Below are 56,604 nucleotides of genomic sequence, written 5' to 3'. Positions count from 1 at the left end.
GACGATTTAAAGCTAACATTTTGCATTTTATGGTTTTATTTTGCATTTTTATATAAAACCATTTTTTTAGGATAGATTATTTTTTAACAGGCGACAAGCTTTTTTTTCTTTTTTTGGAAACAAATGCGCAATTTATTAGAAATAATTGCCCGTTATTTTTTAAATTTCAACAAACAAATTCTAATTATAAATCATTAATCAAATGGTGTTGCACAAGCAATAACCGATAAAAGTCAGAATAATGAATTTATTTCTGGCTCTTTTAATCTGGGTATAATTTCTTTATGTTCGGTTTAATCATCAATTGTTAATTTTTAAACGATTGAAAATATAGCGGCCGTGTATTTAGTTGCTAAAGTACAACCCCTTCATCCGTAAAATTATTGAACATACTTTTAAACACTAACTGATTATTTATCGCTTAAATTTGCTAAGTGAATTAATGTGATAGCCCACTAGTTAAGTAAAAATAAGGCGAGGGCACAAAAGGAAGATAATACATGGCAATTAGTCATGACCAATTAACGAAACAAGACAAGTCAGGCTGTAGGCAAAAATAGGCTGGTACGCAAGAAAGTTGTAAAAAGATGAAATGCCTAAAATAGCATTTGGAAAGTAACTAACTATATGATAAATATTTAATTCTATTTTAGATGGCTAACAAAGCAGATCGCCTAAAAAAACAACAAAAAAGTTGGTGGAATTTTACACTTTGCTATTTTAATTAATAAACAATAGGTTATAATTAGTGTTTCCTGTATACACAGGGATAAACCGAGTTCTGATAGTTTCAGCCTCAATTAATGTTTGTGTTCCCTGAATACACAGGGATAAACCGTGATGCGACTGCGTTTGGTGGGGCTTTTAGGGCGTGTTCCCTGTATACACAGGGATAAACCGCGGAGGAAAAAATAACTGCGCTCATTAACAGAGTGTTCCCTGTATACACAGGGATACATCATCAACAAAATCAATAAATTCTATACTTAACTATTATAATGCAACTATAAAAGGTTATTTTTAGCTTGTAATCACTCTTAATGATCAACCCTTATTATTCTGCAAATTTATTTTTGTGATCGTAACGATCAAAGTGAACATCATCGCTAATCAAATATTGATAAATATCATCCACGATTTCGATCCCATTTTTAATATAATCTGCTTCCCGTTTTTTTCCTCTTTCACCAGGGAAGAATACTTCACTATTGCCTTTTGCGGGTTTTACCTGTTTCAATTGATCTAACATCGCAGACATGCTTTTTTTGAATACTTCAAGCCCAACAAAGTATTCTGGGTTAATGACAATATGTAAATGCCCTAGATCACGTCCTTTGGATAAATCGGCATACATCGAAGACACGTTTTTACCAAATGGTACACCAAGCAAAATTCCGGATAACACATCAACCATCATCATTAATCCATATCCTTTTGCATCTGCAATAGGTAATAAGGCATTGACTTTATAAGGATCGGTAGTGGCTTCACCTTGCTCATCAACAGCCCAAGTAGGGGGGATTGCTGCACCTTTAGAGCGAGCATACAATACTTTACCCCAAGCTTGTACAGTCGTTGCCATATCAAATGATACGACTCTTTCATCAGCAGAAGGGGCGGCAAAGGCGATAGGATTAGTGCCAAAAAATTCTTCGGCACCGCCAAAAGGTACTGCCATCGGATCAGATTGACACATTGAGATAGCAACAAGATTATGAGCGGCTGCCATTTCGGTAAAATAACATAATGAACCACTGTGTGACATGCGTCGAATACCGACAACGGCAACGCCATTTTTTTTGGCTAGTTCAATCGCTTTATCCATACCAATTTTTGCGCCAACCAAACCACATCCATTATCAAAATCGAGAATCGCACTAGCTGGCCCGGTTTCTTTATAGGTTATATTGGGGTTTGTGGTCATGCCACCTTTGGCTATCCGCTCAGAATAGTATTCAACTCTTACCGCTCCATGTGAGTGTATTCCCCTTGCATCAGCAAAGGCTAGTGCATCGGCAGCAATATCAGCATGCTCTTTGCTTAATCCTGCTTTATGTAGTTTTTTCGCAATTAAATTATGTAATGTTTTTCGGTCTACTCTCATGTTTGTACTCCTCTGAATGGATTCTATTTATTCACGGAATGCTTTTTTATTACGGTACCTTTTTGACCTTTTAATAAGGATTCAATATCTGTTAGGGTACCGATATAAGCTGTATTCCCTGTTTTTTCGACAAATTCAATGACGGATTTGACTTTAGGACCAATGGCACCATCATCGATAGCAAGAGGTTTTAGGCGTTCAGTATCAACATGATCAAGTGCTTTTTGTTGTGGTGTCCCCCAGTTTTCATAAACGGCATCAGCATCGGTTAATATCATTAGGTGATCAGCTTGTAGCTGTATGGCTAATTGCGCCGCAGACAGATCTTTATCAATGACCGCTTCCACTCCTTGGTAGCCATGGTCAATGCTGATAACAGGAATACCACCACCTCCATTACAGATCACGATAGTATTGTCATTCAGCAATTTTTGAATGGTTGCAATTTCCAAAATTTTTTTGGGTTTAGGGGAGGGGACTACCCGTCGAATGTATTGACCATCTTGTTTAAATATCCAACCATATTGTTGTTTGAGTTGATTTTGTTGTTCGGGTGGATAGACAGGCCCGATAAATTTTGTCGGGTGAGTAAACGAAGGATCACATTTATCAACTTCCACTTGCGTAAGTAACGTGACCACCTGGGTAACATTAGGTTGTTGCTGTAAACTTTGACCTATCATATATCCTAGCATGCCTTGAGTTTGCGCAACTAATATATCAAGCGGATAAGCCGGTATCTTTGAATAAGCTGCATTTTGCAAGGCTAAAAGTCCCACTTGCGGACCATTACCATGTACAATGACTAATCGATATTTACCTGCTAATTTAGCAATTAATTTGGTTGTAGAATGAATATTTTGATATTGATTCTCAACCGATAAAGGTTCATTTCGTTTGGCAATTGCATTACCACCTAAAGCAATGACAATCAGTTCCATATGGTTTCCTTGATCATTTGTTAAAGTTAACGGATTTATCCGTTTTTAAGTTTACGTTTTCTTATTATTGATTGATTAGATAGCAACGTCTCGATGACAATCTTTAGAATAGATATAACTTAAAGGCACTTTACCAACGGCATAACAGGCTTGTAAGGCATAGGCACCCATAAAAATATAGTCATCTTTTTTAACGGGGATCCATTCATTATCAAGTAGGTACATCCCTTCACCACTTAGCAGATAAGCACCATGTTCTTGGACATGGGTTTCAATGTAACCATGACTGGCGCCGGGATTGAAGGTTAAAATATGGAAATTCATATCAAATCCAAGTTCTTTAGGTAATAAGTCTTGGATAAATACGTTATCCATATTTTCATAATTTAAGCTTTCTAACTGCTGAACGTGATTGGAAATAATGCGAGTTTGATAATCTGCTAAGGGGATATAACGTCTTTTGTAGAGAAATAATCGTGAACTTTCGGCATGATTGTGTAGATATAATTTTACCCCAGCAGGACAATATAAATAGCCACCAGTCTTTAATCTAAACGATTGGCTATCTGCGGTGGCGGTAATATCTCCACTAATGACATAAACAAAAAGTTCAATCCCTTCACTGCCAAAACCTTGTACATTTTTTGCGTCTTGATGCATGGTGACAAGATAATCTACGAAGGATGCACCTAACTTAGGTGTCGATAAGATAGTGATATCACAATTTTCGAATCCTGGAATGACATTTTTGACTAATCCATCAGGTGGAATAAGCGCATAATTTTGTCGTTTGATGATGGCTCTGGAAGCCAGCAAATCTTTTGGATAACCAGTATTGTGATTGAAGTACCCCATATTTATCTCCTTGAAAAATAATAATCTTATACTTTGCTGTTCGTTTTTTTAGGGTAAAAGGCAACTAGCCTGTAAAACAGCATCGTTTTAAAGCAATATAGTAATTGCCGACTACCGCAATGGATCGGCAATGATTGATTTGTTAATTGGTGATATGTTTACGCATGTTGATCAGGAAAAAGAGCAAGGTAGCGATAATTAAAATGCCAATTGCCACGTAAAATCCTGTCATTTTTGTTCCGGTCAGATCAGCTAAATAACCGGTTAATGGCGGAGCAATTACCGATGAACTCATACCAAAAAAGTTAAATACTCCAAACGAAGTGCCATAATTTGTTTTCGGTGCTGTATCAGCCACGTGTGAGATGAGGATAGGCTCTACTGCCAATTTACCAAACAGTCCATAAAAAATGAGCCCACTTAGCAATAACGTGATGGTTGTTGCTTGTACGGTCGTTAACAGGGTCGCTGCTGCAATTAACTCAAGTACAATAATGAAAAACAGCCGTTTATTTTGGTATTTATCTGATATTTTACTGATGATTAACGCCCCGGGTATGGCAGCAAAGGCAACCAATGACGATGCAGATCCAATGTTTCCACCCGTAAAGCCACGCTCGGTTTCGAGAAAGTTAGGTAACCAACTGACTATCATGTAATACCCATAGCAGGTTGCAAAATACATAATATAAGAAGCCACCATTTGACTACTAAAAAATCGGTGTTTGGCGTTCGGTTCGTCAGCGGATGTGACCGCTTCTTTTGCTGACGATGATTGACTTTGATTTTGTTTTTGTTTTGGCGTTTCCTTAATAATCAGGGCAAACCCTGCCACTAAACAAAGTAATAAGGCTGCAATGATATATAGCATATATTCCCAAGGCATTCCCCATGATTTGACCAAAAAGCTGGTGGCAAGCAGACTGATCCCCATTCCTAATGCTGAACCAGTATTAATAATGGCAGAAGCAAAACCGCGATGTTGCGAAGGAATGTTTTCAGCAGAAAGTGACCAAGCTGATCCATAATAAGAGCCACATCCTAATCCAGCCAATAGGCTACCGACATAAATCATCATAATTGAATGTGCATTACCAATGATTAATACCGCTATGGTAAAGAGTAAAAATCCCGGAATCACCACGGCTTTTTTACCGAATCGATCGACAAGAATGCCAGCCGGAATTTGCATAGCGGTGTAAGCAAAAAAATAGCAACTTGCAATAAGTCCAAGTTCCGTATTGGATTGAGGGCCTATAGTTTGTTGAACTTCAGGAAAGATAGCGGTTAGCACAGGGCGATAGATCCACATCACTGTCCAACCCAGACATAATAATACGACGATTTTATGCCAATATTGAATACCGCCTGTTTTTTCTGTCGTGGTCATATTGATTCCTCTTACTCTTGATAAGCTAGTTTATATAGGGCATAAGTGAGCGCTTTAATGCCTTCAACTAAATCTTCGGTTTTGGTATCTTCGGCAATATTGTGACTAATGCCTTTTATACTCGGCACAAATAGCATTGCTGTTGGAACACGAGGCGCGAAAATCTGTGAGTCATGACCTGCACCGCTATGCATTACCCGATAACTTAATCCTTCTTGATCACAGATTTCTTCTAGCAGATGAATTAATTTAGTGTCCATAGGAATGGGATCTTCATCCATCCAGCGATTGATTTCGATCTCAAGATTAAGTTGATTGGCGATGCGAATCATATCCGCTTCAATCTCTTCGGTGAAGGCGACGAGTTCCGCTTTATTGGTATGTCGACAATCCATCGTGAATAGCACTTCACCCGGCACGACGTTTACAACATTCGGTTTAGGTTCAACGTGCCCAAAAGTCAGGACTAAGGGATCACCCACTTTTATGGCTTTATTAATTGATTGATAACAGATTTGACTAAAGGCATAAACTGCGTCTTTACGATAACCCATTGGTGTTGTGCCGGCATGGTTAGCTTCGCCAATTAAGCGGATGTTATAACGGCGCTGACCAACTATACTTGTCACCACACCGATACTTTTTTGTTCTTTTTCAAGCACGCCACCTTGTTCGATATGAATTTCTAGAAAAGCTTTAATGTCGTTGCGTGCAGGCTGAGTTTTGAAATTAAATCCACATGCTTTCATGGCATCAACAAATTTGATTCCGTCACTATCTTCAATCTCATTAACATCACGATGATCGGCAATGGCAAATACATTTTTACTTCCCCAAAAAACATACGGAAAACGGCTACCTTCTTCTTCTGCCATTGAGATGAGTTCTAGAGTTCGTAATGGTTGACCATAATGTTGATGTAAGTATTGCATGGCAAGTAACGCAGCAATAATACCAAGTTGCCCGTCAAGTTTGCCACCGTTAACAACGGTATCAACATGCGACCCAGACATAATGACTTCATCCGGATATTTGCTACCTTTGAATCGTCCATAAAGATTGCCTATTTCATCAAAGTCGCTTTCCATACCGATTTGCGTCATTTTGTCTTTTAAGGCATTTTGGGCGGCCAGCCATTCTGGTGTATATAGCAGTCGGGTGGTACCGCCTTGTTCAAGCCCTCCAAAACTTGATATCCATTTAACTGCATTAGCCACATCATCATACAAGATATTCATAAGCATTTACCTGTCATTAACTATTCGTTTAGAAAAATTGCTTTAACTCTTTTTAACTACTCGTTTTTAATTAGGTTTTTAGTTCTGGAACAAATTCGATAATTGTTTATTTGCCGTTTAGACTATCTATTAATAGCAGAGAATAATGTGATCAAACTAACTATTTTAGATTTATAAAATTTAATTAAATTAATGGGTTATTATTATAAAAAATTTTTTAATAATAATTTATCTTCATGATTATATTCATATTTATTTAATGATGCAGATGATTGTTTTGTGACTTATGACCTATTTATTCCGTTTTTTTTACGTAATATATAAATATAGTCTGATAGTTAGATTTAATAGGTTAACGCAATATTGTTGTTGTAAAACAGATTCAAAGCGGATAGTAGGGTATGACTGAGTAGGATAATTTATCGCGTCAATGAAAATGTCTTTTAACATCTAGCAAGCGCATATCTATTTATTTCCAATTACCATTACAGCATTTATTACAATAATTTAATAACTGAGAGGTCCAATTCTCATGATTCAATCTTTCATAAAAAAAGGTAGTTTTCAGGATTCTGTTAGCCTCATGTTGATATCTAAAAAGCTGAGTAACCTTGAAGAAGTCGATGAAGTTTCCGTTATGATGGGAACACCAGCCAATAAGTCATTGCTTGTAGCCACGGGGTTTTGGAGTGATACTTTCAATCAAGCAACGCCCAATGATATCTGTGTAGCAATTAAAACGCATGATGATGCTACCGATGCTATAGATTTAATTCGTTCCCAACTTGAAGAAGCTTTAAAAAATATTGCTCAGCAACAGCAAGGGGGCAGTAAATTACTAAAAGCAAGACGTTTGGCAACCGCTAATCGAAAACTGCCTGATGCTAATTTGGTGCTTATTTCAATTGCCGGTGAATATGCAGCAGAATTGGCAGAACAAGCGTTAGATGAAAATAAAAATGTCATGATATTTTCCGATAATGTGTCGCTTGAAGATGAAATCCGTTTGAAAAAAAGCGCAGCAGCAAAAGATCTTATTGTCATGGGGCCGGATTGTGGAACGGCAATCATCGCTGGGGCGCCATTGGCATTTTCTAACGTGATACCCAAGGGTAACATTGGGGTGATTGGGGCATCGGGAACCGGCATTCAAGAAGTGATTTCACAAATTGCATTACTCAATCAGGGAATTACACAAGCAATTGGACTTGGCGGACGTGATTTATCGCAAGCAGTAGGGGGGATTAGCGCATTAACCTCATTAACTATGCTAGCGGCTGATAAGCAAACGCAAGTCATTACTTTTATTTCTAAACCGCCAGCAGAAAGTGTCCGTATAAAAGTGATTAATGCAATGAAGCAAATAGCTAAACCTATTGTGGCGCTCTTTTTAGGTTCCCGTATTGATAAACGGCAAGACGATAATATCTTTTTTGCCAGTACGTTAGATGAAGCAGCTAGATTAGCTTGTTTATTAGCCAAAGTTGAAAGTGCAATGAGCACGTTGCCTAGTGTGGCTCATCAAACCATTATGGGATTATATACCGGTGGTACATTAGCATCGGAAGCCGCAATGTTGCTGGCTAATCAACTCAATCTTTTGCTCAGTGATAACCACGACAAAGGTATCATGTTCAATCAGCAAGGTCATAAAATTATCGATCTGGGCGATGACTTTTATACCGTTGGGCGCCCACATCCCATGATTGACCCATCCATACGTGAACATGCAATAGCACAATTGGGCGAGCAAACAGGGGTGGGGGTATTGTTACTGGATCTGGTCATAGGCTATGGCGCAAATGCGAATCCGGCTGAATCAATAATCTCAGGTTACAACAAGGCTATCGCTCAACGATCTTCTCATCATCCCTTAATTGCTATTGCCACGGTGACAGGATCTGAATCCGATCCACAATGTCGTAGTAAGCAAATTGCAGCACTTCAATCGGCAGGTATTACCGTAATGGATAATTTACCCGAAGCCATTTTATTAGCCACAAAATTAATTACGCCAGCAAATAAGATTGATTGCTTAAAACCTTACCCTTTACTTGATCATATCAGTGTGATTAATGCCGGTTTGCGGAGTTTTGCTGAAGATCTGCAATCATCAAATATTCCTGTGGTGCATTATCAATGGGCACCGATAGCTGGTGGCAATCAAAAATTAGCGGCTATTTTGAAAAAATTAAACTAAGAGGTTGTAACAATGAACTCATCAATTAATGAAGCAAATCGGGCCATTATTGAAATAATTAAAGCGGCAAGACCGCATTGGGTTGGTGTTATTGCTGCTAAAGAAGCGATCCCGACTTTGGCACAAGGTTACAAATTATTACATGCAGGCCCACCGATTATATGGCAGGACATGACTGGACCAATGCAAGGTGCCTGTATTGGTGCCTGTTTATTTGAAGGCTGGGCGCAAAATGAAGAACAGGCACTAGCTTTGCTAACGACAGGTAAAGTGGAATTTATACCTTGTCATTCGGTTCATGCTGTTGGCCCTATGGGTGGGATTACTTCGGCAAATATGCCTGTTGTTGTGGTTGAAAATATTACTCATGACAACCGGGCTTACTGCAATTTGAATGAAGGTATTGGAAAAGTCATGCGTTTTGGTGCTTATGGGCAAGAGGTGTTAAATCGTCATCACTGGATGAAAACGTCATTAGCACCGGCACTTAACGAAGCATTAAAATTATTTGAAAAAGGAATCGACTTAACCGCACTGATGGCTCAAGCCATTTCAATGGGGGATGAGTTTCATCAACGCAATATTGCTGCATCGGCATTATTACTTCGTACCTTATCACCTAAATTAGCTCTGCTTAATCGTAGTAAAGAAGAAATGGCGAAGATTTTTGATTTTTTAAGTGTCACCGACCAATTCTTTTTGAATTTAGCCATGGCATATTGTAAATCAGTTATGGATAGCGCAGCACAGATCCAAGCAGGCACCATTATTACTGCGATGACACGTAATGGTAAAGATTTTGGCATTAAAGTCAGTGGACTGGGTGATGAATGGTTTACTGCACCCGTTAACACACCACAAGGACTTTTCTTTACCGGATACTCCCAAAAGGATGCGAACCCCGATATTGGTGATAGTGCAATTACTGAAACATTTGGTATTGGTGGGGCAGCAATGGTTGCTGCACCAGGGGTAACCCGTTTTGTTGGCGCAGGTGGTGCGGATGTTGCATATGAAGTATCAGAAGAGATGAGCGAAATCTTTTTAGAACATAATATGCAACTACAAATACCGTCTTGGAACTTTCAAGGATGTTGTATGGGATTAGATCTTCGTCTGATTGTAGAAACCGGTATTACGCCCTTAATTAATACAGGAATTGCCCATAAACAAGCAGGTGTGGGTCAAATTGGTGCAGGAACGGTGCGTGCGCCGTTAGCCTGTTTTGAAAAAGCGCTTGAGGCATTAGCGATAAAATTGAAAGTGTAATTTATGAATCAGGAACTTGCCGATTGTCATCGTACCGATAAACAAGCTGAAAATCAGCAATGGCTATCACCATTCTCTGCCGATTTTAATCGGCAGGGACTTTGCCATACATCAAAACGTATTACGCAATCTATAAAGCCATTGCTTAAAAGTGCCCATGTACCATTTACTGTGAGTGATTTAACACTATTTAGTCTGCATGAACATACCATTAATCTGATTAATAATGCAAAGCAACTTATCACTTTACACCGTTATGGTCACGGTTTGTCGCCAATGGGTTGGGTACTAAAAAGTGCTCAATTTGATTTAATCAAACAGACACTAACTCAACGTCATAAACCAATCGAACAATTAGCAACGGGTGACTTAATTATCGGACATATTCAAATTAGTGCGAAAACACACATCTGCTCTTTGCAATTACTTCCTTATCCGCTTACCATTTATGATAAAAATGGAGTTGCTCAATTATTCAAGCAGATCGATAATCCTACAGGATTGTTTGGCGAGTTAAGACAAAATATTACTGAAGAAAGGGCGCCTGAATTGTGCCAGTTTTGTGACAAAATTGACGCATTATTAAATGGATATTCTGATGATATTACCCCTTTTATTGGTCTAGGAGCAGGATTAACCCCCAGCTTTGATGATATTTTGATTGGCATTATTGCAGTACTATTAAGTGATCAGCGTTTTTATCGCCGATGTAACTTGTTACAACGTGCCATACTTAAGCTTGATCTGGATTCTTTAACGACAACTATTAGTGCGACTTTTTTACGTCATGCCCTGCAAGGAAGATTTTCATTACAAGTACTGCAAGTTATAACCGCACTCAATCAACAAAAATATCAACATCGATCTTTGGCTGAGATATCAAATTATGGTCATACTTCAGGGGCTGATCTGTTGCTTGGTATTTGGCTTGGTATCGATCGTTTTGTCATAAGGGATTGAAGTATGTTAGATACAGAAACCATGCGCACATTTACTAAAGTTGTTGAGTGTAACAGTTTTTCTAAAGCCGCAAAGTTATTATATAAAACCCCAGCCGCAATTAGCTATCGAATAAAATCATTAGAAGCTGAACTCAACACTCAGCTATTTGAACGAACCACTCGAACCGTTTCACTTACGCTTGCCGGTCAACACCTTTATGAGCATTGTAGTCAGTGGTTATTATGGTTAAATTCAATGCCCGAAGAGTTACAACAAATTCGTGATGGCGTTGAACGTAGAGTCAATCTAACCATTAATAACCTATTATATGACAGCGATGCTATTACAGAACTGCTAGATTATCTACTGGAAAAATTTCCTTTTACCCATTTTACGATTAATAGGCAAGTTTATATGGGGGTGTGGGATTCATTGTTACATGGAGAATGTCATCTTGCTATTGGGGCAACAGGCACGGAATCACTAGATAATATGATTAATATCTTTCCATTAGGCGAAATAACTTGGGCATTTGTAGCTGCTAAGCATCATCCTATCACTCGTATAGATAGTCCTTTATCAAATGATGCATTGCGTAAATATCCTGCAATCAATGTTGAAGACACCTCTATTCACATGAATAAACGTGTGGCATGGTTATTGCCAAGTCAGACCGAAATCATCGTACCGGATATTTCAACTAAATTGGCTTGTCATTTAAAAGGGCTTGGTATTGGATTTTTGCCTCGCTCTTTGTGTCAACCCTATTTGGACACGGGGGAATTAATTGAATGCAAAGTGATTAATGAACGCAAACCCTCACCACTTTCGTTAGCATGGAAAAAATCGAATATGGGTAAAGTGATGAATGAAATCGTCAATTTGTTTAAATATCATCATCCTATTGCGCTTCGTTTTTTAAAAAATATTGATAAAAAAAGGTAATCCAATTCGTTCTTAAAGTAGACATTGTTAATTAACAAATTTGATATTAATAAAGGAAAAATAATATGTTAGACCTAGATAAGTATGATCAAATTAATCCGCCAATGCGTTTACTCATGGGACCGGGGCCAATTAATGCCGATCCAAGAGTGACCCGTGCTATGGCTGCGCCATTAATTGGTCAATTTGATCCAGTTATGACGGATTATATGAATCAAACAATGGCACTGTATCGAGATATTTTCAAAACCACCAATGAGCAAACTTTTGTGATTGATGGCACAGCACGAGCAGGGATTGAAGCGGTTTTAATCTCAACTATTCGTCCAGGTGATAAAGTTTTGGTACCGGTTTTTGGTCGGTTTGGATTATTGCTATGCGAGATTGCCCATCGTTGTCGGGCACAAGTCCACACGATTGAAGTACCATGGGGTGAAGTGTTTGATCCTAATGTGATTGAAGATGCGATCAAAAAAGTGAAACCGAGATTATTACTTTGTGTTCAGGGCGATACTTCGACAACGTTACTTCAACCGCTTGATAAAATCGGTGAAATTTGTCGCCGACATGGTGTGTTGTCGTATGTTGATGCGACTGCTTCAATCGTCGGTAATACTTTGGAAGTGGATAAATGGCAACTCGATGGGGTATCAGTCAGTTTACAAAAATGTTTAAGTGGCCCACCGGGTGTTGCACCATTAACCTTAAGCCCGGCAATGGTCGACGTTATTCAAGCTCGCAAATGCGTTGAATTAGGCATTCGTGCAGAGGGTGATACCAGTGGTAATGACGAAATCATCTATTCTAACTATTTTGACATCGATATGATCATCCGCTATTGGGGGGCGGAACGCATTAATCATCACACAGAAGCAACTTCGATGCTTTACGCCGCAAGAGAGTGTGCCCGTATTGTGTTACAAGAAGGACTAGATAATGTTATTGAACGACATCGTATTAATGGCAAGGCAATGGTCGCAGGTTTGCAAGCGATGGGGCTTAAACTTTTTGGCGATCTTAAATACAAAATGAATAATGTGGTTGGGGTTATGCGTCCTGAAAATATCGACGACCAACAAGTTCGTAACCTAATGCTGAATGATTTCGGTATCGAAATAGGGGCATCTTTTGGCCCACTCAAAGGGAATGTTTGGCGCATTGGCACAATGGGATATAACGCCAGAAAACAGTGTGTTTTACAAACCTTGACCGCATTTGAAGCCGTGTTAAACCGTCTTGGCTTTAAAACCATACAAGGTGCTGGTCTTCAAGCTGCCTGGAACATTTATCAAAATTCGTAATATTTCGTCATCGTTATAAAGCTCACTAAGGTGAGCTGATCTTATAACTATTAAAAGTATTAGATACACCATTTATATCGAAAAGTAAGTTAGTTGTTATTGGTTGCAATAAAAGCAGATTATCAAATTAGCGTCTAAAAGCGTTGTGATTCGTTGCTCATTGATTTGAGTGATGGAGGACAATAGCCTAATTATACTTAAGGAAATTCTATGAGTATCTTAACAAATAAAGAGCCGACATCGGGATATCATCCTAAAAAGTGGAAAGGTCGTTATAGTGTCCTGTTGTTATTATGGTCTGCTTGGTTAGTATCATTTCTCGATCGAATGGTGATGAATGTATCGCTTCCCTTTATTGGTGACGATTTAGGGTTGGATAAAATAGAACAAGCATCAATTATCAGTGCTTTTTTTATTGGTTATGCCCTTTTTCAAATACCGGGCGGGTATTTATCCGATAGATTTGGATCCCGTAAAGTCATGGCATTCGCCATCGTTTGGTGGTCAGTTTTTACTTTTTTCACAGGTTTAATCTATATTCTGCCTTTAATGTTATTAGTCAGATTTCTGTTTGGTCTAGGAGAAGGCGGGTTTCCTGCTTCATCATGGAAAACCATTGCCACTTATTTTCCTACTAAAGAACGAGGTCGAGCCACTGCGATTCAATCTTCTGTCAATACATTAGGGCCTGCTATTTCGGTCATCGTTGCGGTGACAATTATCGAATGGTTAGGTTGGCGTGCCGTTTTCATTCTGTTGAGCCTGCCCGGATTAGTATTAGGTTATCTTATCTACCGTTTGATACAGAATCATCCTGCTGAAAATCCCTTAATCAAGCCTGAAGAACTGCATGAACTACAAGAATGCAATGACAATTTTAATCCCCCTAATCATAACGTCAATTTGCGCAATAATAGCCAGTCGCTAGCGGATGTGTTGAAAATGCCTTTATTATGGAAGCTGTCGCTAATTTGGTTTTTATTTGATATTACTTTTTGGGGATTTACGACTTGGTTACCCAGTTATTTACTGGAAGCAAGAGGATTATCGTTATCTAAGACTGGGATATGGGCCGCTATCCCATTTTTATTTGGTGCAGTAGGTACCTTGATCGGTGGCTATCTTGCCGATAAATTTGTACAACGACTCAAAATTATTTATGGTGTTACCGCAATCTTATCTGCTAGTTTTTTATTTCTTATGTTTAACGTTGAAAATCTTGATGCAGCCATTGCTTTTCAATGTATTTCAGCGTTGTTTATGTTTATTGCCTTTGCTATTTTTTGGGGAATGTTAATGCAACTTATTCCAACGGTCATTATGGGTAAAGCTTCCAGTATCGTTAATTTTGGCGGACAAGTTGCCGGAATCATTTCACCCTTTATCATCGGTTTTTTAATTGAAAAATCAGATGGTGGATACCAAAGTGGTTTTTTATTTATGGTGCTATCACTGATTGCATCGGCAATTTTAACGCTATTCATTCAAAAAATAACACGTTAAAAAAGTAGAGCAATGCTCTGCTTTTTGTTATTGCTATTCAATTAATTAATATGGTTGCCATAAGGTTTGATTAAACAAGTGGAATAAAAATAGTCAGAATAACTAAGAAGAAATCTATACGATTAACCTAATCGAAAAAGTAAAATTATTTTATTTTCTCTAAAAATCATCGTATTGTAAAAGAGATAAAAGTATCTGCGAGATTTATTGATTACAATTTGATTCAAAAAAAGTCAGGTTAACGTAACGCATTAATTAGTTAACCAATGAAAAATAGGATGTTTATAAAATGAATGTTTGCGATATTTTTGAACGTGAATAAAAAACCGTTCCAAAGAGAACGGTTTTTATTTAACTAAAACACTAGACTAAGCTTTATATTTTTTCATGACAATTGAAGCATTAGTCCCACCAAATCCAAAGCTATTCGACATGACTGTCGTTAATTCACGCTCGGTTGGTTCAGTGATAATGTTCATGCCAATAGCGGCTTCATCCAGTTCATCAATGTTAATACTTGGCGTAATAAAGCCATGTTCTAACATTAATAATGAATAAATTAATTCTTGTGCACCTGTCGCACTTAACGAGTGACCCGTCATTGATTTAGTGGATGAAATCGCCGGGATATTATCACCAAATACTTGCTTGATAGCCCATAGCTCTTTAACGTCACCAACAGGAGTTGAGGTACCGTGTGTATTGATATAATCAACAGGCACATCTAAATCTTGGATCGCAAGTTGCATACAACGCATTGCACCTTCACCAGATGGGGCTACCATGTCATAACCGTCAGATGTAGCAGCATAACCAACCAGTTCACCATAGATATGGGCACCACGAGCAAGTGCATGCTCTAACTCTTCAACTACAACCATACCAGCACCGCCGGCAATCACAAATCCATCACGGTTGGCATCATAAGCACGAGATGCTTTTTCAGGTGTATCATTGTATTTAGTTGATAACGCACCCATTGCATCAAATTCACATGACATTTCCCAACAAAGTTCTTCACCACCACCGGCAAAAACAATATCTTGTTTACCGAGTTGAATCAGCTCAGCAGCATGACCAATACAATGTACAGACGTTGCACAAGCTGACGTCATAGAATAGCTAATCCCTTTGATTTTAAATGGTGTTGCTAAACAAGCTGAAATTGCTGATGACATTGATTTTGTCACAGCATAAGGCCCTACGCCACGTAATCCCTTTTCTTTCATACCTGCAACGACGTTATATTGAGTTTTGGTTGAACCACCATAGCCCGCAATTAAACCAGTTCGAGGATTTGAGACTTGTTCAGGAGTCAATTTTGCATCGTCAATAGCTTGTTGTAGAGCAAGATAACCATAGATAGAAGCATCATTCATAAAGCGCACGATTTTGCGATCGATAAGTCCAGTAGTATCTAATTTAACATTACCGCAAACATGGCTTCGCATTCCGCTATCTTTCATTTCTTGAGAAAAAGTGATTCCACTACGACCCACTTTTAATGATTCTAAAACCTCTTTAGTATTGTTCCCAATACTCGAAAGAATACCTAATCCGGTAATAACAACTCGTTTCATGTAATATTCTGCTCCTAAATTAACTGGCTTCATAAGAAAAATTGATGTGATTATAGCGTACACTTGTAAGCTGAACAATACCTAACGAAGCTATTTTATTTATAATATTAAATCGAGTAATTTCGAAAGTAAAAAATATATCAATTATCCTTTAAATTATATTAATTATTATGTTTTATTAACAATAAACCTCATACTTTGTTAAGTACCTAAAATTACACTTTTCTGATTGTTTATTTACTTGCTAATTAAAAAGTGATTAGTATAATACTGTTTATTTATACAGTATAAAAGGGTTGGCAATGAATGAAAAGATGATATCAAAGCTTGAAATATTAGCTGAATCAGCAAAGTATGATATTTCTTGTGCTTCAAGTGGCTCATCTCGAACTAATAAAAATAAAGGGATTGGCAGTGCTCATCGTTGTGGAATATGTCATTCATTCACTGCTGATGGGCGTTGTGTCTCTTTGCTTAAAATCATGTTAACTAACTATTGCATGTTTGATTGTGCTTATTGTATAAATCGCCAAAGCAATGATATTCCCAGAGCTGGATTTACGCCTAAAGAATTAGCTGATTTAACCATTGAATTTTATCGTCGTAACTATATTGAAGGACTTTTCTTAAGTTCTGGCATTGTCAGAAGCCCTGATCATACGATGGAAAAAATGATTAGAGTGGTAAAAATATTACGTAATGAACATGGATTTAATGGCTATATCCACATGAAAGCCATTCCAGGTGCCAGTAATGATCTTATTGTTCAGGCTGGTTTGTTGGTTGATCGAATGAGTGTTAACTTAGAGATCCCGACAGAAAAAAATCTAAAGTTATTAGCGCCCGATAAAGATCATCAAAGCATTTATCAACCAATGCGCCATATTCATCAAAACTTACTTGAAAACATAGAAGATCGAAAAAAAATTAAATCTACGCCAAAATTTGTACCAGCAGGGCAAAGCACTCAAGTCATTATTGGGGCGACAGATGAGACTGACAGCCAGATTTTACAACTAACGGCTAAACTCTATAAACGACCAAGCATGAAGCGTGTTTATTATTCAGGGTTTATTCCTGTTAATGGTTATGATAAAAGATTACCCGTATTGCAAGAAGTACCAAGAGTGCGAGAAAATCGCCTTTATCAAGCTGATTGGTTATTACGATTCTACGATTTTAGTGTCGACGAAATTGTCAATGATCAATATCCTGATCTTGATTTAACTGTTGATCCTAAACTGGCGTGGGCTATTCGAAATCCCCAATTCTTTCCAGTAGATATAAACCGTGATAGTTATCAAAAAATTTTACGGGTACCGGGTATTGGTGTTAAATCAGCAAAATTAATTGTTTTAGCTAGGCGACATCGTAAATTAAATTTAGAAGCCTTAAAACGAATAGGCGTTGTTCTAAAAAGAGCCCAATTTTTTATTATTTGCCATGAAATGCGAAAATTTAAATTATTAGACTCATCCGAGGAGTATATTCGGCTTTCCTTGCAAGAAAAACCGTTGCTTGAAGTCAAAAATGATAATATTCCTCAGCAATTAGTGATGGGTTGGTAAATCATGTTAGCTTTTCAATATGATAAAAGTTTTGAAGGATTGCTATGCGCAGTGTTTGATGCGTTTGCGCAAAAAAAGATGCCCGATTGTTTGTTGGCGCATAATGATCTTGTGCCTTTTTTAGTATCCGATACGCATCATGTGGAAGTACGTAATAGTAAACATGAACGGGTTCAAGTAGCTTTGAAGAAAAAGTTATCTCACGTTGCGCTTAATCAATTAAAATATGTTTGGCTTTCTGAATTACCAGAAAGTGATTTAATTATTTTTCGTTATATCTGTAAAGTTTTCAAATCAAAACATCCTATTGAAACGGATTTTGGTGATCCTGATGTACTAACCGTTCACGACATTGCTAAAAAAGTAAGTCGGGAACGGCATCATTTAATGCAATTTGTTCGTTTCAATACTATTGAAAACCCAATTGATAACACAAATGACGGACAAAATGAAAAGATCTATTTTTCGGTTATTGCTCCTATCTATAACGCATTGCCTTTAGTCTTAGATTTTTTTAAAGATCGTTATGCCGATCAGAAATGGGCGATTTATGATGAAAAACGTAAATATGGCTACTTTTATGATCTCGAAAGACTTGAAAAAATTTCACTTGTTGATCATGAGGAGTTGATCGTAGATAACAAAGTCAATCAACGGTTTTTAACGAAAGATGAACAACTATTTCAAACCCTATGGCATCGTTACTTTAATGCTTTATCTATCAAAGAAAGAGAAAATCCTAAATTACAACGTCAACAGATGCCAAAACGGTTTTGGCACAATTTACCTGAAATGAAAGGCAAATAAAAAACCGCTATTGAAGCAGCGGTTTTTTTATCTATAAATCATAATAAAACAAGTTATTGTGAATCGATATCATTAATAAAACTATTGATGCTTTCTTCACGTTGTTGCTGTTTCTTTTCATCGACTTTACCGCCAGAAGCAATAAAATCATTTCGTTGGAAATAAGCATTACGCATAAAGTTATAAGGATCGTCACTGTTTTTAATCAGATCTTCGTATTCAATCGCCACCGCACGAGCCTCAATTCCGTCGAACACGCCTCGTACTAATGCCCATTTCCAATTTAACCAAGCTAAAGGTGGATAAAGCGTATCAACTAAGGCACCGCCTTCCTCTCTAAGCGTTGCTGAACCATAGAAAGGTAAAACCACATATGGACCATACGGTACGTCGTAGTGACCAAGCACATCACCAAAAGTATGCCTATTGCCTTTTTGTAATTGTGGGTCAGCTAAACTGGCAACATCAAATAATCCTGCAACACCAAAAACAGTGTTTAAAAAGAATCGTGCTAAGTGTTTTCCGGCTTGGTGGACATTTCCTTGTAAAAGATTATTCACCATCGAAGCAGGTTCAGAAAGGTTAGAAGAAAAGTTCACGACACCTTTACGAAGTGGTGTTGGTACATAATCTTTCCAAACGACAGCAGCTGGACGCAAAACATACGGATCTAATGCATAATAGTTAACATTAAACATTGCTTTATTGAATCCAGATAAAGGATCACTGTATGAATTGCTTTCAGGATCATATGAAGCGCAACTTGTTAGCGCCATAACAGAGAACAGCATACCAATTATTCTTTTTTTCATAGGATTTTCAACTAAACAAAATTCAGATTATTGATTTTTTAATTGTATCATGTTTACACATAATACAAAATTTTTCATTATTTAAATGGTATTATTTTTTTAAATTTATTAAAATGGGCGCCCCCGATGACCTCATAGTTAAATGGATATAACGAGCCCCTCCTAAGGGCTAGTTGCAGGTTCGATTCCTGCTGGGGTCAAGTACATATATAAACCTATCTATTAAATATAGCAACTGTAAAAATTTTTTTACTGAAAAATATAACAATTTGTCATGCTCTATCTTAACTTATTTGTCATCACTTTGTTTGGTGTATTTTAATTATTTTTTGTTATCAATATAATAATAGTCATCAATTCAAATGTATAATGTATTAATGGATGCTGATAAAAATAGTTGAAGTTAAGTCGGAAATTTAACACCATGATTGAAACATTTTATGCACCAGCTTATGTTGAAAGTCGACAACTTAAGCAAGCTTTTATTCAAATCGGGTTATAAAAGATACCTTAAAATAATCTACTAAGGCTGATATTTTATTGGTTGATTTAGGCAATAATCCCTTTGTTATTGTCATTGCTTTCTAGGCGCATTGTGCTTAGAGCGATTGATATTTTTGCAATTAGTGCTTCAAATGGCCGAACGGTTTTAAGTTTGCAAAAAAATAGCCCTGAATAAATATTATTTCGTTAAATTTTTAAAGCTATAGAGATTAAATTTGACTAAGAACAGTTGTTATTATCTTTAATAATTAGTCAATTTTATTCTCTATAGCTTATTTTAGTTGACGATTTACTAACAGCTTATCATTTATTTTCGTTTTATAATAAGCGTTTTATAATCCGATCAACACGTATGCGAGTTAATCTTTTAATTAACTTATGTACGTGAGGTGGGTAAAACTGGCTGGCTTGAATTTGTTGAAAATGTGTCACCAATGTGGTTTTTTCTCTGATTGTATCAAGTTCTTTATCAAACTGATCTTGCAATTCTTGTTTAGGATCATGAATTAAAATACCATTTTCAAGATCTAATCGCCATGCCCTTGGGTTAAGATTATTACCCGTAATTAATACCCATTTTTTATCGACCCAAATACCTTTAAGGTGATAAGTTTGTTCGCCATCTTTCCATAATCGAATAATGAGTTGTTCTTTATCAATAAAAGGTTGCAGTCGTTCGATAAATTTTCTTAAGTTAATTTCATATAAATAAGGTAGCCCACCTGAAATATTGAAAGGTTTATCTTCTGGAATATAGAAATCATTGGCGATTTTGTCACCGATTATAATTTCCACTTGTTTACCTTTGCGCAATAAGCGAATAATGTCACGAACTAAAATATTAGGTAAGTTGAAATAAGGGGTACAAAAGATAATTTTTTGCTGAGTAACATTAATTAGGTGATGTATCGTTCTATTTAATGAGTTATTACGGCCTAAACCTGAAATAGGGGATACTGAAAGGGATTGATTATCGGCATCGCCCGTATAATGATATTTTGCATTCATTAAATGTTGACGAAGGGCTTTAATCTCAGCTTTTAGTTGTTTTCTGGTTTTATGGTTTTCACCATCCAGCCGTTGTAATCCGCTAAAAGGTAAAAAATTGTCATTAATATAGTTCACCATACTATCGGCGAGTACTTTATTGGTAATAAAGTGGTAGCGGTCGTAGCGATATTTATCCAGCTTATGTAAATAGACGTTATTTATACTTGCACCGCTATAAATCACGGTATCATCGATAATAAACCCTTTAAGGTGAAGAACGCCCAGCACTTCACGGCGATTAACAGGCACACCATAAATAGGAATATCAACTTGAGGATTTTCTTGTTTTAATTGGTAATAATATTTTGCATTAGTTTGACTTTTGTCTTCACCAATCCTACCGCGTTGTGCTCGATGCCAATCGACAAAAATTTTTATATCTAAATTGGGATTTTGTTGCTTAACATTATATAATTCTTTAAGAAATTCTTTTCCTGCTTCATCTTGCTCTAAATATAACGCAACAATATAGATGCGTTCCTTGGCATGTTTAATTGCATCAAGCAAAGCAAGCCGATAGTCTGTAGGATTATATATAATACGGTATTGATCGGCATGTTGAGAAATTTTTGCTAATTCATCAAGCTGTTTTTGGTGATTATATTTTATAAATGGTATTCGCATGATTTCTATATCATTTTAACTGACGCATATCGTTGAGTAATACGAATTATATCAGAAAATAATTCTCCTTTTTATACAACATTTGTTAATGTATTTAGTCACAACGTTATAAAATCTTATTTTCGGGATGATAATAAATTGTTTAAGATTGTTCATCAACCCATGTCTGAATAATTTTATAGGTTAAGGCTAATACGACTGGCCCGATGAATAATCCCATAATACCAAATCCAAGTAATCCACCAATAACACCAAATAGAATAAGTAAAAAAGGTAAATCAGCGCCTTTTTTGATTAAATAAGCACGCATAACACTATCAAGTGTCGTCAGTATTACTGCGACGACAATTAAGATAATACCTGAAGCCGTATGACCACTCCAAAATTGCCAAATTATACAACCTAGCATGACGACAACTGGCCCAATTTGGGCAACACAACAAATAAATAGTACTAGAGTTAATAGACCCGCTAACGGCATATTCGTTAACACAAAGCTTAAACCACCAATTAAAGCTAAAGTAATGGCGGTTACCACTACGCCTAATGCGACTGCACGAATTGATTGGCCTGCTAAGGTGACGGTTGTTTCGCCATATTGTTTAGAGAGTCGATTAGCAAATACATAAACATATTTGGTAATACTTTCACCTTTTAAGAAAAGTAACAGGCTAAAAATAATCATGACACCAGCATGGAAAATGAAAATACCTAAATTAGTTACTTGCTCGATCAACCACTTAATCATAGTGCCAATATAGGGTTGAACATTGCTCATTAAATCTGAACCATCGGTTTTGATCAGCTCTAACCATTTTTGATGTAATTCCTCACCAAACATAGGAATGCTATTTAGCCAATCAAGAGTGGGTAACTCGTGATGAGATAGTGATTTTGCCCATTCAATCAGATAGTGTCCATTTTGTGCTACACTACTAATAATGAGAAGAAAAGGAATGACACAAACAAAGGCTAAAATTAATGCCATAACCAACAAAGATAACCAGCGTTTATGGAAAAGTTTGTTTTGAATTTTAATCATAAGTGGCCAAGTTGCAATCACGACCATGACCGCCCAGAAGAATCCAAACAAAAAAGGTTCAACAATCCGATAAGTAATGATGATAAATAATCCAATTAATAGCAGATTAAGAATTAATTTTAATAAATCATTAGTATTTTTTTCTTTAGGCATTTTATAACCATAGTAAATAGTAAATATAATGCTATTATACGCATTATCATTTAAAAAGCATATCATGCAATATTAATGAACCTATTTTTACAGGAGACAAAAAAATGAAAAAAATAATATTGGTAGCCTTAATGGGCGTATCTTTATTTGCTTGTGCTGAAAAAACTAAATTGCCAGAAACAGTGCAAAATGTGAATGACATTGCACCTTATCCTGAAGCGAAAGCTGGTTACACCCGTTTTGCAATAAATCTACCTGCATTGCCTGATGAGAATAATGCTCGTATTGAATTACTAATTGGCAAAGAAATGAATGTTGATTGTAATTCTCAACGTTTGGCAGGGACAGTTAAAGAGGAAGAATTAAAAGGTTGGGGTTATTCTTATTATGTTGTAGAAGCCGGTAACGGTGTTCTATCAACCATGATGGCTTGCCCGGCAGGTTCTAATAAAAATCAGTTTGTTACTCTTCATCATAATTTGGGTTGGTTAGACTATAATAGTCGCTTACCAATTGTCATTTATGCACCAAATGATTTCCAAATTAAGTATCGTGTTTGGCAACCTGATGCCAAAATTCTACCAGCCAAAGCTGAATAAAATTGGAAAGGACGCTATTGGCGTTATCTATTTTTAGTATCGTTAAAAAAGGTTGAGTGAACAAAATATCGTCACTCAATCTCAAATCTTAAGTTATTTTACATTTTATGTAGACTTCTTTGAAAAAAAAGGTATTTTATGCCACGTAATGCTAAGCTAACCATTTATTTTTATCAAGATAATAATAAATAATTTGCTTGCTTACCTCGGTTTCGCCAGACTATGTTTTTTAACAGGTTTTTGGTAAAATTTGGGGGTCCATTGTTTTGATTCAGTGGGCTTGTGTTTAACATGTAATATCCCTATTACTAGAGGAGAAGTGGTGAGCATGTTTACTCAACGTAAAACAATTCTTTCAATTCTTGCTGGTGTCACACTAGCGTTATCTCAATCTGCTATTGCTAAAGATCGTGTCGTACATTTTTATAATTGGGCAGGTCAAATTGGTCATGAAACCATTAATGATTTTGAAAAATCAACAGGTATTAAACTTGTTTATGATGTTTATGACTCTAATGAAGCACTTGAAGGAAAACTCATGGCGGGGCATTCCGGCTTTGATGTTGTTTCACCTTCTGATAGCTTTTTAGCAAGACAGATTAAGTCAGGTATTTATCTTCCATTAGATAAAAGTAAATTACCGAATTGGAAAAATCTTGATCCTAACTTAATGAAACTAATGGCGACCCATGACCCAGATAATACTTATGCTATTCCTTATGTCTGGATGACAACGGGTATCGGTTATAATATCGATAAAGTCAAAGAGCGTTTAGGTGAAGATGCCCCAGTTAATAGTTGGGATTTAGTCTTTAAACCTGAAAACATGGAAAAACTTAAAGATTGTGGTGTTGCATTTTTAGATGCGCCTACTGAAATTTTTGCCAGTGCGTTACAATATTTAGGTAAAGATCCTAATAGCACTGATGCCAAAGATTATACTGGTGCAGCTTATGATCTTTTAGCAAAAGTAAGACCGAATATTCGTTATTTTCATTCATCTCAATATATAACCGACCTTGCTAATGGTGATATTTGTGTCATTTTAGGTTGGTCTGGCGATATTTTGCAAGCACGAGATCGCGCAAATGAGGCTAAAAATGGTGTTCATATTGGTTATCAAATACCTAAAGAAGGGGCGTTAGTCTTTTTTGATACTTTTGCGATTCCAAAAGATGCGGCTAATGTTGATGAAGCCCATGAATTTTTAAACTTTATCATGAAGCCAGAAATCGCTGCACAAGTGACGAATGATGTTAATTTTGCGAGTGCCAATAAAGTCGCAAATGACAATTTTGTTAAACCGGAAATTAAAAACGATCCTGCGGTTTATCCATCACCTGAAGTCATGGAAAAATTGTTTACATTAAAAGTTAAAGAACCTAAACTTGAACGCGTGATTACTCGTACGTGGACAAAACTTAAAACTGGTCGATAAAGTTTTAACAAATAATTGATTATTAAGTGTTATTTATTATAGACGGAGAGATTGATTTAATCTTTCCGTTTCGTTTTTTATGGCTTGTTGTTATGAGGAAAAAAGTGTGAATAATAAAACAACAATTCAGGTTCAGCCTAAAAAAAAGATGGTTACGCCATTATTGGAGATCAAAAATTTAACCAAAGTGTTTAATGATGATTATTATGCTGTTGATGATATTAATCTCACTATCTACACCGGTGAAATTTTCGCTTTGCTTGGTGCTTCAGGTAGTGGTAAATCGACCCTATTACGGATGTTAGCAGGATTTGAGCAACCAACATCTGGGCAAATTATTTTAGATGGTAAAGATTTATCGCAAGTTCCGCCTTATAATCGTCCAATCAATATGATGTTTCAATCGTATGCTCTCTTTCCTCACATGACGGTTGAGCAAAATATTGCTTTTGGTTTAAAGCAAGATAGATTAGACAATAAAGAGATCAAACACCGTGTTGAAGAAATGCTTGCGCTTGTGCATATGGAACAATTTGGAAAACGTAAGCCACATCAATTATCTGGTGGTCAAAGACAACGCGTAGCGTTAGCACGTAGTTTAGCAAAACGTCCAAAATTATTGCTTCTTGACGAACCGATGGGAGCGTTAGATAAGCAACTGCGTGATCGTATGCAACTTGAAGTTGTCAGTATTTTAGAACAAGTAGGGGCAACTTGTGTTATGGTTACCCATGATCAAGAAGAAGCCATGACCATGGCTGGTCGTATTGCCATTATGAATAAAGGTCAATTTGTTCAAATTGGTGAGCCTGAAGAGATTTATGAACATCCAAACAGTCGTTATAGTGCTGAGTTTATTGGATCGGTAAATGTGTTTGATGGCATTTTACAAGAAACGCTTGAAGACGGATTGATTATTAGCTGTCCAATGATAAAACATCCAATAAAAGTTGATTATGATTCACCAGCGGTTGAAGGTGTGCCAATTCAAGTTGCGCTTCGACCGGAAAAAATCAAATTATGTGACGACATTCCAGAAGACGGTTATAACGTTGCAACAGGTGAAGTAGTTGAAATTGCCTATTTAGGTGATTTATCAATATATCATGTTAAGTTATCAAGTGGGCAAATTATCATTGCACAACTACAAAATGAGCACCGTTATCGAAAAGGAATGCCTACTTGGGGAGATATAGTTAACCTAAGTTGGGAAGTTGATAGCTGTGTGGTACTTACCGAATAAACAAAAGAGGATATAACGATGCGTTCCATTTTTTGGAGTGTAGTATTAAATGCATTTGTCTTGCTCTGTGTTTATTGGCGTTTTGTCACCACAGATGCATTTGATAACTTATTTTTAGATGCGCTATTTACTGCATTAGTATTAAGTTTTTTAATGTCATGTTTTGGTTTGTTTTTAGCAAATTACAAGCCTTCTAGACTTGCTTATCGAATGATTATTGCTGGCAGTATTCTATTTATACCTGCTGGTTTAGTTGCTATTTATTTTGCAATTAAGAAAATTAAAAAACAGCCTGATGATACAGATTTGATGACGCTTTATGGTCGTTTAACAGTCATTGCTATTCCATATTTATGGATGCTGCTACTGTTTTTATTACCATTTTTAATTGTTTTTAGGATCAGTTTTTCCGAAATAGCATCCGCTGTTCCGCCGTATACGGATTTATTTAGCTTTGACGATGGATTGCTCAATATAACCTTAAATTTTGGTAATTATCTCAATTTATTGAGTGATACCATCTATTTTGATTCTTATTTGCAATCATTAAAAATTGCGGCTATATCAACTTTATTATGTATTTTAATTGGTTACCCACTAGCTTGGGCTATTTCGCAATGTAAACCGTCAACGCGAAATATTTTGCTTTTACTAATTATTTTACCGTCATGGACATCCTTTTTGATTCGTGTTTATGCGTGGATAGGTATTTTAAATCCTAATGGGCTTTTAAATCATTTTTTAATGTGGTTAGGCGTTATCGATCAGCCGTTAATCATTATGAAAACCTATTTCGCTGTGTATATAGGAATTGTGTATTCTTATTTGCCTTTTGTCGTTTTACCGATTTATACATCGTTAATCAAAGTTGATTCAACGCTAATTGAAGCGTCGTTAGATTTAGGCTGTAAACCGATTAAAACCTTCTTTCAAATCATTGTACCATTGACAAAAAATGGAGTAATTGCAGGGGGAATGTTAGTGTTTATTCCTGCCGTTGGTGAATATGTTATTCCTGAATTATTGGGGCCGTCAGAAGGAATCATGATAGGTACTCAGTTATGGACAGAATTCTTTAATAATCATGATTGGCCTGCTGCTTCAGCGGTTGCATCGGTGATGTTGTTAATATTGATTGTGCCGATTTATTATTTCAACAAATTCCAAAATCGACAAATGGGAGGTAAATAGATGAACAATTTACCAATTATCCTACGTTCAGCTTTGATTGTCTTTGTGTCATTGTTGATCGGTTCATTTATATTAACGCTTTTAATTTCATCATCGGGATTTGAACTTATTACAAATGGCAGTGTTTACGTGGGCTGTTTTGTTTTTAGTCTGATTGTCACGTTAATTATTACATTAGCGTTAGCTTGCCGATGTTTAAAAGGGCTTATATTATTGGCGGTATTCTCTTTTTTATATATCCCAATGATTATTTTGATTGTTTATTCATTTAATAGTTCACGTTTGGTGACTGTTTGGGCAGAATTTTCAACCAAATGGTACGTTGAATTGATTCATAATCAAACTTTACTCAAGGCGGTTGGTTTAAGTTTAACTATCGCAGCTTGTGCAGCAACATTTGCGATTGTACTTGGTACTTTAGCTGCTTTTGCCATTATCCGTTTTAGGCGTTTTCGTGGGTCAAATCTGTTTTCTTTTATGACAACAGCACCTTTGGTTATGCCTGATGTAATAACGGGTTTAGCTTTGCTATTGCTCTTTGTAGGAATGGGGCAGGTACTGGGTTGGCCAAAAGATCGGGGGGCGATCACGATTTGGATGGCTCATACTACATTTTGTACAGCTTATGTCACCGTCGTTATTAGCGCACGGTTACGAGAGTTGGATAAATCCATTGAAGAAGCTGCATTAGATTTAGGCGCAAATCCATTAAAAGTCTTTTTCGTGATTACTTTACCAATGATTGCGCCGGCATTAGTGTCAGGGTGGTTGCTTGCATTCACATTATCACTTGACGATGTGGTTATTGCTAATTTTGTGACCGGCCCAGGTGCGATGACATTACCTAAACTGATCTTCTCCAAAGTTCGCTTAGGTGTGGATCCTCAAGTTAATGCACTTGCCACAATTATTTTGTTAATTGTTGGCATTATTGGATTTATTTCGTGGTTATGGATGCGTAAATCTGAACGTCGTCGATTGCGTGAAACTCGCATGCATTAAATCTTTTTAAAACTTAATATTGCCGCACAATGCGGCAATATTTTCCTTTCAAAATATCCGTGTCTTTTTACTAGATTTGTATTATAGTGTTGAGAGTTAGTTTACTAATAAAATTCTCAGGGCGGGGTGCAAGTCCCCACCGGTGGTATAGCCCACGAGCGCTTAATATTTTAGTCAGTCAATATTTCAAATAGCTAAAATCAATTTCATTGTTGTGCAAAATGATTTGAAGTGAATTTGAAGATGATTAATAGGTATTAAGGTCTAGCAGATTTGGTGAAATTCCAAAGCCGACAGTGAAAGTCTGGATAAAAGAGAGTTGCTTATCTTTTCTTAATTTGCTATTAGTTGCATAGTTTACTTTTTAGCAATATCACTATGGTCAAGCACAGCCCTGATTCTGGTATTAAGTTTATTTTTAATTAAATTAGCTTGGCAATGCATAAAATACGATTGATGAGTATTAATTTGGAATACCAAGATAATTTAGAAAAATAATAAATATATTAAAAAAGGACCTAGGTATTTACCATGAATCAGTTTAATTTAAATGAATTTGGAACCCCATCAGAACGTGTCAAAAAAGCGATTGCATCGATTCAAGCAGGGCAAGGCGTGTTAGTTTTAGATGATGAAGATCGGGAAAATGAAGGTGATATTATTTGGGCAGCGCAAACCATAACGACAGAACAAATGGCACTGACAATTCGTTATGGAAGTGGAATCGTTTGCTTATGTATGCCAAAAGAACAATGTGAAAAATTGAATCTTCCCATGATGGTGGCAAACAATACCAGTAAAAATCATACTGCCTTTACTATTTCAATTGAAGCGGCAAAGGGGGTATCAACTGGCGTATCAGCGGCAGATCGCGTTACCACGATTAAAGCTGCCGTAGCCGATGAAGCTAAACCCAGTGACTTAAATCATCCTGGTCATGTTTTTCCACTGGTAGCAAAAGAAGGTGGAGTACTTGCTCGTCGAGGACACACCGAAGCATCGGTTGATCTGGTCAAGCTAGCTGGATTGAAACCTGCCGCTGTGATTTGCGAATTAACGAATGATGATGGTTCAATGGCAAGAGCGCCCCAAGTGGTTGAGTTCGCTAAAAAGCATCAATTGCCTGTGGTGACAATAGAAGATATAGCAAACTATTTACAGTCTTTATAATCATTACGTTAGAAGTTTACTTCCTTTTATATAGGGAAGTAAATTTACGTGTAATTGTGTGCTTAAACATTTATTCATATCTGTTTAAACCGTTTCAATCAACTTATCTTCAATTTTTTAATGAAACACTGAAATATAGCGAATAATCAGGGTTAGCCTTGCCAATTTTGTATCTTCATTATAGAATTGAATAAGAATAAGCTAAGTAAACTAGTAATGATATATCAAAATGTTTTAGTGCGACTTAAGTTAGTTTAATCTTAAACCACGTAGTTTTTCTGCATTAACATGTTGATCTTTCGGTGGCAAACCTTCATGTTTGCGAACCATCTTATTTTTCAACGATATAAACATCGGTAGAAAAAGCAAAATCAAGCAATAAGTAAAATGATAGCAGCGAGGTAGCTATGTTTAGCATTAATAAAGAGTGGGGATTTGTTATATTGACCTGCTTTTTTGAATTATGTTGGATTTTAGGATTTAGTGTTGCAACGGAGTATTGGCATTGGATGATTATTATCACATTAATTATTGTCGATTTTACATTTTTAACTAATGCCTGTAAGACCATTCCAACAGGCACTGTTTATGCCATATTTTCCGGCGTTGGTGCCGTTGGGGCAACGATTATTGATATGGTGCTTTTTGGTAAAGAAATCAAAATGATGCAACTCTTTTTTGTAGCATTAATCATAATTGGCGTTGTGCAACTTAAACGTACAGATAGTTAATCGACAAAGATCAGATTGAGGATTTTATTATGGGATGGCTTTTAATATTAACAGCATCATTTTTTGAAGTGATAGGGGCAATAGGATTGAAGCTCTATGCTGAACAAAAAAAAATAATAAGATTAGTTTTATATTGGGGCGGATTTTTTGTTTCTTTTGTTCTTTTTTATTTCTCCCTTCATTATCTTGAACTGAGTATTGTTTACCCCGTATGGGTTGGACTTGGCACATCCGGAGCAGTATTTGCCAATATGTTTTTATTCAATGAGCCTAAAAATTTACCGCGTTTATTGGGATTGGTCATTATTATTGTTGGCGTGGTTGGACTGCATATGACAATGTAAAACGAAGTGTTAAATTATTTTCCATTATTGTTTTTAATCGTTCGCAAACTATTTTCAACTGGATAACTCAATTTGATAAAGTATTTTTATTGATAAAAGATCCGTTTCAAGTCACAGAATTTATCTAAATAGACATTCATTTCAATCTTTTCATCTTCTAGTTAATGTACACAAAACTATTGAATGAATTTATTCAAAGTAAAAAGGGAATTAAGAAAACAATTAAGAATAAAAAAAACCGGAGAACATCTCCGGTTTAACAAAGTAACTTGAATTGAAAGTTAATCTTTTCAATAAGTTATTCAGTATAGAGTAGAATATTAAAGTTCGTTAGCGTGTTGTTTTAAGTAGCTTGCAACACCATTAGGATTGCCTTGCATACCTTGTTTACCTTTAGTCCATTGTGCAGGGCAAACTTCACCGTGTTCTTCATGGAATTGGAAAGCATCAACAATACGGATCATTTCATCAATATTACGCCCAATAGGTAAATCATTGATAGTCTCGTGACGAACAATTCCATTTTTATCAATAAAGAATGATGCACGAAGCGCTACACCTGCTTCAGGATGTTCAACACCATAAGCTTGCATAATAGTGTGCTTGATATCGGCAACAATTGGGAATTTAACTTCGCCAATTCCACCTTTATCTTGCGGAGTGTTTCGCCATGCGTTATGAACATATTCTGAGTCCATTGAAACACCAATAACTTCAACACCACGTTTTTTGAATTCTTCAAGACGATGATCGAAAGCAATAATTTCTGATGGACAAACAAAAGTAAAATCCATTGGCCAAAAGAATACAACGGCATATTTACCTTGAATATGCTGAGTTAAATTAAAGTTATTTACAATTTCACCAGAACCTAAAACTGCTGATGAAGTAAAATCAGGTGCTTTTCGCGTGACTAATGTCATGTGTTTCTCCTTGTATAAAACCAAAAATATTGTAAACCTTGATGGAATGTATTATAGCAACTGATAAAAATTGTCCAAGTTGTTATTAACAATCGCTTTCATAAGCTCTGACTATGTCAAACTTTTGAATTATTCGATTCGCTTAATTTGTGTTTAGGTTTACCTTTATTTTTGGTGTCACGTAAACGGACTTTAACTTTTTTCTTTGCTGTGTCATCCTGTTTTTTTGCACCACGCTTCAATTTTGATTTATTTGACGGTTTTTTCTTGCAAGTCGGTTTTGGTGCTTTAGTTTTAGGACGTAATCCTTCAATCGTTCTCAATTTTATGGGTTCTTGAATATAGCGTTCAATTTTCAGTAATAGATCATTGTCATGCGCTTCAACTAACATGATAGCCGTCCCTTTTTTACCTGCTCTTGCTGTACGACCAATACGGTGTAGATAGACATCTGCTGTTTTTGGCGCATCAAAATTGATGACGTGTGTAACATCATCAATATCGATTCCCCGAGCAGCCACATCAGTAGCCACTAAGACGTTTACGGTGTTGTTACTGATTCTTTTTATTGCTTCATTGCGTTTTGCTTGTACCATCTCGCCTTCTAAATAACAACTTTTTATACCTGCTTGATGTAACCAAGTTACCAGTTCGTGTACCCGTTCACGTTTTCGAACAAATACAATTGTTTTTTTAAATTCATCTTGCTTGAGAAGATGGGTTAATAAAGCAACTTTATGATTGAGATCATCAGCACGATAATAAAATTGGATGATTTTTTTACGCTCTTTACGGGACGGAGCCGCATTAATTTCAACGGGCTGATCGAGAATTCGACTGGCAAAATTGAATAAACCTTCACCTTCCAGTGTCGCTGAAAAAAGTAAGGTTTGTTTGCGCCAACGGGTTTCGGCAGAAATTGTTTCCACATCTTGTGAAAAGCCCATGTCTAACATGCGATCGGCTTCATCTAATATCAACATTTCCACCGCTCGGCAGTCGAAGTTCTCTTCTTTAATATACTGCAATAGTCGTCCGGTTGTGGCAATGACAATGTCTTGGTTTTTACTAAATACTTCTGCATGATTCATATAAGCGACACCACCAGTAATTGTCGCAATACTCAGATGCGTTGATTGCGTTAAGTTTTTTGCCTGTTCTGCAATTTGCATTGCAAGCTCACGCGTTGGCGTTAAAATTAAAATTCTTGGTGGCCCCGGTTTTCGACGCGGAAAGTCTAAAAGATGTTGTACCGCTGGGATTAAAAAAGCAAGTGTTTTACCGGTACCGGTTGGTGCCGATCCTAAGATATCTTTGCCATCTAAAGCTACAGGGATCGTTTGTGCTTGAATTACAGTAGGGGTAATAATATTTTGGGCTTCGAGATTGTTAATTAATACATCATCTATTTGTAAATCGGAAAAAGTTTGCGTTGTCATAATGACCTTTATAACGAGAAATTTAAAACACATTATAACGGCAATCAATATAACTACAATATTATCACACCAATGATTGTCTATGGTGATACCAACATTTCAACCAAATGAAAGCTTAATGCGCTAATTTTAGTAAATCCCCAGATAATTAATGTCAATGAATGAAAATAACTTATTTAAGTGAATGTAATATTCATTAAGAAAAAACGTCAATTCTGACCAACTGCATAAATTGAATTTCATGATGCAAATTTGATGACAAGTGACTTAAAGTTAACGTTGGGTGGTATCAGGCTTACCATTGATAGTGGTTTATGATAACATAGATAAAATAATGGGGCTAAAATCTTTGTGATATACTAAGCGAAAATCAATTTTTATATCTCTGTTTAGTCTATAGCATTAAATCAAATTGACTAATTTTTTATAACCACTTTTTAATAATCTGATAATTAAAATGGCAGAATGTTTCTCTAACGAAAAATATCAACAACAGCTTGAAAATAAAGTCACGAATTTAAAAGCGCTTTTATCACATTTTTCACTACCTGATTTAACCGTGTATTCGTCTCCAATCAGTCATTATCGTATGCGTGCAGAATTTAGAATATGGCATGATAAAGATGACCTTTATCATATCATGTATGATAAAAATACAAAAAAGCGAATAAAAGTAGAAACTTTCCCGATTGCAACAGCTCTTGTTAATGATGCTATGCAAAAAATTATTCCACTTTTAAAACCTAATTATTTGCTTCGCCATATGCTTTTTCAAATCGATTATTTTTCGACATTAAGTGGTGAACTGCTTATTACACTTTTATATCATAAAAAATTATCCGATGAATGGCGGGTAGAAGCTGAAAAATTAAAGCAACAGTTAGCCGAACAAGGTGTTAACTGCCATATTATAGGTCGAGCAAGTAATCAAAAAATTGTTATTGATGTTGATTATGTTGATGAAGTTTTACCGGTTATGGGTAACAATTTGATTTATCGGCAAGTTGAAAATAGTTTTACGCAGCCTAATGCAGCCGTCAATATTAAAATGCTTGAGTGGGCTACTTCGGTCACCCAAGGTTTATCCGGTGATCTGCTAGAGTTTTATTGTGGAAATGGTAATTTTTCAATTGCGTTGGCTCGAAATTTCCGAAAGGTATTAGCCACTGAAATTGCCAAAGCTTCGGTCTATTCGGCACAACATAATATTGCGGTCAATCATATTAATAATCTGATTATTGCTCGATTATCGGCTGAAGAGTTTACGTCAGCTATAAGAAAAGAACGAGAATTTAATCGATTGAAAGGCATTAATTTAGATGACTATCAGTGTGATACGGTACTTGTTGATCCTCCTCGTGCAGGATTAGACATAGAAACATTAAATAATTTAAAAAGTTATAAAACCATTATTTATATTTCTTGTAACCCTCATACATTGCGTGAAAATTTACAGCAACTGACAGAAACGCACTCGATTAAACATTTTGCTTTGTTTGATCAGTTTCCTTATACAGAACACATCGAAACAGGCGTAGTTTTGCATAAAAATAACTGAATTTGATATTCAGATTCAGTTATTTTTGTTAGAATGCCGAGATTTTAAAGTCAATCATTTATTGTTTCAGAGATTAATTCGAGCTTATCGTGATTTATAAGCAAAAAAAAACCCTAGATAAACTAGGGCTGCATTAAATTGCAAGGAATGGATGAAAGGAAATAAAACAATGAAACAATAATGTCTAGCCTCATGAATCATTGTGTGGATACTATAACAAACACATTCAAACGGATTAATGACAAGTAGATTACAAAATAGTCATGGAAATATCATGAATGTTTTTGAACTTTTCATATATCATAGGAACAGTATTATGTAAGTTAGATAACCTGATACTTTGGCAAAGGAAATATTTAAAATGAAATTGTTAGTTGTTGAAGATGAACAGAAAACAGGTGAATACCTTCGTCAAGGATTAATTGAATCAGGCTTTATTGTTGACCTAACCAAAAATGGTTTAGATGGCTATCATCGGGCAATGACAGAAGATTATGATTTAATTATCCTGGATGTAATGTTACCGGATATCGTTGGTTGGAAAATTGTTCAGTCATTGCGTGAAGCGGGTAAAGACACCCAAATTATATTGCTGACAGCAATGGGAAGTGTTGAAGATAAAGTTAAAGGATTAAATTTAGGTGCCGACGATTATTTAGTGAAGCCTTTTTCATTCGCTGAATTATTAGCGAGAGTTAAATCGTTATTAAGACGAAATGTGCCGCAAGTAAACAATTATCAATTAAGTATTGCTGATTTAGTCATGGATTTGCCAAAGCGAACAGTGACGCGTTCAGATAAACGTATCGATCTCACCAATAAAGAGTTTTTATTACTTGAATACTTCTTACGTTATCCGGGTGAAGTGTTACCGCGATCGTTAATTGCTTCACAAGTTTGGGATATGAATTTTGATAGCGATACTAATGTGATTGATGTAGCCATAAGACGGTTACGTAACAAAATAGATGCTGGATTCGAACCTAAACTTATTCATACTGTACGTGGAATGGGTTATAAAATAGATGTATTAGATGAAACAGAGTAAATTAATTTCCGTTCGGTTACCCATTATTGTTTGTCTGATAACATGTGGACTACTTTATTGTTTCAGTTATTTGATCGAGCGGTCTTTTGAAAAATTTTCAATCAGACAAAATGTGACCGAATTAAATTCGGTTATTACCTCTATAGAAAGAGAACTAACTTATTATTCTCCGAATGATAATCGTGATGAATTTATCCAAAATTTATTGCTAATTCTCACCGGGCATCATCACTTATTTGTTTATATCATTGATGATATGGGGAAAATAGTCTATCGCACTCGAGGCCCCAACTTAGCGATAGCACTAAAATCACAAGAGTTAGAACGGATTATTGAAAATGACAGTACTTCTATTGAGACGATAGATAAATCATCTTATCGAATTGCGGCATCAAGGGTGATAGGGGAAGACGGTAAACGATTCACTACGATTGTTGCCGTTCGTCGTGATGTGCAACTTGAATTTATTAATCGATTAAGAAACGGATTAGGTCTGCTAATTATTATTTCTTGTGTGTTAGCATTAATCGGTTCATTCATCAGTATTTACTATACTCAAAAACCAATCAATCGCTTAATCAAGAAGATTGAAAGAATTAGTTTAAATAATTTAAATTATCGTATTCCAACCTCGTCAGTACCGGTTAAATATGTAAGCTTGGTCAGAGCATTTAATAACATGCTTAATCGTATGGAAGATGTTTTTACTCGTCAGCATAATTTTACTGCCGATATTGCACATGAGATGCGTACACCAATTACTAATCTTACCACGCAAACGCAAATTGTACTCAATAACGCTCGTACGACAAATGAGTACCGTGAAATTTTATATTCTAATTTAGAAGAATATGAAAAAATGTCACAAATGATTTCTGATATGTTATTTTTGGCGCAGGCAGACAATCGCCAGCTTGTGCCTAATTTGATTGACATTGATCTTACTAACATGGTTATGATGATGTGTGATTATTTTGAGCCTCTCACCGATGAGAAAAATATTACTTTCCAACTCGACGGTCACTGTTCTCACATACAAGGTGATAAAATGATGTTAGGGCGTGCAATTGGTAATATTTTGTCTAATGCGATTCGTTATACACCGAATAACGAGGTCATAACTATCACGTTAAGTCAAATGAGTGAAAAACGGGTTAAGATTATTATCTCTAATCCGGGCAAAAAAATTGATAAAAAACATTTACCACATCTTTTTGACCGATTCTATCGTGTCGATGAATCACGTCATCGTAATGACAGTTCCGGCGCAGGTATTGGGCTAGCCATTGTTAAATCCATTATTGAAACCCATAAGGGATCAATTTATGTAGAATCAGATGATAAATCGACACGTTTTATTATCAATTTACCAACGGCTATTTAATGTCATAGTCACTCATTAATAAGTTAGCTGCTGCATAAGCAGCTTTCTCTCTAAGTTCAGCAGGTACTTGTTTATCAGCTGCAACTTCATTTAAAACCAACATAACGGCTCCTAAAGCATCTTCAACATAGCCTAATTCATTACTGCCGATTTGAGCATATTTTTCCCGAATGAGCTCACAATATTTATTCATTAGTTCGATTCCTTTAATTTTTTTCAATAACGTTATTTCAATTCTATCCTGTTTTACAAAAAACGGGCTAATTGCTCATATACCTTCGTTGCTGAGATAGTTTGCATTTTTTGATCTGGAGAGACAAGACTAAATTGATTTTTACCATAACCGCCTATTAATTTCGGATCGGTTTGACCAAATAAAGTTATGTTTGGGCGATCAAGTGCCGCAGTTAAATGACTTAATCCTGTATCGACTGAAACCACAGCTTTAGCCCCAGCAAGTTCAGTCGCCACTTGAGAAAGAGACAATTTTGGTAGCACTTCGACATGATTAAATCCTTGTGCTAAGCGTTGAGCGCTTTGCATTTCATTCGCCGTTCCCCAAGGTAATTTAATTTTTAAACCGGTTGGCGCTATCAATTGTATTAATTGACGCCAAGCGTCTTCTGTCCAATGTTTTTCATATCTGGTAGTGGCATGTAAAAATATCAAATATTGTCCATGGTCAGACGGTAATTCTGATAAAAAATGGTTTGCAATTGCATAGTCACCCATGTCACCAGATAGGTCGTACCCAAGACTTTTTGCAAAGAGTTGTCGTACTCGTTCAATGGCATGCATTGATTTTGGAACAGAATGTTTAACATCATAAAACCAACTGGCAATCGGTTCTCTTATGCTATGACGATCTAAACCGTGCTTAATGCCTCTTGCTTTACGTGTGATAAAAAAAGCACTTTTTATTAATCCTTGCGCATCAATAATACAGTCATATTCCCGTTCAAGTAGTGATTGAATAAATTGGTGACGTTCTTGACGAATAGATTTACCGAACCAGTTTTTACGCCAGCGCCGAATGGCCACAGGGATCACTTTATCTACCGCAAAATGCCATGTTGGTATTTGCGCAAAATTTTCTTCAACCACCCAATCAAAAGTCATATTAGGTAAATGACGGGCAGCATCAGTTAACGCGGGTAAAGTATGAAGTACATCACCCATTGAAGATGTTTTAACAATAAGTACACGCATAATTAATGACTCTTTTCACAACGAGCAATAAGCTTCATTAAAGTTTCAAACACAGTTTCAGGTTTTATATCAATCAAACTTTGATGATAGCCTTGTTCTGCATCGCCCTTACGGACTTTATGATACCCTGTTATTAAGCGAATAACTTCAGCTTTATCAGAAAGGGGTGGGGTAAAGTCTGGACTACTTGGGCCATAAAGCGCAACCAAAGGGCGATCCAAAGCTGCGGCGACATGCATCAATCCTGAATCATTAGTCACAATTGCTTTACAAGCCGCAATTAAATTAACCGCTTGTTCCAATTTTGTTTTACCGGCAAGATTAATACACTGATCGCCTTGTGTCATTTGTTCAATAATTTTTTCGCCAACTTGGCGATCATTATCAGAACCAAAAATAACAATTTTGGCATGTTGCTTTACAAGCATATCACCAAGAGCGGCATAATGATAATCCGGCCAACGTTTTGCTGGACCAAATTCAGCACCAGGACAAAAACCAATTAACGGCAAATTATTATTGATCTTAAACGTGTCAAGCGTGCCATTGATGTCTGTTTGACAAACTTCAAGTTTAGGCCAAAGTATGGGTTGTGGTATTTGCTCTGCTGTGTGGATCTGATCCTTAGGGTAGGCAAGGGCAACATAACGTTGAACCATTAATGGAAAGGCTTGTTTATTAAGTTTACGAAGATCGTTAATCAGTCCATAACGCATTTCACCTTTCCAACCTGTTCGCTGATGAATCCTTGCAAAAAAAGGGATTAAAGCTGATTTAAACGAATTAGGTAAAATTATCGCTTGGTCGTAATGATTATGACGGATTGATTTGCCGAGTCGATAGCGTTGGGTTAAACCGAATTTACCATGACCAATTGGCATCTCAATAGCTTGATTCACTTCTGGCATTTTATTCAATAGTGCTTGGCACCATGCTGGTGCCATAACATCAATTTCAATATTAGGATGAAGTTGTTTTAACGTTCGATATAAACTTTGCGACATCATCATATCGCCAACCCATGAAGGACCAATAATTAGTGTTCTCATTTAATGTCCTTTTATAATCGTTGATGAACAAACATTGTGATGAAATATTGCTTTAATGTCTAACTGCTGATCGGCAACGATAGCCGTAGTAAAGTCATCTTTATCAATAAAATCAGCCATATTTAAATCAAGTAAATTGGCAAATTTTGTCTCATCAGTTAAATTATCAACGTCTAAAACATCTTTAATTTTTTGATTATTCAGACTATTAACAATATTACTTCCGATAGAAACAATACCATCAGATATGATGATTATCATTATTTTCCTTAATTAATTAAATTACGCTGTTTATCATACCGAGTTAAGCCAATATTTTCGAGTGAAGTTTAACTATTTCAAGCTTAGTATCAGTATGATGAAAAGTGTTAGCCATTTTTTGCGGTAACTAAAATGTATCGAGCAAGACTTAGATACGGTTCCGCTTGGCAATACTGCTTTTCAAGTGCCAATAACTGATCAAACTGACTATTTATTTTTTCTTTATTATTCATATAATCATGAAATAGACGAATTCCCGTTTTTTTAATAATATGAAAATCTAGCGTGGTTAACCATTGATAGACATCATCTGGTATTCGAGGGAAATCGGGTGATAATGTTTTTTTCTTACGTTTTGCAAGCCCTGATTGAGTATAACCAAAATTACCAAGTGTCACCGTTTTAAAAAGAAGTGCATGATAATTATAGAACATCAAGGATAAATAACCTTCGGGTTTGAGGTGTTTTTTTAATGATTCAAGAATACTGATCGGATCGGCAACCCACTCTAATACTGCATGACAAATCACCATATCATATTGTTCATTAATGATATGATCAATATCTTGAATAGCACAACAATGACAATTAATATTTAACTTTTCTGCTTGGGCATTTTTTTGTGCCAGTTCTAGCATTTGCATAGAAATATCACATAATGTGACATGATGTCCTAATTTTGCCAATCGACAAGCCATTTGTCCTTGTCCACCACCTGCATCAAGAATTTTCAACGGTTTTGTTGTTGGAAATGTGGCTAATATATTTTCTAATTCTTGCCAGACAATGGCTTCACGAATTTTTCCTTTACTTGTGCCATAAATATTTTGTGCAAACTTATGACTGATATCATCAAAATTACGGTCTTGCATATTCATTAATTATTTTTTACTGTTTAGTTGCTTAACTTCATTGTTGATTTCAATTAATTTTTCAGTCATTTGTTGATAACATTGTTCCATTAATGTTCTGGCGTCTTCTTTACGTAACGATTTGGTGTCAATAGGATCCAACATTTCAACAATCATATGACCGTTATTTAAACGATTTAATTGAATGTTATTGGTATCAGAGACGCATATAGGCACAATAGGAACACCTGCCGCAATTGCTGCTTTAAATGCGCCTGTTTTAAACGGTAATAATCCACGTCCTTGACTTCGTGTTCCTTCAGGAAACATCCAAATCGATATGCCACGTGTTTTAATTTCTTTAACAACTTGTCCAATGGTATCGTGGGCTTTTGATTTATTATTACGATCAATTAAAATATTACCGGTCAGATAGTATAATTGCCCAAAAAAAGGAATCCACGCTAAACTTTTTTTTCCGACAGTCACGGTTTTCGGTTGGACAACGTCTGCGGCAACAACCATATCAAAGTTGTTTTGATGATTAGCGATATAAACACAACTGCCTATTTTACTAATCTCAGGATAGAGACGAGTATCAACTTTAACGCCCAAAATAGGTTTAAAGAAAAAACTAAATAAATGTGCAAATCTGGCTACGTTTTTGGGATTCCGAGGGTTGAATAGGCAAAATATAATGCCCAGTACACAAACTACAATACCTATTAACACAACTGTAATTAAGCGGAAAAGAAAAACCATAATTTACCTCATAAATTGATTTAGCGTATTATATACGTAAACTGTGCCAATATACAGTTTGATCAACGATAACTGAGTAAAGAGGCGTCATGCAAAAATCAACTATTATTTGGAACGAAAACCAAGCCCCAGTGTCTGTCTATTTTGATGATATCTATTTCAACACACAAGGTGCAGTTGCTGAAACAAAATATGTTTTTATTGAAGGCAATCATCTACAGCAACGTTTTATCCAACATGATAAAGATATTTTTATTATTGGTGAAACGGGTTTTGGTTCGGGGTTAAGTTTTCTCATAGCCTGGCAAACGTTTTTAGCTTTTAAAAAAGAATATCCCAACCATCAACTTAAGCAGCTTAAATTTATCAGTATTGAAAAATATCCGTTATCAGTGACAGAAATGATGATGATGCATCAAACCGCCATAGAAGATGAATGCCAACTTCAACTATTAGCCAAGCAGTTATATACCTATCTAACGGATAACACCTGTCATTTAGACAAGGTCAGTTTGGATATACTTTATGATGACATTCAATATTTTCCGGAATTTTTGGCTAAACAAAATGGGTTGATTGATGCTTGGTTCTTTGATGGATTTTCACCCGCTAAAAATCCTGACATGTGGTCAGAATCCTTGTTTAAAAGCTGTTTTCAATATACGTCACAAAAGGGAACGTTTGCGACTTTTTGTGCGGCTGGATTTGTTCGGCGAAACTTAATCAATGCAGGATTCAATGTGATAAAACAAAAAGGTTTTGGGTTGAAAAGAGAAATGTTAATCGGCAGTAAAAAATAGCTAGCCTTAACCAAATAATTGATAAGGCTAACTCAATTATCCTAATAAGTGATTAAAATTCAAATTGGTAGATAAAATCTAACGTTTGTGCAAGTCCAGATGTTGCTTCTAAATAGAGTCTTGGCATCAATCGGTATCGTAAAGTAAATGTCGCCAGTGAATCAAAAATACCTACACCATATTTCAGTTGTAGGTTAGGCAAAATATACCCACTAACAACCACTTTAGAATTATTACCGGCTCCTTGCGTGTCTAAAGAAAGATTTTTTATTCCAAAGACATTACCAATATCACCAATATATTTACCTGTTTTTGCCGTACCGATACCAACGAGTAAGGCGGTCATCATATCATTATCGCTTTGATCGGTGCTTTCAAGTCCTTGACCTCGTATTAGATAAGATAATGCTTCTTGCTGGGACATGGCTGGATCTGAAAATATTTCAATTTTGGGCTCTTCCGAAGATCCTGTTACACGAATACCCGCTGTAATACTACTGTTATCAATTGAGTCTGGATTACGAATAGCTTCAATATCTAACTTAGCTTGGTCAGTAGGGCCCGAAAAAGTGATAATTCCTTTACGGATAACTAAATCTTGACCATAAGCGTGAAATCTTCCTGTTGGAATCAAAACTTGCCCATGCAGATCTAAGCCTTTGTTGGTTTGTGCCGCAAGGAGATTGCCTTTCAGTGATGCGTTTAACCCAAAAGCATCGACAGTCACATGTTCACCAATATCAATTTCAATATGGCTACTGATTTTTATGCCAAGTTTTTGTTTTTCGATTACTTGATAATTTTTATCTAACATAACTTCGTCAGGCGATACATCAACACTAGATGCCGGTAAAGATTCGACGGTAATCTTACCTTTAGGGATACTGACTTTTCCGGAAAGAATTATCTCATCTTGGGTCGCATCAATTCTAATATTGGGGATAATACTTAACACAACCATTGGCGGTACGGTAACTTCCATTGCTGCACCCGTGACAGAAAGATCCGCTTGCCATTTATCAAATGTATCCCAATTGGCGTGACCGTTAATATCAATATTACCAGACTTGGTGGATAAAATTCCTTTTAAGGTGGAGGATTTACCATTGAAATTAACATCTACCTTTGCTGATTTCAAATCAATTGGTAATTGACTGGATTTTATTTCACTGTGTTTTAAATCAATATTACCTGTTAAATAAGGATCCATTAAAGACCCGGAAAAATTAACGTTGCCATTTATCGAGCCTTTAGCAAAATCATCTTTATCTAATAAGGGATTGATTATTGCTAAGGCAAGATGATCAATGTTTAATTTTCCATTTAATTTCTTTTGTTGAGTGGGATCGATAATAGTTAAATCACCGCTCATTTTACCTAATTGTTTTAAGCTAAATAACCAATCAAACTTTGCTTGTTGTTGATTAAATTCAGCATTAATAGTAAATATTTCAAATGGAATAGATAATGATTGGGATGTGATCATCTGTTGAATATAAACTTCATTCCCTTTGATATTGGCCTTGATATTCGGCATTTCACTATTTGCATTAAATTTTATATAAGCTTTACCATTTATCAAGCCAGCTAGTTTTGTTTCACCATCGTTTGGAATAGGAAGTTTTGCCAGATTAATATCTTTTAACGTGATACTTGTATTACTGTTAGCTGTTGGAGATAGTGCTTGATCTAAACAAATACTTGACCCTTGGTTTGACCAACAATGCGTGCCTATAGTGGGCACTTGATGAGTAACATCATAAGATAAAGGTAAGGTTTTAACCAATTGCCAATGATTTTTATCACCTAAATTTAACACAGCGTGGGATAAATCCCCCGTCCATTTTGTTCGATCAGGATCTAATTTTCCATTGAGTGATGTTGTAAATGAGGCTGGTGTTCCTGTAAGATTGATATCTAAAACATGATGACTTTCATTACCTTTAAGCTCAATATTGGCATTTTTTATGCTTTGATTAGGAAGTTCTATATCGTGTCCTATGAGTTTTAAATGTCCACTAATTTGTTTTTTATATTCTATTTTTCCGGAAAGTTGGGCTGATGATATTGACATATTCATCAAACTTAATTGGTGAATATTGATATCGGTATCCACGTTTGGTTCATTAAAGCTGCCATTCATTTTCAACGTGCCGACAATTGAACCCTGTAAGTCATCAGCCAATAATGATAAAGAGGATAATTCTAACTTAGCACTTAAATTTTCTTTATCTGAAGCGCCATTGATATTGATATGATTTTTTCCCCAATCCATAACAAAATTATTCGCACTGATTGATTGATGAGAGTTAATTTGAATACTGCCATTAGTTGAAAAATCAGCGTGATTAATATTACCTTTTAATTGGATTTCGGGAAGATTCAATTGCCATTTATCACCTTCTATCTGACCATTGGTTTTAAGTTGACCATTTAATCGTATAGGATAGTTTGGTAAATCTTTGCTGGTATCAACATCAGCTAATTTAACTTTTGCATCCCAGTGTAAGGCTTTTTGCCAGTCAAGATTACCTGAAACATTGATTTCCCCTTGTGGTAGTTTCACTATTCCATGATCGAATATGGCTGATTGATTCGTTCCCTTGCCTATAACATCAAACGACGTATCGGGCAGATCGTCACCTTTAAATTTACCTTTAGCTGATAAGTCATACTGTTGGACGTTACCTCCTATTGAAAGATTAAAATTATTAACTTGATATTGCGCTTGTCCTTCAATTGGCCATTGAATGTGTTTACCCTTTAAGTCGGTCATCACCGGTAAATATTTTTCGATAAAATTGATTTTTGCATTAATTTTTGCTGAATTAAGTCCTTCAAGTACCGTATTTGTCGTCAATTCACCTAACAATTTACCTGAAAATTGGCTATGTAGTTGATTACTGGCTGTTTTTAATTGAATAAATGCCAAAACAGGCCAATCATTGCCTAATGTAATATCTCCTGAAACAAAAGCATGCCCATTAGCATAAGGAGTTGTCGCATCCGTATTCACCTGTTGAACGATAATATGATTATCGATGATATTAGTTTGAATAGTCACATTGTTAAATCGATAATCTTCTCCGCCAATATGTAAAAGCCAATTATTACCCGTTAAGCGACCGACATTGATATCGAGAGGAATAGTAACTTGGGGTAATGATTCGATTAACGGCTGATTGAATAATTGATTTATCTTTTCATTAAGAGGCAAATCATTCTGAACTGAATCTGTTGTTGATTTTACTTGTGGGAGATCAGCAAAAATAGCACTTAAATCCTGAGCCTCAGCAGGAAATACATAAATTTTTTCGTTTACCCAAGTCGCCTTACCCGTAAAATCAGACAGACCAAATTGCATATCATCAATATCAACTTTCACATCTGATACATGTGCCGTTTTCAGTTCGATTGGTAATGGGGTTTTCAAAACAACCCGTTTGTCTGGTATTGGCTTATTGGGGTCGGTAATAATCTGATCGGTGTTCAGTTTTACTTTAATACCCTTTGATTCAAACTGTTCGATACAGATTTTAGTTTCAAGCAAACATAACCCAGATAATTTTAACGATGCATGATCAACCTGAACATCAATACCCGGTAGTTGCAATGAAAGACCATTCACCTGTAAATCGCTTAATGTCCCTTCCACTTGTTCAATTTTCAATTCGGGTAGGGCTTTACCTAAGACATAAGTGGTTAACTTAACGCCTAAACTGGTATAAAGCAGTAAGATAATAAACACGACCAAAAACACGAAAATAGATAATACTACAATACTACGCTTTTTCCATTTTCGTATTCTTTTAATTTTTTTTAATTTTTTTTCTCTAATGGGATTTTTAGCCATATTATAATTCGGATCCTAAACCAATATATAGGTGAACTGAACCAGAGTCTCTTCGCGTTAACGGAGTTGCTAAATCGAATTTTATTGGTCCAACCGGAGAAGCCCAACGCACACCAATACCACTTCCTGTATAAAATTTAGTTTTATCGACTTTATCAATTGCTTCACCTGAATCAATAAAAACAGCACCCCACCAAGCACCGGTTAAATTAAATTGGTATTCAACTGAACCAGTGATGAGCTTTGACGCACCTTTTAATTTACCATTTTTATCTTTAGGCGAAATAGATTGGTAGCTATAACCTCGTATACTACGGTCACCCCCTGCAAAGAATCGAAATGAAGGCGGAACACGATCAAAATTATTTGCCTGAATTATGCCGAAATTACCCCGAAAAATAAATCGATGACTATCAAACAAGGATCGAATCCAAGTTTGTTGCGTTTGAAAACGAATAAGATTGAGATCGGATCCTAAAGAATTTGTAGCTGCCTCAACAGAATAGCGTTGTGAATCTCCCCACATTGGCATAAGATTGCCATCGCTACGAATTCGTGAAAGACTAATAGAAGGGTAGTACAAAAGGGTATTAAAACTTGAGTCACCTTGCGTAAAGTCATCATGTAAAAGATTTAAACCTAGCGCGCTTTGCCACCCTTCAAAATTGTCCCAATATCGAACCACACCAAAGGTATAGGAACGTGATTTAGTATCGTTATTGTCGATTTTTTTATAACCACCTTGAATAGTATAGTATTGTTCAAGGGGAGATTTTTTGAGTGGGATCTTATAGCTCATTGTAATGGATTGTTCGGGTGAAGAAAGTGATAAATTACTTTGTAAACTTTGTCCACGACTGTTAATCCAAGGTTTATTCCAAGTTATTTTGCCATATACGCCATTGTCGGTTGAGTATCCAAGCCCTAAATCCATGCTATTTTTTTTTCGGGGAGAGGTGACAACATTGATTGGTAGTGATTTGTCTGCTGTAACATTTGGAAAATCAGGAACAACAACAATTGAACTAAACCAATTTGTAGAAGTTAATCGACGATTAAGAATGGAAAGTTTTTCGGCACTATAAGGTTCACCTTCTTTAAACGGTATAATATTTTTAAGATAATCATCTCTAATTTTGGTATTAGAAAATTTAACTTGACTGAATTTATAGCGCTGCCCGGTATTAAAATCGATATTCCAAAAAGCTTGATGATGATCCATGGACACCGCTAATTGGTGTTGCGTCATATTGGCATCAAAATAGCCTTTTTCTAACGCGAGATTTTTCAAACTTTTCTTGAAAGACTCATAAATGCCATGATTTAAAATATCACCCGTTTTAGGTAGGTTTTTTTCGAGTAAATGTTGGTAATCATTATCATGCTGGCCTTCACCTTCAATAATCACATTTAATTGTTCAATTTTAATCGGTTCACCAGCTGAAATCGTTACCGCTAATACTCTTGGATTTTGAGTGTTATATTGAAACACAGGAGCGTAATAACCCAAAGCTCGGAGCGCTTTTTTAACCTCGCTTTCAAAATACCGTTTAAAATTAGGCGTGTTATCGACTTTATCTGGAGTGATTAATGAAACACGAGCATCGACATTGTCAGCAAGTTCACCCGATAAACCTTTAATCGATAACTTCATATCAGCATAGCTTGATGTTGAAATGATTGTAAACATTAAAAGTAAACAAAACCTATAGGAAAATTGTGACACAAAGACCTCGAAGAAGTTTAAGTTAAAAAACGATCAATTGTTAATTTCTGGGCTAATCATGAACGTAAATTTAACATATTTAATATTTCATCGTCTATGATAAGCTAACTAAATCAGTTTTGATATCATCTTTTGTAAGGATCAATGTCTAATTTATTAATATTGAGTTTTAACATTTTAAGTTTAAGATTGTAAAGGTAACCCCTTGATCTTTGGGAAAAACCTTTTATAAGCAAATAAAATATTATAAATTACTATAAGCATTTAGTTTATTCTGAAGTGGGACTAAGATTTCTACTATTTCATTAATGTATAATATCAATGAAGCAAAGTAGGGACTAATTAATGGTATATTTACTTAATTTATGCAGATACCTTAAGTTAACATTATTAAAATGTAAAAAATATACTTAGCTGTTTTGATATAGGATCGATTGATAGACATCGATCCTTTTTTGTTTCAGAAATTTTAAAAAGGTTATTGATTGCGCTATAACGCAGTACTATAACTTTAAATGATTATGCAAACTACGATTTATTAACATTTGTTCAGTTTAATACTAAGGGCTTTTAATTAAGTCGTATCACAGATTTATTCTATTAATGACTAAATTTTCGACCAACATTTATTTAGGCTTCTAGCAGTGTAACCTGACCGATATAAGGTAAATGGCGATAATGTTGAGCATAATCAATTCCATAACCAACGACAAATTCATCAGGAATTGAAAAACCAATGTATTTTACTGGTACAGCCACTTCCCGACGTGATGGCTTATCTAAAAGCGTACAAATTTCGATACTACGAGGATGACGTAATTTTAAAATTGCCATGACTTTACTTAACGTATTACCAGTATCAATAATATCTTCAACAATTAGCACATCTTTATCACGAATATCTTCATCCAAATCTTTCAATATTTTGACATCTCGATTACTGACAACGGCATTACCATAACTTGATGCGGTCATAAAATCAACTTCATGCCCGACAGTAATAGCACGGCTTAAATCCGCCATAAAAATAAATGAACCACGTAGCAGACCGACTAAAATAAGTTCATTTTGGCTGTGTTTATAATCTTGACTAATTTGTTGCCCTAGTTCTTTGATACGTTTTTGAATATCATCCGTTGATATCATCATTTCTAAAGTGTGTTTCTTCATTACTAATACTCAAAAAATAAAATTTAAATTAGATTCTAACAATTTTCATAGATAAAAAGAATAACAAAGCTTATTTTAATCTGCTTAGCATAACATTTGATAACCCTATACTATTCATAGTATGTTCTTATCTATCATCTTGTTAGCATCGATCTTGGCTGCTCTTTTTTCTAAGCGACGTTTTTTGAAAAATTGACTGAGTAGCAAGCTGCACTCATCAGCTAATACGCCACCTTGCACTTGTGCAATGTGATTAATGCCTTGATAAGCTAGAATATTAATAAACGAGCCGGCAGCCCCTGTTTTATAATCGCTTGCTCCAAATACTACTCGTTTTATTCGACTATGTATAATGGCACCAGCACACATCATACACGGTTCAAGTGTGACAAAAAGGGTCGTATTAATTAAACGGTAATTATTGATACACTTACCCGCTTGCTCGATAGCAAGCATTTCAGCGTGAGCAGTTGGATTATGGGTAAGTATTGATTGGTTAAAACCTTCGCCAATGACTTGACTGTTTTCATCGATAATTACCGCTCCTACCGGAATTTCACCTAAGGATTCAGCACGTTTGGCAAGCGTTAATGCATATTGCATCCAATATTCATCTGACATTGCAATTATTTATAGATTATTCAAATTTAATACGTCTCGCATGTCATAAAGTCCGACAGGCTGTTTTGCAAGCCATAATGCAGCACGGACGGCGCCATTTGCAAATGTCATCCGACTAGACGCCTTATGACTAATTTCCACACGTTCGCCAATATCGGCAAAAATTGCCGTATGTTCGCCAACAATATCACCCGCTCGGATAGTTGAAAAACCAATTGCTCCTTTTGGTCTTTCACCGGTATGACCTTCACGACAATAAATCGCACGATCGTTCAAATTGAATTTTAAAGCTTCAGCTATCGATTCACCCATCGCAAGTGCAGTACCCGATGGGGCATCGACTTTATAACGATGATGAGCCTCAATAATTTCAATATCTGTATAATCTCCCATGATTTTTGCCGCTTTTTCAAGTAATTTAAGTACCAAATTTACACCTACACTAAAATTGGCAGCAAAAACAATAGCGATATTTTTTGCCGCATCCGTTATGGCTTGCTTACCTGTAGAATCAAAACCAGTGGTTCCTATAATCATCATTTTTTTATGTTCAACACAAAAATTTAAGTGGGCAAGCGTACCTTCAGGTCGGGTAAAATCAATTAACAAATCAAATTGATCTTTGGCGAGTTCTAAATTATCTGTAATAGTGACACCACAAATGCCTATTCCAGCAAGTTCACCTGCATCGCTTCCAATGAGGGAAGAACCTTGTCTTTCAAATGCCGCACCTAAAGTTACTCCTTCGATTTGTGCAACAGATTGAATTAATTGGCGTCCCATTTTTCCACCTGCGCCAGCAATAGCGATACGGATGAGGTTAGTTGACATAAAATTTTCCTTACCTATTTTCAAAATATTATCAAATATTATATCGGAAAACAAAAGACTTATACACCGTGCAAAATTAAAATGCTGTAATATAAGTGATGTATCGTAATTCTTTAAATGAACAATTTTATCTGTTGTTCTTGGTACATCGGAAAGGATGGTATTATTGGTGCTGATTTCTATTTTAATCGTCGTTAACTTTTAAACATTATTGTTATTGGCAGGTTATTTAGAGCCTATAGTTAGATTATAAAAAAAGGACGCTTAAATGCGTCCATTAGATTTATAAAACTTTCAATAATTCGACATCAAAAATTAATGTACTGTAGGGTGGAATTGAGCCTCCTGCACCTTGTGCTCCATAAGCAAGTTCTTGAGGAATATACAATCTCCATTTTGAACCTTCAGGCATTAGCTGTAAAGCTTCAACCCAACCTTGAATAACGCCATTAACAGGAAACTCAGCTGGTTGTCCACGTTGTACAGAACTGTCAAAAATCGTACCATCAATTAATTGTCCCGTATAATGAACTTGAACACGGTCTGTTGATTTAGGTAAGGAGCCTGTACCTTCGGTAATGACTTCATATTGCAAGCCGGATTCAGTTGATTTAATCCCATCTTTTTTAATATTTTCTGCTAAAAAATCTTTACCTGCTTGAGCAATTTTTTCTGCTTGTTTTGCTTTCTCTTGAGTGGCTTTTTCATGCATATGACGAAGCGCATCATGCAGTTCTTGTAATGGTAGAACAGGTTGATTATTTGCTAGAACGTCTTGCATAGCTAATTTTAATGCATCAAGATCTAGACCATTCAAACCTGACTCCTTTAATTGTTGTCCAATTTGTAATCCAATAGCATAACTCGCTTTTTGATCTATGGTTTCTAATTTCATTTTTTACCTTTTGTTTGTCGTTTATAAACAGTATTCGAGACCCATTAAGTTTGTGATCAACAGAATAAATATTAATTAATAAAATAGAATAACGCTTTTTTTATAAAATGCATAAAGAATTTATTAATTTGGCTAGCACTTAGTGCAAATATCAGCGATAATACATCTTATTATAATTTCAATATGGATTAAGTTAAATGCAGTTTCGTAAATTTACCTCGCTTGCAATTGTGGCTAGTATATTATTAACTGGTTGTTCAGTGGTAGACCGTTGGGTATATAGACCTGATATCAATCAAGGTAATTATGTAACACAAGATGCAATTGATTTATTGAAAGTTGGTCAAACAAAAGATCAAGTTATTTTTATAATGGGTTCACCTATGTTAACGTCGGTGTTTGGTGATAACGTTTGGTATTATGTTTTTCGTCAACAACCACAACATAATGGTATAAGCCAAATTACTTATTCTATTTATTTTAACGAAATGGGCATAGTGACTGACATTAAAAACTCAACGCTTGATGGTTCCAAAACACTACAAGAAATGAATAAACAAATCATTTCTGATCCTATCGATGTAATTTCTGACAACAACGAAGATATAGAATAAAACTCATTCCAAAGTTGTTTTTCTTAAAAAATAAAAACCTCATTAATTAATGAGGTTTTTATTGTTATCTTTTATATTTAAAACCTAAGTTTAGGAACGATAATTTATTGTTAATAATATTGATTATTCACTGCACTAATAATGGATAAAAGAGCAAATATAAAGAAAATAACCATCATTACAATAGAACAGATAAAAACAATAAGGTTGAATTTCCAATAACCATGTAAATTTTGAATAGCATAAATAATATCTTCTTCTCGTCCAAGAGTCGCTGTTTGATTAAATCCTTTTCCCGATTGAAACAGTTTGACCCCAGTTATAATTAACGGAACACCTACTATTGCTGTAATAATACCTAAACAAGTTAAAGAGCCACTAATGATTCCTAAAACCCCAAAAATTTGCTGCATCGTTCCCACAAATCTTAATTGTTTAAATAACAATTGGTTCATACTAAATGATATTATCTTATTTTCAGTTGTATTCATTTCTTTCCTCTTCCTTCATTTATAGTTGTATTTAAAAAGGAGCATAGAATATCAGTTTTATCATAGATGTCTAGGTGTTTTTCATCATAAATTACAAGGTTTAATTACTATTCATAATCGCGATAATATTTAAGATTTTTACATTTTAATCTTTATGTTTTGAGAGGCAAAATTAGGGAAAATACTTTTACATATAAAGAGTATTTAAATAATCACAATAAATAGTGTTTAAAGTTACTATATAAAATCTATGCGTTAAAGTGAGTGATTAGTATTGACCTTTTGTAGGTTATCGTTATAATATAAATCGTCATTTCTTTAGTTTTGAAATGATACGAACATAGCGTTACTATGCAATTAAAAAATGTTATTATCATGAAAAATGAACTTAAAAATTTTAAGTTAAAAGACCTAGGATGTGTCGCAGGATCATGTCTGTCAGGTCTCGAAATCAAAGTACTAGGCTATCGAGATCCTGAGACTAATTGTGAGTGTTATGGATTATTAGCTGAGTATTATTGTTTACCAATTCCTGGAACGCAAGTCTCAATTAGCGAAGAGACTTATAATGAAATTACCGGTCAATTTGAAAAGCCTGGATATGCTTTTACTAAAGCTGCCCAAATTTGTAAATTGAGTAAGCACGCAAAATTTGATATTCGTCCTTATAATCGATGATTTCATCCAATGAACCCCAGTTATTAATAACTGGGGTTTTTTATTGCATAATCAGAATGATAGACCTTATGAGGTTATGCTTAAATATTATAGGCTTTCTTAATTGTTTTTTTATAAATAATATTGACTTAAATCGATTATCTATATAATATAATCAGCAGTTAATTTTTAAAATTAACTAACTACAAAGTATAATTTACCTATGCCTTAATGAATTCAAATGTTTTATTAACTTTAAATTTTTAGTATTATGCAAACGTTAAGAACGCACATTCCAGAATTCAGAATCGGGGAAGTTCCTGGTTCAATTTTGAAAGACTTTCAAATTTTTGTTAGTCGAAGTCAAACAGCCGAAAAAGAAGTATGCTACAAATTGTGTGCTTATATCAACGGAATGCGTATTAAAGAAACAGAAACGATTATAACTGAACAAGTTTATCGGCAGAATTTTCAAAGTTATTTTGATTCTTCTATCCTGTTTTATAATGCGTTGGAGTTGATTGGATTCGACAAATTTGTTCTTGGAGGTTTGACAACGAATTAAATTTTAATTTAATTCACCCCCCAGTTATTTATTTAACTGGGGTTTTATTGCTTGATATAGGTGAAAATTATCAAAAAATTATTTAAATTGTCAGTTATATTTTATTCACTTAATCTAAAACTAATTTGATATAAAAATTATCTACAAGTTTTACGCAATTTACACCATTGCTCTTTCAATAAAAAAGCTATTTAATTACTGAAAATCTCTGATAACTTAATATCAAATCAAGCTAATAAACTAGCTATATAACCAGCACTAATGTTAATGACGTTTTGGCAGAAAGATAAATTAACCAAATAAAGGTATGATTAAGTATCGATCAATAAACTATGGAAGTTATATAAATAGTCATTACAAGATAAACAAAACAAAAAATGGCAAATTCTATCAAATCTTCTATTTTAATTTATTAAACAAAATTAGCATTCCCATAATTTTTATAACTGACAGTGGCGTTAGCGTTGCCTACTGTCTACATAAAACAGTTTTTGAGAAATAAATAATTTGAATTATATGAATTATCGGTATAATATAGATTCTGAGTTTTGTCAACTCCCATGTGAGGTGCACATATTAAACAAAAATAAAAATTTAAGAAATGAATGATTTACTATTTAAAGGCTTCTTATATGAAAGTCGTACAGGTGAAATCTCAGTAGCAGTTTATACAGATATAAATTCTACTTGTTATCGTATAGCCATAATAGGCTCGAAATCAGAACAAAGAGGTGAAAGCATTTTTGCCGACTATACTAAAGAAGAGTATGAGCAATTTATTTTATCTGTTTGTCGGAATAAATATCGATTATTAAAAGCTTATGAAGCTTCTGGTTATACATTAGATGTCGATGATATTAATAAGCTTATCCGAAAAATGGAAAAAAGGGCTGAAATAAAAAGATTGATAGTCAGATTCTCGATTATTGCTTTTAATGTTATTTGGATTTTATTGATAATTTTGTTATTGGGACTATTTTTTTCTTATATCTTTTAATTGTTCTAAACAGACCCCGGTAATTCAACTGGGGTTTTTTATTATAGTAAGCATGAATGATTTCAAGTGAGAAACATTTAACAAAATGTCACTTATATCAATCCAAACTAGTTAAGCGTAATCGAAAAAAATACTTTTCAAAAAAAGTGATTGATTATTCAACCGATTGAAAATAATGTTCAATCAAGACATATTTATTTAGTAGAAAGCAGGAATATTGTGATTTTCGTTATCAACTTTATGGGCTTTCTTAATAGATAATTTTTATGGATGTTATTGACTTAAGTCGATTATCAATATAATATAAAAAAGTTAATTATTAAAATTAACTGACTACAAAAGTATAATTTAACTATGCCTTAATGATTTTAAAATTTTTAAATAATAAAAAAATTAAATCATGCAAAAAAGAAGAAGTACAAAAAGAAGAGTTCGCGAAATCGAAATGCTTTCGAGTTCAATGTTCCTAGCGGTGACAATCTCAGTTAATCGAATTGAAGAAGACAATCAATACTCATTGATCCTTTGTAAGAATAGACAAATCATTGAAAGAACAGAGGTTATTATAAGTGAACAAGTTTTTAAAGAGAATGTCGATACTTATGATGATCAATATATAAGGTTTGTTAAAACCTTTAGGTTGTTTCCTTCTAATTCTGTTAAGATTGCCATCTTTATAGAAATATCTTCTAGACTCAGAAAATTAAATTAGTTTAATTTTATCTAACCTCAATTTATTAATTTAAATTGGGGTTTTATTGTTTGATATAAGTTGACATTGACATCAAATTATCAAAATTGCCAATCATATTGTATCTAATTAATCTAAAATAAAATTGATTTAAAACAGAGATTTATATATAAATTTTACGCAATTCACACCATTGCTCTTTTCAATAAAAAGTTATTTTTTTACTGAAAACCTCTGATAACTTAATATCAAATCGAGGTGATAACCCGCTAACATCAAACGTAATAACATTGATGACGTTTTGGCTGAAAGATAAATTAATCAAGTTAAAATGTGATTAAGTATTCAATAAACTAACCGATGAACAAATAATTTGGATAGTAGAATTGATTAAAATACATTAGGGATAAAAAAATATTGAAATTTATAATTATCGGTATAGTATAAAAACAGGTTGCTTTAATTCACAGTATTGAATTAAATACTACCTACTGGTGAGGTAATTCACAAAATTTAATTAATTAAAATCTTATTATGATGTTTAAAATTAACGGATTTCTATCCGAAAACAGTGAAAATGGAATATCGATAGCAATATTGATGAATCCAGATCGTTCGATGGTCAAATTAGTGGCAATGCGAAATGACGAAAAAATTGAAGGTACAACTGAAGTTGAATTAACTTCAGCGCGTTTTGATGAACTGATAGCTGATTATCCTGACATATCAAAACGTTTGTATCATGTCTTTGACATGTGTAAAGTGGACAAGGATTTTTTATCACCAAGTGTAATTGTTCGAACAATAGCTAGGACTGATTCAAAATCTAAGAAATATTTACTAAGTAAGGAAGATCGTTTACATTTCGAATTTATGCTGATAATTGCTTTATTTATGGCTTTGTTTTATTTGTTAGGTAAATGGCTTCATATTTTTTAGATAGAATTTCCTTTATCTGTCAAAAGTTTTTTAAGATCATCTTGAATTTAATTAATTGATCTAAATAAACCTCAGTTATTTAACTGGGGTTTTTTTATTACATGATTAAAACAAAAGTCTTGTTGAGGTAATACTTAGAATAAATTAAAGAGTTAATATGTGATCTAAAGCAATATTAAGGTAACTTAAGAATATTTCAAATCTAGTTTGTTTTAATGCTAATAGATGTTAATTAAAGGTTATGATTAATTGTTATTATTTGCAAATGAAAATGTATTTAGAATTTGTGTGTTATTATCAAAAAATCTTATTATAAGTTAAGAAAAATTGAAACATTTTTGTTATCGGTGTAATATAACTATTGAGTTTCTGTTAACTCCCAGGTGTGGTACACACAATTTTAATCATTAAAAAAATTAAAAAATGAAACATTATGATTTTAAAGGCTATTTATTCCTAGATAGTCAAAGTGAAATGTCATTAGGAATTTTTGCAAATGCAGATCTTACTATTTATCGCATAGTTTTGATGCGTGGAAATGAAATTGTTGAAGATTCACTTATTTTAGAAATGCCTAAAACGCTTTATGATGAGGCTGTTAGTAAGGATCCTCATATTGTAAGTCGTATTTTTCAACAGTTCTATTTGTGTAGATTTATGGAACATGTCAAATCTTTACACTTAGCAAAAAAGGGGATAAAGCCGTTTTTATCGTCTTTATTTA

The 56,604-nt window shown here is 35.0% G+C and carries 49 protein-coding genes, 1 tRNA gene, 1 pseudogene and 1 riboswitch (1 of these 52 running past the window's edge); of the genes and pseudogenes, 27 read left to right on the top strand and 24 right to left on the bottom strand.

Annotated elements, in window-relative coordinates; all coding sequences use genetic code 11:
* Positions 1–1,054 precede the first annotated feature (1,054 nt).
* From allD to allC, 5 genes are all read right to left on the bottom strand, one after another.
* Complete coding sequence (gene allD / locus J3U36_RS07360) at positions 1,055–2,104, bottom strand: ureidoglycolate dehydrogenase (RefSeq protein ID WP_267380453.1); 1,050 nt, start codon at positions 2,102–2,104, stop codon at positions 1,055–1,057.
* A gap of 23 nt (positions 2,105–2,127) precedes the next feature.
* The gene (locus J3U36_RS07355; RefSeq protein ID WP_267380454.1) at positions 2,128–3,045 is read right to left on the bottom strand and encodes a carbamate kinase; all 918 of its coding nucleotides are present in this window, start codon (positions 3,043–3,045) and stop codon (positions 2,128–2,130) included.
* Positions 3,046–3,120: 75 nt separating this feature from the next.
* Positions 3,121–3,900: a (S)-ureidoglycine aminohydrolase gene (gene allE / locus J3U36_RS07350; RefSeq protein WP_267380456.1), complete on the bottom strand. Its 780-nt coding sequence runs from the start codon at positions 3,898–3,900 to the stop codon at positions 3,121–3,123.
* Positions 3,901–4,042: 142 nt separating this feature from the next.
* Positions 4,043–5,290, bottom strand: coding sequence for an MFS transporter (locus J3U36_RS07345; RefSeq protein ID WP_267380458.1), 1,248 nt, complete (start codon positions 5,288–5,290; stop codon positions 4,043–4,045).
* An 11-nt stretch (positions 5,291–5,301) separates the two neighbouring features.
* Positions 5,302–6,528: an allantoate deiminase gene (gene allC, locus J3U36_RS07340; RefSeq protein ID WP_267380460.1), complete on the bottom strand. Its 1,227-nt coding sequence runs from the start codon at positions 6,526–6,528 to the stop codon at positions 5,302–5,304.
* Between the two features lie 532 nt (positions 6,529–7,060).
* Here allC and fdrA point away from each other — a divergent pair.
* The 6 genes from fdrA to J3U36_RS07310 all read left to right on the top strand — a co-directional run bounded on the left by fdrA (position 7,061) and on the right by J3U36_RS07310 (position 14,688).
* Positions 7,061–8,728, top strand: a complete 1,668-nt coding sequence (gene fdrA, locus J3U36_RS07335) for an acyl-CoA synthetase FdrA (protein ID WP_267380462.1) — start codon at positions 7,061–7,063, stop codon at positions 8,726–8,728.
* Between the two features lie 12 nt (positions 8,729–8,740).
* Positions 8,741–9,997 (top strand): DUF1116 domain-containing protein, encoded by a 1,257-nt coding sequence (locus tag J3U36_RS07330; protein WP_267380463.1) that lies wholly within the window; start codon positions 8,741–8,743, stop codon positions 9,995–9,997.
* Between the two features lie 3 nt (positions 9,998–10,000).
* Positions 10,001–10,957, top strand: coding sequence for a DUF2877 domain-containing protein (locus J3U36_RS07325; RefSeq protein ID WP_267380464.1), 957 nt, complete (start codon positions 10,001–10,003; stop codon positions 10,955–10,957).
* Positions 10,958–10,960: 3 nt separating this feature from the next.
* Entirely contained in the window at positions 10,961–11,884 is a 924-nt protein-coding gene (gene allS, locus J3U36_RS07320) for an HTH-type transcriptional activator AllS (RefSeq protein ID WP_267380465.1), read from the top strand.
* Between the two features lie 65 nt (positions 11,885–11,949).
* Positions 11,950–13,185, top strand: a complete 1,236-nt coding sequence (locus J3U36_RS07315; RefSeq protein WP_267380466.1) for a pyridoxal-phosphate-dependent aminotransferase family protein — start codon at positions 11,950–11,952, stop codon at positions 13,183–13,185.
* A gap of 210 nt (positions 13,186–13,395) precedes the next feature.
* Entirely contained in the window at positions 13,396–14,688 is a 1,293-nt protein-coding gene (locus J3U36_RS07310; RefSeq protein WP_267380468.1) for an MFS transporter, read from the top strand.
* A 368-nt stretch (positions 14,689–15,056) separates the two neighbouring features.
* Here J3U36_RS07310 and fabB read toward each other — a convergent pair whose 3' ends face one another.
* Positions 15,057–16,268, bottom strand: coding sequence for a beta-ketoacyl-ACP synthase I (gene fabB / locus J3U36_RS07305; RefSeq protein WP_065559433.1), 1,212 nt, complete (start codon positions 16,266–16,268; stop codon positions 15,057–15,059).
* Between the two features lie 302 nt (positions 16,269–16,570).
* Here fabB and J3U36_RS07300 point away from each other — a divergent pair, with 302 nt between their 5' ends.
* Together J3U36_RS07300 and J3U36_RS07295 are read left to right on the top strand one after the other, a co-directional pair.
* The gene (locus J3U36_RS07300; protein ID WP_267380470.1) at positions 16,571–17,836 is read left to right on the top strand and encodes a putative DNA modification/repair radical SAM protein; all 1,266 of its coding nucleotides are present in this window, start codon (positions 16,571–16,573) and stop codon (positions 17,834–17,836) included.
* Between the two features lie 3 nt (positions 17,837–17,839).
* A complete protein-coding gene (locus tag J3U36_RS07295) occupies positions 17,840–18,643 on the top strand; it encodes a TIGR03915 family putative DNA repair protein (RefSeq protein ID WP_267380471.1) in 804 nt (267 codons plus the stop codon).
* 53 nt (positions 18,644–18,696) lie between these two features.
* Here the strand turns inward: J3U36_RS07295 and J3U36_RS07290 are convergent, their stop codons facing one another.
* Positions 18,697–19,455 (bottom strand): MlaA family lipoprotein, encoded by a 759-nt coding sequence (locus J3U36_RS07290; RefSeq protein WP_267360146.1) that lies wholly within the window; start codon positions 19,453–19,455, stop codon positions 18,697–18,699.
* Between the two features lie 128 nt (positions 19,456–19,583).
* Between J3U36_RS07290 and J3U36_RS07285 the strand changes: the two genes are divergently transcribed.
* Positions 19,584–19,655 (top strand) — tRNA-Arg (locus J3U36_RS07285).
* 622 nt (positions 19,656–20,277) lie between these two features.
* Here J3U36_RS07285 and pssA read toward each other — a convergent pair.
* Positions 20,278–21,633 (bottom strand): CDP-diacylglycerol--serine O-phosphatidyltransferase, encoded by a 1,356-nt coding sequence (gene pssA / locus J3U36_RS07280; protein ID WP_267350672.1) that lies wholly within the window; start codon positions 21,631–21,633, stop codon positions 20,278–20,280.
* A gap of 142 nt (positions 21,634–21,775) precedes the next feature.
* Complete coding sequence (ydiK, locus tag J3U36_RS07275) at positions 21,776–22,828, bottom strand: AI-2E family transporter YdiK (RefSeq protein ID WP_267350674.1); 1,053 nt, start codon at positions 22,826–22,828, stop codon at positions 21,776–21,778.
* 104 nt (positions 22,829–22,932) lie between these two features.
* Here ydiK and eco point away from each other — a divergent pair, with 104 nt between their 5' ends.
* From eco to J3U36_RS07235, 8 genes and pseudogenes are all read left to right on the top strand, one after another.
* Positions 22,933–23,427, top strand: a complete 495-nt coding sequence (gene eco / locus J3U36_RS07270; protein WP_065559441.1) for a serine protease inhibitor ecotin — start codon at positions 22,933–22,935, stop codon at positions 23,425–23,427.
* Positions 23,428–23,755: 328 nt separating this feature from the next.
* Positions 23,756–24,865 carry an extracellular solute-binding protein gene (locus J3U36_RS07265; RefSeq protein ID WP_065559442.1) on the top strand — a complete coding sequence of 370 codons (1,110 nt, stop codon included), beginning with the start codon at positions 23,756–23,758 and terminating at the stop codon, positions 24,863–24,865.
* 148 nt (positions 24,866–25,013) lie between these two features.
* A complete protein-coding gene (potG, locus tag J3U36_RS07260) occupies positions 25,014–26,108 on the top strand; it encodes a putrescine ABC transporter ATP-binding subunit PotG (RefSeq protein ID WP_065559507.1) in 1,095 nt (364 codons plus the stop codon).
* A 321-nt stretch (positions 26,109–26,429) separates the two neighbouring features.
* Positions 26,430–27,299 (top strand): annotated as a pseudogene (potH, locus tag J3U36_RS07255) (putrescine ABC transporter permease PotH); the annotation flags it as partial.
* A 243-nt stretch (positions 27,300–27,542) separates the two neighbouring features.
* Positions 27,543–28,301, top strand: coding sequence for an ABC transporter permease subunit (locus tag J3U36_RS07250; protein ID WP_411590935.1), 759 nt, complete (start codon positions 27,543–27,545; stop codon positions 28,299–28,301).
* A 108-nt stretch (positions 28,302–28,409) separates the two neighbouring features.
* Positions 28,410–28,625: riboswitch (FMN riboswitch) on the top strand.
* Between the two features lie 207 nt (positions 28,626–28,832).
* Positions 28,833–29,471 (top strand): 3,4-dihydroxy-2-butanone-4-phosphate synthase, encoded by a 639-nt coding sequence (gene ribB / locus J3U36_RS07245; RefSeq protein WP_267350682.1) that lies wholly within the window; start codon positions 28,833–28,835, stop codon positions 29,469–29,471.
* A gap of 407 nt (positions 29,472–29,878) precedes the next feature.
* Positions 29,879–30,202 carry a DMT family transporter gene (locus J3U36_RS07240; RefSeq protein ID WP_267350683.1) on the top strand — a complete coding sequence of 108 codons (324 nt, stop codon included), beginning with the start codon at positions 29,879–29,881 and terminating at the stop codon, positions 30,200–30,202.
* Positions 30,203–30,231: 29 nt separating this feature from the next.
* Positions 30,232–30,546 (top strand): DMT family transporter, encoded by a 315-nt coding sequence (locus J3U36_RS07235; RefSeq protein ID WP_267350685.1) that lies wholly within the window; start codon positions 30,232–30,234, stop codon positions 30,544–30,546.
* Between the two features lie 320 nt (positions 30,547–30,866).
* Here J3U36_RS07235 and J3U36_RS07230 read toward each other — a convergent pair whose 3' ends face one another.
* Both J3U36_RS07230 and srmB read right to left on the bottom strand, forming a co-directional pair.
* Complete coding sequence (locus J3U36_RS07230) at positions 30,867–31,469, bottom strand: peroxiredoxin C (RefSeq protein ID WP_267350686.1); 603 nt, start codon at positions 31,467–31,469, stop codon at positions 30,867–30,869.
* Between the two features lie 116 nt (positions 31,470–31,585).
* Positions 31,586–32,908, bottom strand: coding sequence for an ATP-dependent RNA helicase SrmB (gene srmB, locus J3U36_RS07225; protein WP_267380475.1), 1,323 nt, complete (start codon positions 32,906–32,908; stop codon positions 31,586–31,588).
* Between the two features lie 457 nt (positions 32,909–33,365).
* Between srmB and trmA the strand changes: the two genes are divergently transcribed.
* From trmA to J3U36_RS07210, 3 genes are all read left to right on the top strand, one after another.
* The gene (gene trmA / locus J3U36_RS07220; protein WP_267350690.1) at positions 33,366–34,466 is read left to right on the top strand and encodes a tRNA (uridine(54)-C5)-methyltransferase TrmA; all 1,101 of its coding nucleotides are present in this window, start codon (positions 33,366–33,368) and stop codon (positions 34,464–34,466) included.
* 361 nt (positions 34,467–34,827) lie between these two features.
* On the top strand, positions 34,828–35,514 hold the full coding sequence (locus tag J3U36_RS07215; protein ID WP_065559449.1) for a heavy metal response regulator transcription factor: 687 nt from the start codon (positions 34,828–34,830) through the stop codon (positions 35,512–35,514).
* Complete coding sequence (locus J3U36_RS07210; RefSeq protein WP_267359651.1) at positions 35,501–36,898, top strand: heavy metal sensor histidine kinase; 1,398 nt, start codon at positions 35,501–35,503, stop codon at positions 36,896–36,898. The genes J3U36_RS07215 and J3U36_RS07210 overlap by 14 nt, the downstream gene beginning before the upstream one ends.
* Here the strand turns inward: J3U36_RS07210 and J3U36_RS07205 are convergent.
* From J3U36_RS07205 to J3U36_RS07180, 6 genes are all read right to left on the bottom strand, one after another.
* Positions 36,891–37,091 carry a YaeP family protein gene (locus J3U36_RS07205; protein ID WP_267350696.1) on the bottom strand — a complete coding sequence of 67 codons (201 nt, stop codon included), beginning with the start codon at positions 37,089–37,091 and terminating at the stop codon, positions 36,891–36,893. The genes J3U36_RS07210 and J3U36_RS07205 overlap by 8 nt on opposite strands.
* Before the next feature lie 53 nt (positions 37,092–37,144).
* Entirely contained in the window at positions 37,145–38,107 is a 963-nt protein-coding gene (gene rfaC, locus J3U36_RS07200) for a lipopolysaccharide heptosyltransferase RfaC (RefSeq protein WP_267380478.1), read from the bottom strand.
* Positions 38,108–38,109: 2 nt separating this feature from the next.
* Positions 38,110–39,156 (bottom strand): ADP-heptose--LPS heptosyltransferase RfaF, encoded by a 1,047-nt coding sequence (gene rfaF / locus J3U36_RS07195; protein WP_267380480.1) that lies wholly within the window; start codon positions 39,154–39,156, stop codon positions 38,110–38,112.
* Entirely contained in the window at positions 39,157–39,417 is a 261-nt protein-coding gene (locus tag J3U36_RS07190) for a hypothetical protein (RefSeq protein WP_267359647.1), read from the bottom strand.
* 107 nt (positions 39,418–39,524) lie between these two features.
* On the bottom strand, positions 39,525–40,289 hold the full coding sequence (locus J3U36_RS07185) for a methyltransferase domain-containing protein (RefSeq protein WP_416379853.1): 765 nt from the start codon (positions 40,287–40,289) through the stop codon (positions 39,525–39,527).
* A gap of 9 nt (positions 40,290–40,298) precedes the next feature.
* Complete coding sequence (locus tag J3U36_RS07180; RefSeq protein ID WP_267380484.1) at positions 40,299–41,030, bottom strand: 1-acylglycerol-3-phosphate O-acyltransferase; 732 nt, start codon at positions 41,028–41,030, stop codon at positions 40,299–40,301.
* Between the two features lie 89 nt (positions 41,031–41,119).
* On the opposite strand from J3U36_RS07180, the gene mnmD reads away from it, so the two are divergent.
* Positions 41,120–41,830: a tRNA (5-methylaminomethyl-2-thiouridine)(34)-methyltransferase MnmD gene (gene mnmD, locus J3U36_RS07175; protein WP_267380486.1), complete on the top strand. Its 711-nt coding sequence runs from the start codon at positions 41,120–41,122 to the stop codon at positions 41,828–41,830.
* Positions 41,831–41,882: 52 nt separating this feature from the next.
* Here the strand turns inward: mnmD and J3U36_RS07170 are convergent, their stop codons facing one another.
* The 6 genes from J3U36_RS07170 to J3U36_RS07145 all read right to left on the bottom strand — a co-directional run bounded on the left by J3U36_RS07170 (position 41,883) and on the right by J3U36_RS07145 (position 50,926).
* Positions 41,883–45,683, bottom strand: a complete 3,801-nt coding sequence (locus J3U36_RS07170) for a translocation/assembly module TamB domain-containing protein (protein WP_267380487.1) — start codon at positions 45,681–45,683, stop codon at positions 41,883–41,885.
* Between the two features lies 1 nt (position 45,684).
* A complete protein-coding gene (locus tag J3U36_RS07165; protein WP_267380488.1) occupies positions 45,685–47,373 on the bottom strand; it encodes an autotransporter assembly complex protein TamA in 1,689 nt (562 codons plus the stop codon).
* A gap of 666 nt (positions 47,374–48,039) precedes the next feature.
* On the bottom strand, positions 48,040–48,579 hold the full coding sequence (gene hpt / locus J3U36_RS07160) for a hypoxanthine phosphoribosyltransferase (protein ID WP_267350709.1): 540 nt from the start codon (positions 48,577–48,579) through the stop codon (positions 48,040–48,042).
* A 114-nt stretch (positions 48,580–48,693) separates the two neighbouring features.
* Complete coding sequence (gene tadA / locus J3U36_RS07155) at positions 48,694–49,200, bottom strand: tRNA adenosine(34) deaminase TadA (protein WP_267359635.1); 507 nt, start codon at positions 49,198–49,200, stop codon at positions 48,694–48,696.
* 9 nt (positions 49,201–49,209) lie between these two features.
* On the bottom strand, positions 49,210–50,031 hold the full coding sequence (gene dapB, locus J3U36_RS07150; protein ID WP_267350711.1) for a 4-hydroxy-tetrahydrodipicolinate reductase: 822 nt from the start codon (positions 50,029–50,031) through the stop codon (positions 49,210–49,212).
* A gap of 283 nt (positions 50,032–50,314) precedes the next feature.
* On the bottom strand, positions 50,315–50,926 hold the full coding sequence (locus J3U36_RS07145; RefSeq protein ID WP_267350713.1) for an FKBP-type peptidyl-prolyl cis-trans isomerase: 612 nt from the start codon (positions 50,924–50,926) through the stop codon (positions 50,315–50,317).
* A gap of 197 nt (positions 50,927–51,123) precedes the next feature.
* Here J3U36_RS07145 and bamE point away from each other — a divergent pair, with 197 nt between their 5' ends.
* A complete protein-coding gene (bamE, locus tag J3U36_RS07140) occupies positions 51,124–51,540 on the top strand; it encodes an outer membrane protein assembly factor BamE (RefSeq protein WP_065559463.1) in 417 nt (138 codons plus the stop codon).
* A 110-nt stretch (positions 51,541–51,650) separates the two neighbouring features.
* Here bamE and J3U36_RS07135 read toward each other — a convergent pair whose 3' ends face one another.
* Positions 51,651–52,031: a DUF5362 family protein gene (locus J3U36_RS07135; RefSeq protein WP_267380489.1), complete on the bottom strand. Its 381-nt coding sequence runs from the start codon at positions 52,029–52,031 to the stop codon at positions 51,651–51,653.
* A 351-nt stretch (positions 52,032–52,382) separates the two neighbouring features.
* Here J3U36_RS07135 and J3U36_RS07130 point away from each other — a divergent pair, with 351 nt between their 5' ends.
* The 5 genes from J3U36_RS07130 to J3U36_RS07110 form a co-directional block, all read left to right on the top strand.
* Positions 52,383–52,709, top strand: a complete 327-nt coding sequence (locus J3U36_RS07130) for a hypothetical protein (RefSeq protein WP_267381703.1) — start codon at positions 52,383–52,385, stop codon at positions 52,707–52,709.
* A 250-nt stretch (positions 52,710–52,959) separates the two neighbouring features.
* On the top strand, positions 52,960–53,253 hold the full coding sequence (locus tag J3U36_RS07125) for a hypothetical protein (protein ID WP_267359631.1): 294 nt from the start codon (positions 52,960–52,962) through the stop codon (positions 53,251–53,253).
* Positions 53,254–53,854: 601 nt separating this feature from the next.
* A complete protein-coding gene (locus tag J3U36_RS07120) occupies positions 53,855–54,250 on the top strand; it encodes a hypothetical protein (protein ID WP_065559467.1) in 396 nt (131 codons plus the stop codon).
* 1,225 nt (positions 54,251–55,475) lie between these two features.
* Positions 55,476–55,880 (top strand): hypothetical protein, encoded by a 405-nt coding sequence (locus tag J3U36_RS07115; protein WP_065559469.1) that lies wholly within the window; start codon positions 55,476–55,478, stop codon positions 55,878–55,880.
* Positions 55,881–56,303: 423 nt separating this feature from the next.
* Positions 56,304–56,604, top strand: partial view of a hypothetical protein gene (locus J3U36_RS07110; RefSeq protein ID WP_065559470.1) — the 5' portion only. It continues 65 nt past the right edge of the window; the window shows 301 of its 366 coding nt (coding positions 1–301); the start codon lies at positions 56,304–56,306; the stop codon falls past the right edge of the window.

The organism is Gilliamella sp. B3817, from assembly GCF_026536705.1.
GTDB classification, from domain to species: Bacteria; Pseudomonadota; Gammaproteobacteria; order Enterobacterales; family Orbaceae; genus Gilliamella; species Gilliamella apicola_I.
This window is presented reverse-complemented; position numbering and strand designations above follow the sequence as displayed.

Excerpts from the sequence above, each read along its gene's own strand:
- allD (WP_267380453.1), bottom strand. The coding sequence starts at position 2,104 with ATGAGAGTAGACCGAAAAACATTACATAATTTAATTGCGAAAAAACTA.
- J3U36_RS07355 (WP_267380454.1), bottom strand. The coding sequence starts at position 3,045 with ATGGAACTGATTGTCATTGCTTTAGGTGGTAATGCAATTGCCAAACGA.
- allE (WP_267380456.1), bottom strand. The coding sequence starts at position 3,900 with ATGGGGTACTTCAATCACAATACTGGTTATCCAAAAGATTTGCTGGCT.
- J3U36_RS07345 (WP_267380458.1), bottom strand. The coding sequence starts at position 5,290 with ATGACCACGACAGAAAAAACAGGCGGTATTCAATATTGGCATAAAATC.
- allC (WP_267380460.1), bottom strand. The coding sequence starts at position 6,528 with ATGAATATCTTGTATGATGATGTGGCTAATGCAGTTAAATGGATATCA.
- fdrA (WP_267380462.1), top strand. The coding sequence starts at position 7,061 with ATGATTCAATCTTTCATAAAAAAAGGTAGTTTTCAGGATTCTGTTAGC.
- J3U36_RS07330 (WP_267380463.1), top strand. The coding sequence starts at position 8,741 with ATGAACTCATCAATTAATGAAGCAAATCGGGCCATTATTGAAATAATT.
- J3U36_RS07325 (WP_267380464.1), top strand. The coding sequence starts at position 10,001 with ATGAATCAGGAACTTGCCGATTGTCATCGTACCGATAAACAAGCTGAA.
- allS (WP_267380465.1), top strand. The coding sequence starts at position 10,961 with ATGTTAGATACAGAAACCATGCGCACATTTACTAAAGTTGTTGAGTGT.
- J3U36_RS07315 (WP_267380466.1), top strand. The coding sequence starts at position 11,950 with ATGTTAGACCTAGATAAGTATGATCAAATTAATCCGCCAATGCGTTTA.
- J3U36_RS07310 (WP_267380468.1), top strand. The coding sequence starts at position 13,396 with ATGAGTATCTTAACAAATAAAGAGCCGACATCGGGATATCATCCTAAA.
- fabB (WP_065559433.1), bottom strand. The coding sequence starts at position 16,268 with ATGAAACGAGTTGTTATTACCGGATTAGGTATTCTTTCGAGTATTGGG.
- J3U36_RS07300 (WP_267380470.1), top strand. The coding sequence starts at position 16,571 with ATGAATGAAAAGATGATATCAAAGCTTGAAATATTAGCTGAATCAGCA.
- J3U36_RS07295 (WP_267380471.1), top strand. The coding sequence starts at position 17,840 with ATGTTAGCTTTTCAATATGATAAAAGTTTTGAAGGATTGCTATGCGCA.
- J3U36_RS07290 (WP_267360146.1), bottom strand. The coding sequence starts at position 19,455 with ATGAAAAAAAGAATAATTGGTATGCTGTTCTCTGTTATGGCGCTAACA.
- pssA (WP_267350672.1), bottom strand. The coding sequence starts at position 21,633 with ATGCGAATACCATTTATAAAATATAATCACCAAAAACAGCTTGATGAA.
- ydiK (WP_267350674.1), bottom strand. The coding sequence starts at position 22,828 with ATGCCTAAAGAAAAAAATACTAATGATTTATTAAAATTAATTCTTAAT.
- eco (WP_065559441.1), top strand. The coding sequence starts at position 22,933 with ATGAAAAAAATAATATTGGTAGCCTTAATGGGCGTATCTTTATTTGCT.
- J3U36_RS07265 (WP_065559442.1), top strand. The coding sequence starts at position 23,756 with ATGTTTACTCAACGTAAAACAATTCTTTCAATTCTTGCTGGTGTCACA.
- potG (WP_065559507.1), top strand. The coding sequence starts at position 25,014 with ATGGTTACGCCATTATTGGAGATCAAAAATTTAACCAAAGTGTTTAAT.
- J3U36_RS07250 (WP_411590935.1), top strand. The coding sequence starts at position 27,543 with ATGATTATTTTGATTGTTTATTCATTTAATAGTTCACGTTTGGTGACT.
- ribB (WP_267350682.1), top strand. The coding sequence starts at position 28,833 with ATGAATCAGTTTAATTTAAATGAATTTGGAACCCCATCAGAACGTGTC.
- J3U36_RS07240 (WP_267350683.1), top strand. The coding sequence starts at position 29,879 with ATGTTTAGCATTAATAAAGAGTGGGGATTTGTTATATTGACCTGCTTT.
- J3U36_RS07235 (WP_267350685.1), top strand. The coding sequence starts at position 30,232 with ATGGGATGGCTTTTAATATTAACAGCATCATTTTTTGAAGTGATAGGG.
- J3U36_RS07230 (WP_267350686.1), bottom strand. The coding sequence starts at position 31,469 with ATGACATTAGTCACGCGAAAAGCACCTGATTTTACTTCATCAGCAGTT.
- srmB (WP_267380475.1), bottom strand. The coding sequence starts at position 32,908 with ATGACAACGCAAACTTTTTCCGATTTACAAATAGATGATGTATTAATT.
- trmA (WP_267350690.1), top strand. The coding sequence starts at position 33,366 with ATGGCAGAATGTTTCTCTAACGAAAAATATCAACAACAGCTTGAAAAT.
- J3U36_RS07215 (WP_065559449.1), top strand. The coding sequence starts at position 34,828 with ATGAAATTGTTAGTTGTTGAAGATGAACAGAAAACAGGTGAATACCTT.
- J3U36_RS07210 (WP_267359651.1), top strand. The coding sequence starts at position 35,501 with ATGAAACAGAGTAAATTAATTTCCGTTCGGTTACCCATTATTGTTTGT.
- J3U36_RS07205 (WP_267350696.1), bottom strand. The coding sequence starts at position 37,091 with ATGAATAAATATTGTGAGCTCATTCGGGAAAAATATGCTCAAATCGGC.
- rfaC (WP_267380478.1), bottom strand. The coding sequence starts at position 38,107 with ATGCGTGTACTTATTGTTAAAACATCTTCAATGGGTGATGTACTTCAT.
- rfaF (WP_267380480.1), bottom strand. The coding sequence starts at position 39,156 with ATGAGAACACTAATTATTGGTCCTTCATGGGTTGGCGATATGATGATG.
- J3U36_RS07190 (WP_267359647.1), bottom strand. The coding sequence starts at position 39,417 with ATGATAATCATCATATCTGATGGTATTGTTTCTATCGGAAGTAATATT.
- J3U36_RS07185 (WP_416379853.1), bottom strand. The coding sequence starts at position 40,289 with ATGCAAGACCGTAATTTTGATGATATCAGTCATAAGTTTGCACAAAAT.
- J3U36_RS07180 (WP_267380484.1), bottom strand. The coding sequence starts at position 41,030 with ATGGTTTTTCTTTTCCGCTTAATTACAGTTGTGTTAATAGGTATTGTA.
- mnmD (WP_267380486.1), top strand. The coding sequence starts at position 41,120 with ATGCAAAAATCAACTATTATTTGGAACGAAAACCAAGCCCCAGTGTCT.
- J3U36_RS07170 (WP_267380487.1), bottom strand. The coding sequence starts at position 45,683 with ATGGCTAAAAATCCCATTAGAGAAAAAAAATTAAAAAAAATTAAAAGA.
- J3U36_RS07165 (WP_267380488.1), bottom strand. The coding sequence starts at position 47,373 with ATGTTTACAATCATTTCAACATCAAGCTATGCTGATATGAAGTTATCG.
- hpt (WP_267350709.1), bottom strand. The coding sequence starts at position 48,579 with ATGAAGAAACACACTTTAGAAATGATGATATCAACGGATGATATTCAA.
- tadA (WP_267359635.1), bottom strand. The coding sequence starts at position 49,200 with ATGTCAGATGAATATTGGATGCAATATGCATTAACGCTTGCCAAACGT.
- dapB (WP_267350711.1), bottom strand. The coding sequence starts at position 50,031 with ATGTCAACTAACCTCATCCGTATCGCTATTGCTGGCGCAGGTGGAAAA.
- J3U36_RS07145 (WP_267350713.1), bottom strand. The coding sequence starts at position 50,926 with ATGAAATTAGAAACCATAGATCAAAAAGCGAGTTATGCTATTGGATTA.
- bamE (WP_065559463.1), top strand. The coding sequence starts at position 51,124 with ATGCAGTTTCGTAAATTTACCTCGCTTGCAATTGTGGCTAGTATATTA.
- J3U36_RS07135 (WP_267380489.1), bottom strand. The coding sequence starts at position 52,031 with ATGAATACAACTGAAAATAAGATAATATCATTTAGTATGAACCAATTG.
- J3U36_RS07130 (WP_267381703.1), top strand. The coding sequence starts at position 52,383 with ATGCAATTAAAAAATGTTATTATCATGAAAAATGAACTTAAAAATTTT.
- J3U36_RS07125 (WP_267359631.1), top strand. The coding sequence starts at position 52,960 with ATGCAAACGTTAAGAACGCACATTCCAGAATTCAGAATCGGGGAAGTT.
- J3U36_RS07120 (WP_065559467.1), top strand. The coding sequence starts at position 53,855 with ATGAATGATTTACTATTTAAAGGCTTCTTATATGAAAGTCGTACAGGT.
- J3U36_RS07115 (WP_065559469.1), top strand. The coding sequence starts at position 55,476 with ATGATGTTTAAAATTAACGGATTTCTATCCGAAAACAGTGAAAATGGA.